We start from the raw sequence: 48,956 nt of genomic DNA, 5'->3' as shown, positions 1-48,956 counted from the left end.
ACGACCGTGGTGAAACCCGCCTGGGCGACGTGCCCGGCCATGGGGAAGCCCATGGTGCCCAGGCCGATGAAGGCGACCCGCATGTCGACCGCTCCCGTCCGGCTTCTACAGGGCACGCAGCAGGACCCGCAGGGCGTCGTCCAGCTGCTGGCGCTGCTCGGGTGTGAGGTGGCTGGCGATCCGCGCGAAGTTCCGGACGTGGTCGGCGAACGCGGCGTCGATGGTCACCCGGCCCCGGTCGGTGAGCCCGACCCGGAAGCTGCGCCGGTCGGACGGGTCCAGCCTGCGTTCCACCAGGCCGGCGGCCTCGAGCCGATCGAGCCGGTTGGTGATGCCGGCCCGGGACATCATCAGTTTCTCGGACAGCTGGGAGGGGATCAGCACGCACGGCGGGCCGGCGGCGCGCAGGGCCGAGAGCACCTCGAAGTCCCCGGCGGTGAGACCATGCTGGTCCAGCGGGTGGTCCATGCTGGCGCCGAGCGCGGCGACGAAGACCTTCATCCGGGCGAAGATGCCCAGCGCGCTGAGGTCGAGGTCGGGACGCTCCCGCTGCCACTCCTCGACGACGCTGTCGATCTGGTCCGGCGTCTGCTCGCCGACACAAACGTTCCAGCCACCGTCCACGACACGAGTGTATTTGGCCATCATGCACTCACCCGAAATTAGTTTGGCGCTGTACTATCAGGCCGCGTACTGTACGGGACAGAACCAACGGAGCAGCCCCGGCGGCCACTCCGACAGACTGCGCAACCTCCGGACATCAGGAGATCTTCCGTGACCGCATCAACCGACGTCGTCGGCGACGGAAAGTCGTCCGCCGCGGTCGGGTCGCCCGGGTTGCCCCCGCAGCTCGACCCCAGGCGCTGGGTGGCACTCAGCGTAATCGCCGTAGCCCAGCTCATGGTCGTGCTCGACGCCTCGATCGTGACCATCGCGCTGCCCCACGCCCAGGCCGACCTCGGCATCTCCACTGCCGACCGGCAGTGGGTCATGACCGCCTACACCCTCGCCTTCGGCGGTCTGCTGCTCCTCGGCGGCCGCATCGCCGACTTCCTCGGCCGCAAGCGGGTCTTCATCTGGGGCCTCATCGGCTTCGCCGGCGCCTCGGCGCTCGGTGGCGCCGCCCCCAACGCGGAGCTGCTGTTCGCGGCCCGCGCCCTGCAGGGTGCCTGTGCGGCCCTGCTGGCACCGGCGGCACTGTCGCTGATCACCGTCACCTTCACCGAAGGCAAGGAGCGCGCCCGCGCGTTCGCCGTCTACGGCGGCATCTCCGGGGGTGGCGCGGCGATCGGCCTCGTCGTCGGCGGGCTGCTCACCGAGTACGCGTCCTGGCGCTGGTGCCTGCTGGTCAACATCCCGATCGCGCTGGCCGCCGCGGCCGCGGCACTGCCCATCGTGCGGGAGAGCCGGGCCGAGGGGAAGGCGAGCTACGACATCCCGGGCACCGTCACCGTCACCGCCGGGCTGGTCGCACTGGTCTACGGGTTCACCGTCGCCGCCGAGGAGGGCTGGGGAGCGGGGAAGACGATCGGCCTGCTCGTCGCCTCGGCCGTGCTGCTCGCCGCCTTCGTCGCCATCGAGGCCCGGACCGCCAACCCGCTGCTGCCGCTGCGGGTGGCCCTGGATCGCAACCGCGGCGGCTCCTTCCTCGCCTCGATGCTCATCGGCGGCGGGCTGTTCGCGATGTTCCTGTTCCTCACCTTCTACTTCCAGTCGACGCTCGGCTACAGCGCGCTGCGCAGCGGCTTCGCCTTCCTGCCCTTCAGCGCGGGCATCATCTTCTCCGCCGGGCTGGCCGGGCAGCTGATGCCCCGGGTGGGACCCAAGCTGCTGATGGTGGTGGGCAGCGCGCTGGCGGTCATCGGTCTCCTGCTGCTCACCCGCATCGGGGTGGACTCCAGCTACGCCAGCCAGGTGCTCCCGGCGGAGCTCCTGATCAGCATCGGCATGGGCCTCGCCTTCGTGCCGATGTCGAGCGTCTCCCTGCTGGGTGTCGCCGACCACGACGCGGGGGTGGCGAGCGCCCTGGTCAACACCACCCAGCAGGTGGGTGGATCGCTCGGCGTCGCCCTGCTCAACACCGTCTACGCGACGGCCGTGTCGGACTACATCGCCGACCACGGCGTCGGCCCGGCGGCCCAGGCCCAGGCAGCGGTCGAGGGCTACACGACGTCGTTCGTGTGGAGCGCGGTGCTGATCGGCCTCGCCCTGGTCACGGTGCTCATCCTGGTGCGAGCGGGCCGGGACGACCTTCCGCAGGGCGAAGGGGCACCGGTCCACGTGGGTTGATCCCAGGCGCGGCCCGTACTGCCAGCGGGGGGGCACCTGACCGGGGACGGTCAGGTGCCCCCCGCCGTTTCCGGCGCCGTCTCCGGCGCCGCGGCCCAGTCCGGTCCGGCTGGCGCGATGCCGGGCGTGGCCTCGGCGCGCAGGCCACGTTCCAGATCACGGCCCAGGTCACGGACCTCCTTGTTCGCGGCCAGCAGCCCGTCGTGCAGCTGGCGCAACACGACCCGCGCCTGGGCGGGGTCACCGGCCTCGGCCCGGGCCGCGACCAGCACGAGATCCATCAGCCGCCGCCGCATTCCGTCCTCCAGGTCACGGGCCATCCGGAGTCGTTGCGCGGCCCGCGCGCCGGCCTCCCGCCGGTGGGCCCCGTGCGCCTCCACCAGCCGTGCCCGCACGGCGACCTGCAGCTGCGCGTTCTCCAGCGCCAGCCGTCCCGCGCGCAACGCGGCGTGGGTGAAGGCGCCGTACTGCTCGAGGGCCGGATCGCCGGTCACCACGGCGAGCCGGGACCCGTCCCGCGTCCGCACCTCCCGCGTCCACCGTGCCGGGGGGCGGGCGGCGGCGGCCAGGTCGACGGGCCGGCCGTCCACGTCGACGTAGCCCGCCAGGTCGGGCAGCCAGAAGAAGACCTCGACGCCCGGGTCCCCGAGCACCGTCCGCAGGGCATCGCGCACGCTGCGGACCGTCGCGGGATCAGCCAGGCGCAGCACCCGGTCGGCGGCCGTGAGCACGCCGAGCGCCCGGCGGCCGGCTGCTATCACGAGCACCACCGGGAAGACCGCCACGATCACGCTCTGCGCCGCGAGCCCCCGCAGCACCCCGTCCAGGTCGGCGACCGAGATCGGCGGAGCCAGCAGGGCCACGGCGACGAGCGCCACGGCGACGGCGCCCAGCACGAGCGGGGCCGCGGCCCGCTCCGGGCCCCGCAGCTGCCGCACCCGGCGGATCAGCAGCACCGCGAACGCGCACCCGAGCAGCGGGTTGATCACCTGGTAGGCCGAGCTGATCGCCTCGAAGACCGACCGGTCGGCCTGCCACCCCGGCCACCAGGCGTCCGGCGCATAGCCGTTCCAGTCCGCCTTCGAGGTCAGCACGCTCGCCGCCATCAGCGGGCCGAGGTCGAGGACCGCCAGCGCGATCACCAGGCGGTCCGCCCGGCCACTGAGCCGCCCGTCCGGATAGCCCAGCAACGCCAGGCCGAACAGGATGTAGAAGACGCAGTTCCCGATGATCCCCACCAGTGGGGCGGGGCCGGCGTTCCAGCTCATCACCCAGGTCGCGAGCCACGCCAGCCCGGAGCCGGCAAGCGCGACGCCACAGCGGCGCAGCGGCGCCGAGGAGATCCCCAGCACCCCCGCGGCGGTGAGCCCACCCGCGACCACGATGTTCACCACGGCCAGGGTCGGGCTGTGCCGCAGGAAGGGCCAGCCGGCGCCCAGGGTCGCCGCCCCCACCAGCACGCCGGCCGCCACCGCCGCCGGCAGGTGACCCGGCCGGACCCACACCGACCGGCCCCGTGCCCACACCGACCGGACTGCCCCAGGCCGGCGTTCCCGGTCCGGCACAGTCACCGGGCCACTCACGGTGAGTCACCGACGGGCACCGTGACGAGCACCGTCGTCCCGCCGCCGGGTGGGCTCGACAGCCACACCCCGCCGCCGGCCGCCTCCACCCGGTCGCGCAGGCCGGCGAGACCGCCGGCGTCGCCCTCGACCGCACCACCGTGCCCGTCGTCCCGGACCTCCGCCATCAGCACTCCCCCGTCACCGGTGAGACGCACCCGCACCGTGGTCGCCCGGGAGTGCTTGACCACGTTGGTGAGCGCCTCCGACACCGCGAAGTAGAGCGTGCGCTCGACCCCGTCCCCGAACGGCCCGGGCTCGGCGAGCGCGACCTCGACCTCGACCGGCAACGGCAGCCGGGCAGCGGCCTGCCGCACCGCCCCGACCAGGCCCTCGGTGCGCAGCGCCTCCGGGTCGATGCCGCGGGCGATGTTGCGAACCTCGGCGTTGGCGACGAGCAGCCCAGCCCGGATGTCGTGGAACACCGACGCCGTGGCCGCCGGGTCGTCCGCGGACCACTCCGCCACGCTCACCAACATCGCCAGCGCGAGCAGCCGCTGCTGGACGCCGTCATGCAGGTCACGGGCGATGCGGTTGCGCTCCTCGGCCTCGGCCTCGGCGACCCTGCGCTGCGCGGCGCGGGTCTCCACGAGCTGCGCCTGGATCACCACCTGCAGGTGGGCGTTCTGCAGCGCCAGACGCGCGGTCCGCAGCGCCGCGCCGGTGAACGCCTGGGGCCGGCGCAGCAGTGGCGACCGGCCCGTCGCCACCGCCAACAGCTCACCGGAGGAGGTGTGCACGTGGTGAGTCCACACCTGCGGCCGACCGCGTGACGAACCGGCCGACCCCGCCAGTCCGCCACCCGAGCCGGCACCCTCGTCGGCCGACCACACCGCGTCACCGGCCGAACCCGCCGGCGCGACCGGCGGCCGGGCCGGCTCGCCGTCGACGTCGACGAAGCGCCGCTCATCCGCCAGCCAGAAGTACAGCTCGACGGTGTCGTCTCGCAGCGCCCGGCGCAGCGCGGCGCGCACCACCGCGGCCGTCGTCGGGCCGCCACCGAGCCGCAGCATCCAGTCCGCCGACGTCGCGACGGCGATCGCGCGCCACATCTCGCAGACCAGCAGCGCCAGGGGGAGCACCGCGAGGACGGCCCCCTGCTCGGCGAACCCCGCAACCACGTGCCCGGGTTCCCGGTTGTCCAACGTCGGTGAAAGCGCGGCCAGGCACAGCACGACCACACCGAGCGCGACGAACAGCGGCGCGACCACTGAGCGTTCCAGCCCGTACAACCGGCTCCAGCGGCGGGTGAACAGCACCAGAAAGGCCACGGCCAGCGCCGGGTTGACCACCCCGTAAAGATCGCTGACGAAAGCGAACAGCCCGGGCTGGGACGACAGGGTCGGCCAGTGCGTCTCCGGCGCGAAACCGTTCCACTCCGGCTCCGACACGATGATCGACAACAGCGCGAGCGGGCCGAACGCGACCGTGGTGAGGACTCCGGCCACCCGGTCACCGCGCCCGGTCACCTGTCCGTCCGGGTAGAGCAGCAGGCCCCAGGCGAAGGCCACGAAGAACAACGCGTTGACGAACACGCCCAGCGCCGGAAGCGGACCGGCCTCCCGACACAGCACCCAGGTGGCGGACCAGCAGGCGCCGGCGAGCAGCGCCAGCCCGCCGGTGCGGCGCGGTGCCGCCGAGTCGAACAGCAGCAGTACCCCGGAGACCACGAAGGCGCCGGCGACGAAGGCGTTCACCGCCGCCAGCGCCGGCTCGCCACGCCAGAACGGCCAGCCGGCGGCCACGGTGAGCACCGCGGCCACCGCCCCGCAGGCGAGCGCCACGGCCGGCCCTCGGTACCGGAACCGCTGCCCCGCCCGGAGATCCGGCGCGGAGGCCGCCGCCGGCACCCTGCCCTGAGCCGACGCCCTGCCCTGAGCCGACGCGGTGCCCTCAGCCGACGCGGTGCCCTCTGTCACGGGTCCCTCTCACCAGCCGCCACCGGACATGAACGGGGGCGGCCAGGCGCCGCCCCACCCACGCGGATGGTCCGTGTACGCGTGGTCCGTGTACGCGCAGAAACCACCGCCGAGCGTGACGATCATCCCATCCCCGTCGGCGACCGGACGTCCCGGGAGCATCCCGGCCCCGGCCCCGGCCCCGGGCTGGAATCGGGTGTTGACTCCGTGTTCGGCCGATGGTCCAATCAGGCCCATGTACCGCTCGGCCCGCCTGGTCACTCGGAGTCACATCGACTTCGGGCGCGTCAGCTCCGCAGCCTGTACGGCGGCCCCCGCGGCCCGCTGAGCCTTCCTGCGCCGTTCCGGCGGGATGTCCCCCGGAGCCGCTGGGAGCCACCACCCCGCTCGGCACCGCCCCAAGCTCGGCACCGCCCCACCGCTCGATGCCGCCAGGGGCCGCGTGCTCGCCCGAGTTCCAGGGCGCGCAGTGGGGCTCCCCGTGCAGCGTCCGCCACGGCAACCCCCGCGCGGAGCGGCTCACCGCGCAACCGTCCCTCGGCGGGTACCCTGCCTGCTCGAACGCCCGGAGCCCGCCGCGTGGGCCCGGGGCGGTCGCGGGCAGCCCCCGCCTCCGTCCGTTCACCCGGCCCCTCACCGGGCCCCCCAGGTTGATCATCGGCCACCGGCCGCCTCGCCCATGTTGTCCATCCGGCACAGGTTCGCCCGCACCAGGGTGATCACCCACTGCCACCCAGAACTCACCGTCCGACATGCCGATGGCCCCGCCGGGCACGGCACGCACCACCGGCACCCACCCGGAAACAGAAAGCAGGTAGGAATGCCCCGTCGTCTGTTCACCTCCGAATCCGTCACCGAGGGCCATCCGGACAAGCTTGCCGACCAGATCAGCGACGCGCTGCTGGACGCCTACCTCACTCAGGACCCGACCTCCCGGGTCGCCGTGGAGACGTTGCTGACCACCGGGCACGTGCATGTCGCCGGTGAGGTCACATCCAAGGCACACATCGACGTCACCGGGGTCGTGCGGCGCACGCTCACCGACATCGGGTACGACGCGGCCACCGGCTTCGACGGGAACAACGTGGGTGTGCTGGTGTCGATCGGCGCCCAGTCCCCCGACATCGCCCAGGGTGTGGACCACGCCTACGAGGCCCGGCAGGCCGCGGCCGGCGGCGGCGCGGCCGCCGACTCCCTCGGCCGGCAGGGGGCCGGCGACCAGGGGATCATGTTCGGGTACGCCACCGACGAGACCCCGGACCTGCTGCCGCTGCCGATCACCCTGGCGCACCGGCTGGCCGAGCGGCTCGCCCGCGTCCGGCACGACGGGGTGCTCCCCTACCTGCGCCCCGACGGCAAGACCCAGGTCACCATCGAGTACGACGGCGACCGGCCGGCCCGGCTCGACACCGTGGTCGTCTCCGCGCACCACGCCGCCGGCCTCGACCTGGAGCGCCAGCTCATTCCCGACATCCGCGCCCAGGTCATCGAGCCCGAGCTCAAGCGGCTCGCGGAGGAGAGCCTGGGCCTGGAGGTGGACGGGTACCGGCTGCTGGTGAACCCGACCGGCCGGTTCGAGGTCGGCGGCCCGCAGGGAGACGCGGGGCTCACCGGGCGAAAGATCATCATTGACACCTACGGCGGGTACGCCCGGCACGGCGGCGGCGCGTTCTCCGGCAAGGACCCCTCCAAGGTGGACCGCTCGGCGGCCTACGCGCTGCGCTGGGTCGCCAAGAACGTGGTCGCCGCGGGCCTGGCCCGACGCGCCGAGCTCCAGGTCGCCTACGCGATCGGGAAGGCCGAGCCGGTCGGCCTGTTCGTGGAGACCTTCGGCACCGAGCAGGTCGCGGTGGAGCGGATCGAGCAGGCGGTCGACGCCGTGTTCGACCTGCGCCCGGCCGCGATCATCCGCGACCTGGACCTGCTGCGCCCCATCTACCGCCGGACGGCCGCGTACGGGCACTTCGGCCGCTCGCTGCCCGAGTTCACCTGGGAGCGCACCGACCGCGCCGACGCGCTGCGCACGGCCGCCGGCGGCTGATCGGCGCCCGGTCACGACACCCTGATCGCGACGCGCTGATCGCGACGCCCCGAGCCCGGCGGACGCCGCCGGGCTCAGGGGCCGGCGGCCAGGGCCTCGCGCACGATCCGTCCGACCGCCGCGGACTCCAGCAGAAAGCCGTCGTGCCCGGAGCCGGAGGAGACCAGGCGCAGCTCGGTGCCCAGGTGCCGGGCGAGCTCGGCCTGCAAGCGCGGCGGGTAGAGACGGTCACTGTCGACGCCGGCCACGGTGACCGGCGTCCGGGTACCGCGCAGCGCCGCCGGCACACCACCGCGGCCGCGGCCGACGTCCTGACTCATCATCGCGGCCGTCAGCGTGACGTAGGTTCCGGCGTCGAAACGGCGGGTCAGCTTCACCCCGTGGTGTTCGACGTAGGAGGCGGCGGCGTAGCGGCCGTCCGCCTGCACCCGGTTGCCGAAGCGGTCGGCGAACTCCGCCTCGCTGCGGTAGCTGATCTGGCCCATCTGCCGGGCCAGGGCCAGCCCCGTGTGCGGTCCCGAGCCGGGCGGGAGGTCGTGGTAGTCGCCGCCGTGCCAGCCGGGGTCGGCCCGGATCGCCGCGAGCTGGGTGGCGTAGAGCGCGATCTGTTCCGCGGTCGCCGCCGCGCCGCAGGACAGCACGACGGCCCGCCCGACCCGCTCGGGCAACGCGACCGCCCACTCCAGCGCCCGCATGCCGCCCATCGAACCGCCCACGACCGCCGCCCAGCGGGCGATGCCCAGCTCATCGGCGAGCAGTGCCTCGACCAGCACCTGGTCGGCCACCGTGATCTCCGGCCAGCGGCTGCCCCAGGCCCGGCCGTCGGGCGCGGCGGACGCCGGCCCGGTCGTCCCCTGGCAGCCGCCGAGGACGTTCGGGCAGACCACGAAGTACCGGTCGGTGTCGAGCGCGGCCCCCGGGCCGACCATGGCGTCCCACCAGCCGGGGGTGAGGTGGCCGGGGCCGGCCGGGCCGGCGGCGTGGCTGTCGCCGGTGAGCGCGTGCAGCACCAGCACGGCGTTCGACCGGTCCGGGGCCAGCTGCCCCCACGTCTCGTAGGCGACCGTCACGGTGGGCAGCGCACCACCGCGTTCCAGCGGCACCGGCCGCGCATGCGTGACGAACCGGCGCTGGCCCACCGGGTCGCCGGGGCGCCAGGCGACGCCCGCCGGGCGCGGCTCCCGCTGACCGACGAACGCCGGCGCGGGCGCGGAGCCGGGCGCGGGCGCGGAGCCGGACGGGGGCGCGGGCCGGCGAGGTTCCGGCTGGCCGGCCCGGCCACCGGTGCGGGCGGTGGCCGGCTGGCGCGGCCGGGCGGTCATCCGGACTTCGCGGCGCGGAAACCGGCGTCGAGGTCGGCGAGGATGTCGTCGATGCCCTCGATGCCCACCGACAGCCGGATCAGATCCGGGGTGACGCCGGTGGCCGCCTGCTCGGCCTCGGTGAGCTGGGAGTGCGTGGTCGTCGCCGGATGGATGACCAGCGAGCGGACGTCACCGATGTTGGCGAGATGGCTGAACAGCTCAAGCCCCTCGACGAACTTCCGGCCGGCCGACGCCCCGCCGGCGATGCCGAACGCCAGCACCGCGCCCGCACCCCGCGGGAGCACCCGACTGGCCCGCTCGTACCACGGTGACGTCTCCAGCTTCGGATAGGCCACCCAGCTGACCTCGTCGCGGGCCTGTAGCCACTGAGCGACCCGCAGGGCGTTGTCACTGTGCCGCTCCATCCGCAGCGACAGGGTCTCCAGCCCCTGCAGGAACAGGAACGAGTTCAGCGGCGCGACGGCCGGGCCCAGGTCACGCAGCAGCTGCACCCGGGCCTTGGCGATGTAGCTGCCGTGACCGAGCGCATCCCAGTAGACGAGCCCGTGGTAGCTCGGGTCCGGGGTGGTGAAGTTCGCGAAGCGGCCGCTGGCGCCGTAGTCGAAGCGGCCGCCGTCGACGATGATCCCGCCGATGGACGTGCCGTGCCCGCCGATGAACTTCGTCGCCGAGTGGACGACGATGTCGGCCCCGTGTTCGAACGGCCGGTACAGGTAGGGCGTCGCCAGCGTGTTGTCGACGATCAGCGGCACACCGACCTCGTGCGCGACCCCGGCGACCCCCTCGGTGTCGAGGACGTCCGACCGCGGGTTGCCGATCGTCTCGGCGTAGAAGGCCTTCGTCTCCGGCCGGACGGCGGCCCGCCACTCGTCCAGGTCGTCGGGGTTCGCGACGAACGACACCGACACCCCGAACTTCGGCAGGGTGTAGTGGAACAGGTTGTACGTCCCGCCGTAGAGGTTCGCGGAGCTCACGATGTGGTCCCCGGCCTCGGCCAGGTTGAGGATCGCCAGGCTCTCCGCCGCCTGGCCGGAGGCGGTCGCGAGCGCCCCGACACCGCCCTCCAGGGCGGTGATGCGCTGCTCGAAGACGTCCTGGGTGGGATTCATGATGCGGGTGTAGATGTTGCCCGGCTCCCCCAGCGCGAACAGGGCCGCCGCGTGATCGGTGTCGCGGAAGACGTAGCTGGTCGTCTGGTAGATCGGCACGGCCCGCGCGCCGGTCGTCGGATCGGGCTGGGCGCCCGCGTGGATCTGCTTCGTCTCGAACGACCAGGTCGGCTCGGTCATGGCGGAAGTCCCCCTCGGGCGGTTGCGCGGGCCGGGCCGTCGAGACGGCGCCCGCGGCAGTCGGGTCTGAACACTGCTGAACGCAGGAACGGCCGGGGCTGACCCCGGGCGAGCGGTGGATCTCGAACAGATCTTGGTATCTGCGGGGGCGGGAGCCCGACCGACTGTCCGGCGGCCGACTGCCTGGTCGCCGACTGCCAGCCGGGGCGGAGTCAGGGCACGTTGGCCGGCGTCGCCAGAAAGGATGACGCGCACGGGCGCCGGTTGCCGGGATACACGCCCGGCCCCGGCATTTCCGGGTGACGGCCCGGACGCGAAGCGGGCGGCCGGGCCGGGGCCTGCCGGCTCAGCGATCAGCGCCGCGGGGCGCGGCGGGGCACGGCGGCAGTCAGGACAGCGGCGGTCCGCCCTCAGCCGCCGGCCCGGGCGGCCCCGGTACAGGCCGCCGAGGTGACCCGGAGCAGATCGATGTGTTCCCGACGCACCAGCATCAGCGGCCTCGGCATTTCCGCACCGAAACACGTCCGGCACACGGCATACAATGCACCCGGCAAGTGATCCACCTCACACCACGGAAAGTACTTCCGGCGACACCGCACCCAGGACGACGGGGGTGCGCAGCAACTACATTTACCCGATCGAGAAGAGCCCGAAGTACCGCCCGACTCGCCGCGACGGGAGCGCCAGCATGCCCGACCTCCCCGACCAGGACGGGGCCGACCAGGACGGGGCCGACCGGCACCGGTCCACTCGGCACCGGTCCACTCGGAGGGCCCCGGACCGGGACCGCCCCGGCCCCGGTCCGGGCCGCGGCTGCCTTCCCGTGCTCGACCTGCGCCGGTACACCGCGCCGGCGCGGCCCGCCGACCGCGCCGACTTCCTCGCCGCGCTGCGGGCGGCCTGCCGCGACCCGGGGTTCTTCCAGCTCGTCGGCCACGGCGTACCGCCGTCGCTGGCCGAGGACATCCTGCGGGTCAGCCGGGAGTTCTTCCGCCTGCCGGCCGCCGCGAAGCTGGAGATCGAGAACGTCCACTCCGCACACTTCCGCGGCTACACCCGGTTCGGCCATGAGATCACCCGGGGCCGCCCGGACCTGCGCGAGCAGATCGACATCGGTGACGAGCGGCCACCCCGGGCACTGGGCCCCGGCGATCCTCCGTACCTGCGCCTGGACGGGCCGAACCAGTGGCCGGCGGCGCTTCCCGCGCTGCGTCCGGCGGTGGAGAAGTACCTGGCCGAGCTGGGCGGCCTGGCCCGGGTCCTCGTCCACGCGCTGGCGGAGTCGCTCGGGCTGCCGGCCGGGCAGCTGGACGCCACCTATGCGACCGATCCCCGCTCGCACCTCAAGTTGCTGCGCTACCTGGCCGCACCGGGCGACGCCGCCGCGGCACCGGGCGACGCCCCCTCCGCACCCGGCGGACCCCCCAGCGGCTACGGACAGGGTGTCGGCGCGCACAAGGACGGCGGCTTCCTGAGCCTCGTCCTGCAGGACGAGCTGCGGCCCCTGCACGCACCACCGGGCCCGCCCGGGACGCTCCCCGCCGCCGGGCCGGGGCTGCAGGTCGCCGACGGCCCCGGCCGGTGGATCGACGCGGCGCCGCTGCCGGGGGCGTTCGTGGTCAACATCGGCGAGATGTTCGAACTGGCCACCGCCGGCTACTACCAGGCAACGGTCCACCGGGTGACAAGCCCACCGCCGGGCCACGAAAGGGTGTCCGTGGCGTTCTTCTTCGGGCCGTCCCTGTCAGCCACCGTCACACCTGTGCCGCTCCCCGCCGACCTGCTCGCCGAGATCCCCGACGCCGGCCCCCCCGACCCGGACAACCCGATCTTCGCCCAGCATGGGATGAACACCCTGAAGAGCTGGCTGCGCAGCCATCCCGAGGTCACCCGCCGCCACTACGCCGACCTGACAGCTGCCGACCTGACAGCCGCCGACCTCGCCCAGGCCGACCACACCGCGCCCACCGCACCCACCGGGACCGCCCGGTGACCGCGGCACCGGACTCCCGCGGAACGGCGGATGCCCGCGGCCCGGCGGGGTGGTCGTTCGAGACCCGCCAGATCCACGCGGGCGCCCGGCCCGACCCTGCGACCGGCGCCCGGACCGTGCCGATCTACCAGAGCGCCTCGTTCGTCTTCACCGACTCCGAGCAGGCCGCCGGCCTGTTCGCCCTGACCGAGACGGGCTTCACCTACACCCGGGTGGTCAACCCCACCCAGGACGTGCTCGAACAGCGCATCGCCGACCTGGAGGGGGGCGTGGCCGCGCTCGCGACGGCCAGCGGGCAGGCCGCGCAGACCCTGGCCCTGCTCAACGTGGCCTCCGCCGGCGACCACATCGTCTCGTCGTCATCCCTGTACGGCGGGACCTACGCGCTGTTCCGCCACACGCTGGCCGAGCTCGGCATCACCACGACCTTCGTCGACGACCCCGACGACCTCGACGCCTGGCGGGCCGCCGCGCGGCCGAACACCGCGGCGTTCTACGGGGAGATCATCGGCAACCCGCGCGGGAACGTGCTCGACGTCGCCGGTGTCGCGGCCGTCGCCCACGAGGCCGGGATCCCGCTGATCGTCGACAACACCCTGGCCTCGCCCTACCTGGCCCGTCCGCTGGAGCACGGCGCGGACATCGTCGTGCACTCGCTGACGAAGTTCATCGGCGGGCACGGCACGTCGATCGGCGGCGTCATCGTCGACGGCGGGCGTTTCGACTGGGGCAACGGCCGCTATCCCCGTTTCACCGAGCCGGACCCCGCCTACGACGGCCTGGTCTTCCTCGAAGCCTTCCCCGAGACGGCCTACATCCTGCGCGCCCGGGCCCGGCTGCTGCGCGACCTGGGTCCCGCGATTTCGCCGATGAACGCCTTCCTGCTGCTACAGGGGGTCGAGACCCTGTCGCTGCGGATGGACCGGCACAGCTCCAACGCCCTGCGGGTGGCGCAGTGGCTGCGGGCCCGCGACGACGTCACCGCGGTCGCCTATCCCGGCCTGCCGGACAGCCCGTGGCACGGCGCGGCGGCGCGCTACCTCCCCCGCGGCGCGGGGGCGGTGGTCGCCTTCGGGCTGCGCGACGGACCGCACCGCGGCCCCGCCTTCATCAAGGCCCTCACCCTGCACAGCCACCTGGCGAACATCGGGGACGCCCGCTCGCTGGCGATCCACCCGGCCTCGACGACACATGCCCAGCTGACCGAGGACGAGCGGGCCGCCAGCGGCGTGCCCGCCGAGCTGATCCGGCTGTCGGTCGGCATCGAGGGCATCGACGACATCCTGGCTGATCTCGACCGCGCCTTCCGGGCGGCGGGTTGACCCGACCGGCGCCACCTCCCGGGCCATCCTTCGGGCCATCATGATCATTTTGGTCACGGGAGGTCGTCAACGTTGTTGACTATCTTGAGTTCGTGACCGACGGTGACACTTCGGGAGTACCCGGCGGCTACCAGGCGAGCCGCTGCGCGAAACCGGGCAACGACCGGGGCGCCTGCGCCGGCAGCGTCACCGGTACGGCCGAGCCGCCGAGGAGCCCGGCGGCCCGCGACAGCACCATGGTGGGCGTCTCGGGCTGGGCGAGCGACGGGGCCGCGCAGCCGGCGGCCAGTGCGGTCCGCTCGAGCGGGCAGGTCCACTGCCAGGCCAGCGCGCCCGGATCAGCCAGGTCACTCAGCCTGACCTGGACCGGCCCGAAGGCCGCGAGGACCCGGCCGGCGTCGACGTCCGCCTTCACCTCGACGTCGACCCGGGGCAGGGTCACCTCCGGGCCGCGCACGCCCGCGCCGGCGCCCGTACCGGCACGGGCACCACGGCCGTGCCAGGCAGACCGGGTGGCCGCCTCCACCGAGACGACGGCTCCCTGATCCACAGCCGGCTCCGGCTCCGGCAGGGGCGGTGTCTCCACGGCGGCGCGGTGCCGGCCGCCGCGGTCGCCGGGCGCCGCGGTGGAGGCCGCGTCCGCCCCGTCGGCGATGCCCTTCCACAGGTCGCCCTGGCCGGCGGCACTGCTCGACCGCGTCATCCCGAAGGCGTCACCCAGCACGTCGCCCGGGCCCACCCCGACCCCGGCAGCCGCGGCGACGATCGCCACGACCCCGGCGGCCGGCACCAGCCGGCGCCCCACCGCGGGCGCCCGCCGGCGCCACGCGGGCCGGCCGGGCGAATCCCGGGCATCCGGGTCCGGGTGGGCGGCCGGCGCCCGCCCCGGGCCGTCCGGCGCGGGCTCGTCGCTGCCGGTGACGACATCCAGGAACATCAGTGCCTCGTCCCGGCGACGAGCGCTGACCAGCCCGGCGCGCCGGGCGGCGGGCTCGGCCGGGTTCGCGGCGGCCGCGGTGGCGGTGGGCTCGGTGGCGGTGGGCTCGGTGGCGGCGGGCTCGGTGGCGGCGGCGGTGGCGGCGGGCTCGGCGGCGGCGGGCTCGGCGGCCGGGTCGGGTCCGAGATCCACCGGGGGGGTGCCTGTGAGCAGCCATCNCAGCAGGTCCGCGGCCGCGGGACGCAGCTCCGGCCTGGTGCGCAGCGCGGTGGTGACCACCGGCCGCAGATCCTCCGGCACCCCGTCGATATCCGCGGCGCCCTGGACCGTGCGCAGCACGAGCGCCTGCAGGGGGCCGTCCCCGAACGGGGCGCGCCCGGTCGCGGCGAAGGCGACCGTCAGCGCCCAGCCGAAGACGTCCGCCGCCGGGCCCGGCCGGACATCGCCGGAGATGAGTTCGGGGGCCATGTAGCCGATGCTGCCCAGCACCACCCCCGAGGCGGTCATCGTGCCCGGCAGGCCGGCGGCGATCCCGAAGTCGATCACCGTCGGGCCGTCCGCGGCCAGGATCACGTTGCTGGGCTTCAGATCGCGGTGGACCACGTCCGCGTCGTGAATCGCGCGCAGCGCCTCGGCGAGCCCGGTAGCCAGCGCGCGCAGCCCCTCCGGCCCGGGCGGCCCGTCCGCGGTGACGGCGTGCAGCAGGGTGGGCCCGTGGACGTACTCGGTGGCGATCCACGGCGGGTCGCCGTCCGGCTCGGCGTCCAGCAGGCGAGCCACCCGCGGGCTGTCGATGGAGGCGATCGCGGCCGCCTCCCGGGTGAAGCGCCGGCGGAAGCCCTCGTCCTCCAGGTGCTCGTCGCGCAGCACCTTCACGGCACCCTGCCGCCCACGGCCGTCCACACCGAGGTACACCACGCCCATCCCGCCACTGCCGAGACGGGCGGCCAGCCGGTACGGACCGACGACAAGCGGATCACCGGCCCGCAGCGGCTTCAACGAGACCAGCTCCCCCGGCCGGGAGTCGCCTGTGCGTGCTGGTCGGACGGGTACACGGTCACCACCGGATCGTTCGTGATCGGACAGGGCACTTCGATTTCGGACAGCCGCACTTCGAGCACACACACTTCGGACGGACCCACTTCGACGGACCCACTTCGGACGGACCCACTTCGACGGACGCGCTTCCCACGGACGCGCCCCGGAGAGCCGCGCCAGCGCCGCGCTCGGCGGAGCCGTTTCCGCCGTGTGCGGGTGGCAGGTCCGATCCCCCACAGCTAGATACGCGGTGAGCGCCCGGCTACCCACACACCACCTCGGCGCCGGCGGGAAGTGGTTCGGGCGGGCGAAGGCACGCCCGCCGTCCCCGCCGCGGTGGATACTCCGGGCATGGGACGGACCTACGAGCGGATCGACGATCGGCTGCGGGAGTTCATCGAGGCCCAGAAGCTCTTCTTCGTGGCGTCGGCGCCGCTTTCCGCCGACGGCCGGATCAACCTCTCCCCGAAAGGACGGGACGGGTCGCTCACCGTCCTCGACGAGCTGACCGTCGCCTACCTGGACTTCGGCGGCAGCCACGCGGAGACCATCGCGCACCTGCGGGAGAACCGCCGCATCACGCTCATGTGGTGCGCCTTCGACGGACCGCCGAAGATCCTCCGGATCCACGGCGAGGGCGAGCCGGTGTTCCGCGACGACCCGCGCTGGCCCGACCTGCTCGCCCGGTTCCCAACCGGCCAGACGGAGGCGGGCGGGCTGCGGTCGATCATCGTCGTGCGGGCCCGCACCGTCAGCGACAGCTGCGGCTACGCCGTCCCGCTGATGGAGTATCAGCAGGAGCGCGACCTGCACACCCGGTACTTCGACCGCAAGGGTGAGGACGAGTTCGCCGCCTACTGCGAGCGGGCCGTCCACAACCGCACGAGCATCGACGGGCTGCCCGCACTCCCGCTCCCCCTACCGCCGCTCCCGCACTGACCGCGCCCGCGCGGGGCCGGGCGGGCGCGGGGCCGAGCGGGCGTTCGAGCGGGCGTTCGAGGCGCCGGCCTGGTCGGGTGACCCGCCGCGGCGCGGGGCCGGAGCTCCGCGCCGCGGCGTCGTCCTGCCCGCCGGAACGGCCGTCGGGGCAGGGACGGCCGTCATCAGGAAGACGTCCCGGGGCTGCCGCCACCCGCGAAGCGGTCGCCTCGCCCGCCCGTCGTCCGTCCGCCTCGCCGACGGACGCGGGCCGGCCAGCCGCCCGCCACCCCGGCGCCCGACACATCCCGAAACACATATTTTCCCCTGAAAACAAACAGTTCGTCCGTTTTGCGTGGCTCGCCGCCATCCTCGTCCGGCGCCGACGATCACGGTTCGAGACGGTTCGAGGTCGGCGGCCCATCCGGGCCGGCACCGGCACGTTCGCGCCGGGTCAGCTCCACCCCGGCCACAGCCCGGGCCGGGCCGCCGCCGGCCCGGGGACCGGGGGCGGCAGCACCGGCCGGCGTGGCGGCAGCACCGGACCGGACCCGAAGGCCGACCGGGTGGCGGGCGCGGCGGGCACGGTGCCCGGGCGGTGCAGCAGGCTGCCGGCCTCCCGCTCGGTCAGGACCCGCAGCAGGCTTCCGCGGCGCAGCTCAAGCCGGGGGGAACGCGACACCCCGGCGGGGCGGGAGGGCCGGGCCGGGCGGGTCAGGTCCCCGTCCGCCTCCGATGGGGACCAGCTCGACTCCGGCGGAGCCCAGCCACCGCTCCCGCGGTCCAGGCTGCCTCGGTCGTCCGCGGCGATCTGGCCGGTCACCCGCACCCAGGCCCCCTCCAGGGCCATCAGATCACCGTACGTCGCGACCAGCTCGCGACTGACCCGGTCCCACCCCACGACGTGGAAGCCCCCGCCGGGCCCGTTGCCGAAGTCCAGCACGGTCACGGCCCCGGTCCGGCGGTACTGGCGCACCCGGACGACCCGGCCGACGACCATCGTCTCCGCGCCCCGGCGCGCCAGCAGGCCGGCCCGGTCGAGCGCCGACAGGACGGTGGGCGCGGCCAGGCCCGCGGGCCCGGCGAGCGGCGCCGCCCGCAGCGGCCGGGTGCGCAGGTACCGGGCCGCGGAGACGGTGCTGACCACTCCCACCGCGGCCCCCCGGCCCACACCGCCGGGGCTGGACACACCCGAGCCGGAGCCGCCGGCGCCGGCGGCGCCGGCGGCCGGGCGGCGGCCGCGCCGGTGGACCGGGCCACCGCGGCCCGCCCCCTCGTAGCGCACGTGCGCCTCGGCGTCGAGAATCGCCGCCGCGTCCTCGTAGTCCACCAGGCAGGCGTCACGCAGCCGGCGGGCGGCCGCCCCGACCGTGGGCATCCGTTCCAGCCGGGCGAACAGCGCGGAGGACGCCGGATCGGCGAAGTCCGCGGCGGAGAGGATGAGGTTCTCGCCGGTGTTGAACTCGCGCCACAGACCCGGGTCGCGGGCGAGCGCGGCGAGCGACACCGCGATCACCTCCTGGGCGAACCGGTCGAGCGTCACGTCGTACTGGTTCGACCGGTCCGGGTGCTGGTAGTTGCGGTGGCCGCGTTCCGAGGCGCCGAGCGCGCCCAGCGCGGGCAGGTACATCCCGTCGTAGTCGACCAGCCGGATGGAGGCGTCCGGCAGTACCAGGATGTTGCCGTGCTGGAGATCTCCGTGCGCGGCGCCGCGGCGCCGCAGCTCGGCGACGGCGGTGTGCAGGCTGGCCCGGACCCGGTCCAGCCGGGCCGGCCGGTCCAGGTTCTCCTGGGCCCAGTCGTCGAGCCGGACCCCGTCGATCCACTCCATCCGCACGATCGGCCAGCAATGATCGCGCACCCGGATTCCGGCGGGCAGATAGTCGACCCCGACCAGGAAGTCGAGCGCCGACGACCGGACGAAATCCGCGATACAGGCGTAGCGAAGCTCCAGGTTGTCACTGTGGCGATGGAAGCAGCGCACCGCGTAGCGGCGGCCGGCGTGGCTGACGTCGAAGGTCAGAGCGAAGCCGCCGGTGGCGACGGCCGGCATGCCCAGCGGGGTCAGCCGCGGCACGCTCCGGCGGAGCTGGTCGTCCAGGAACGCCAGCCGTGGGACCTGGACTGCCTGCTGGTAGTCGAGCAGGGTCGGCAGTTTCATGCCCGCGCCCTCGCGCGCGGCCCCTCGCCCGGGCGCGGCCAGCCCGGCGGCGCGGGCCGGCCGGACGGTCCGCGGAAGGTGCTCATGTCTGCACCACACAGATCATGGTGTCGTCGTTGACCAGGCAGCCGTGGTGGCGGTAGGCGGCGACCAGCCGGGTGAACCGGGCGGCGGTCTGCGCCAGCCAGCCCGGCGGGGGCATCCACCCGCGGTTCTCCCCGGCGCGCAGGAGGAACTGCGCCAGCGCATCCGTGGCCAGGACGAAGACGTCGCCGGGGTGGAAGGTGCCGCTCAGGACGACGGGCAGCGGAAGGGACTCCCCACGGCTGCCGACGAGCTGGGCGAAACGGGTGAAGTCCGTCGAGCGCTCGACCGGCCCGGCCACCCGGGTCAGCCCGGCGCTCAGGTGGAACACACAGGAGTCACCGACACAGGTGGCGGTCCACAGCCGGTTGGCGACGTCCACCGAGAGTCCGAGGAAGGAAGCGTCCGCGCCGGACTGCAGCTTGGCCTGCGCATACCAGGGCAGTCCAGGACGGTTCACCTCCGCCCACCATCGCGCGCGCAGCCCGGGCAGCACGTCGGCGGCGAGCGGGTCCACCGACTCGCGCACATAGGCGTCGACCAGCAGCCGGCTCCACACCTCGGGCCGGGCCGAGGTGGACGCACCGTCCGCCACCGCGAACCGCCCCCGCTCGGCGCAGGCGGCGGCGCGGTCCTCGTTCTCGGACGGGTCCCGGCCGAGCTTCGCCACCGTGCGGGACACCGCCGTGAGCTGGGACGACGCGAGCCGGGACGGCGCGGCCAGGTCGGACGGCGCGGCCAGGTCGGACGGCGCGGCCATGTCGGACGGCGCGGCCGGCTGGGACGGCACCGCGACGGACTGCACCGTCATCCGCTCGACCGCGGCCCGACGGTGAGATCGCGCAGACCCGTCGGCGTCACCGCGCGGGTTCCGATGTCGAGGAACTCGATCAGCGCGGTGACATCGGCGTTGTAGAGGAAGCCCCGCGAGCCCGGGCTCGCCGGGTAGCCGAGGCTGTCGGCGGCGGCGACCATGGTGGGCGGCAGGAAGCTCGACATGTCGAACAGTGCCCGCGCGAACTCGTCCGGCAGGTCGTCGCGGTTGTCGGGGAAGGTCACCGCGCGGCGCCCCGCCGCGGACAGGTGTGCGTTGAACAGCAGCGCGGCGCCGTCGGCCGTGCCCGCGGCCCGCACCTGGCCGGCCGCCGCCCGCGGATCACCATCCGTGCTCTGACCGTCGGTCACGTTCACCACGATCGGCGGGAAGCTGGCGGGGTGCCGGCGGCACCAGCCGTCGACGATCCAGGCGGCGACCCGCAGCGCCTCCACCATCGGCGTCCAGCCGTCCGCGACCGGATCGACCCAGGCCGGAATAGGCGTCTGGACCTCCACCAGCCCACCGGCGCCGTCGGACACCTTCCGCAGGATGTGATCCACCCGGTTCGGATTCATCGCGACCTCGCTGATGGGCAGCAGCGGCCTGCTCACACTCGAACCATACAGGACCGGCGCGACCCCGCGACCATAGCCCAGAATTCCTACCTCAAAATAGTCGTACACCCGGTCGTCGCCTTTGCTGCAGAGCAGTACGGCGTTACCGAGAAGCCGATTCACGGCGAGGGCGAGCTGATCGGCTTTGCTCATTGTCCCACCGGCCCAGGTCTCGGCCATCGACGTCGAGTGATCGATGACGAGCAGCAGACACGCCGGCTGCTTGCGATTGATCTCGGCGGAGTACATATCCCTTATCGTTTCACAGCACACGGCCGGATAGACGTTCCGACCACGTTCGACGGCGTCGCCGGGTAATCCGGCAGCACCTTCCGACGAATTTCACGGGCCCGGGCCGCCCGGGTCGATACTCACCCGGCCGGACGGTGGCCGCCGGGGTGCGCGGCCCCGGGCAGGACCACGACCAGGCCCGCGCCCGGTTCGTCGTCCTCCAGCGGGAGTCGCCGGTCCAGCGGCGCCAGATCCGCCCGGCTCGTCCGGCCGCAGCGGGGGCAGGTCGGCTGGCTCAGCGGCAGCAGCACGCCGCAGCCGCCGTCCCCGGAACCGCACCGGCGCCAGTCGTTGCCCACCTCGATGCGGGACCGCTGCTGCGCGAGACGTCCCGCTCCGAGCCGACCGAGGACCCGCACGAGGCGGCCCCCCGTCCGCGGCCAGGAACCCCACGGGTCCCGCTCCTCCCGGGCGGCACGGTCCGGTCGGTGGGTGTGCCCGGGCTCGGCGGACATGGCCTCACCGGCCACGGTGGCGCGGGCCGCGCGGTCGCGCCCGGCGGCGGGCGGGGTGGTCCTTCGCATGCGCGTCCTCGATCCTCGGTCGGGAGACGGCGGTGACGTGACGGCACCGGTGCCGGGCCGGCGGACCGGTGCGGGACATCCCGCGACCACCCGCTCCGGCGCACCGGCGGCGGCCGGGGGCGGCCGGGGGCGGCCGCCGGAACCACCGGAACCAGCGGGCCCGGCATCAGCGGAAAGCGACACTACGGATCGGTTGGGAAATCGACAATCCTTCGGTGCCAACCAGTAGCCCGAACGGTTCAGCCAACCACCCCCGAGTGTGCTCCGCACCACCCGGTAATACGACCAAAGCCCTGCCCGCCCCATACCGAAGGACCACAGCCATCCCCGTTCCGCCTAGCCCGATGGCGCCATCCCTATTTTGAGCACGCCGCCGCAGTGAGGCACGATTCGCCGGTGGCGACCCGCCGGTCCGCACCGCCGGCGGCGCGGGGCGTGGCCGGCGAACCGAGACGCGACGACTCCGGACGGAAATTCCCGCGACGGCACCCGGACGCCCGGGTGACGGAACTCCGGGCGGGGAACTCGGAGCGGCCGGAGCTCCCGGCGGCTGCGGCCGTCGTCCCGGTGGAATTCTTTTCGGCAGCCGGCCGGACCGGGAACGAGAACGACATCTGAAATCGGGAGTCGGGAGTCGGGAATCGCCGACCCGGCACCGCACCGCACCGCCCGCGCATGTCAGGAGTGTTCCGATGGACAACAGCCACCCGGAGCAGGCACCGCCCGGGACACCCGCCGCGCAGGTTCGCGCCGGCTGGCGGGCCCGGCTCGCCGGCCTGGCACCGCTCGCGCAGGAGGAGGTGCTGCTCGATCTGGTCGCCGGCCAGATCGGCGTCGTCACCGGCGGCGGCCCGGGCCCGGTCGACCGCGCGGCCCCCTGGCGCGCGCTGGGCGTCTACCGGCAGGTCGCGGACGAGCTGCGTGCCCGGCTGGCCAGCGCGAGCGGAATCACGCTGCCGGCGACGCTGCTGTTCGAACGGCCGAATCCGCTGGCGGTGGCGACGTTCCTGCGTGCCGAGATCCTCGGGGTGCGGGAGGGCCGCCGGACCACCGGCCCGCAGTGGGCGCCCCCGATCGACCCGGACAACGGCCGGCACGACGGCCGGCACGACGGCCGGCACGACGGCCGGCACGACGGCCGGCACGACGGCCGGCACGGCGGTCGCGGAGAACGCGCTGAGCACGGCACCGACCCGGTCGTCATCGTCGGGGCGGCGTGCCGGCTGCCGGGGGCGGACTCCCCCGCGGCCCTGTGGGAGCTGGTGGCCGAGGGCCGGGACGTGATCGGGGACCTGCCCGCGGACCGCGGGTGGGATCTCGCCGCCCTGTACCACCCGGACCCGGATCATCCCGGCACGAGCTACACCCGCGGTGGCGGTTTCCTGCCCGGAATCGACCTGTTCGACGCGCCCTTCTTCGGCATCGGCCCGCGGGAGGCCGTCGCGATGGATCCCCAGCAGCGGCTGATGCTGGAGATGTCCTGGGAGGCGTTCGAGCACGCCGGAATCGACCCGCTCCCGCTGCGCGGCAGCCGGACCGGTGTCTTCACCGGGGTGTCCCTGCAGGACTACGGGTCGGCCTGGCACCAGGCGCCCGCCGACCTGCAGGGCCACCTGCTGACCGGCAACGCGCTGGGAGTGACGGCCGGCCGCGTCGCCTACACCTTCGGCTTCGAGGGGCCGGCGCTGACCGTGGACACCCAGTGCTCGGCGTCGCTGGTGGCCGTCCACCTGGCCCGGGCGTCCCTGCTCACCGGCGAGTGCGAGCTGGCGCTCGCCGGCGGCGTCACCCTCATGAGCACGCCGGCAATGCTGGTGGAGTTCAGCCGCAAGCGCGGGCTGGCGCCCGACGGCCGGTGCAAGGCATTCTCCGCCGCGGCCGACGGCACCGGTTGGGCCGAGGGTGCCGCCGTCCTCGTCCTCACCCGGCTCTCCCAGGCCCGCGCGCGCCGGCTGCCGGTGCTGGCCGTCGTCGCCGGCAGCGCCGTGAACTCCGACGGTGCCAGCAACGGGCTGACCGCGCCCAACGGCCTGTCCCAGCAACGTCTCGTCGCGCAGGCCCTGGCCAGTGCCGGTCTGCGGCCCGGGGACGTCGACGCGGTCGAGGCGCACGGCACCGGCACGCCGCTGGGCGACCCCATCGAGGCCCGCGCGCTGCTCGCCGCCTACGGGACGGGGCGGCACCCGCGCCGGCCGCTGTACCTGGGCTCGCTGAAGTCGAACATCGGCCACACCCAGGCGGCCGCGGGTGCCGCGGGCGTCATCAAGATGGTCGAGGCGCTGCGGCACGAGACGCTGCCGGCCAGCCTGCACATCGGCAGCCCCACCCCGCACGTGGACTGGAGCGGCGGTGCGATCGAGCTCCTGACCGAGCCGGTCGCCTGGCCGGCCGGGGACCGTCCGCGCCGGGCGGCGGTCTCCGCGTTCGGGATCTCGGGGACGAACGCCCACGTCATCCTGCAGGAGCCGCCCGCGCACGGACCTGCCTCCGCCGCCTACCCGCGCACCCGGCCCGACACCGCCGGGGACGCCCCGGTGACGGTCGTCCTCTCGGCCCGCGGCGAGGCCGCGCTGCGCGCGCACGCGGCCCGCCTGGCCGCGCACCTGACCCGTCGTCCCGGGCTGCGCTGCGAGGACGTCGCGCACTCCCTCGCCACCCGCGCCGGCCTCCCCGACCGCGCGGCGGTCGTCCTCGACGGCCCGCCCGCGGACCGGACCGCGCGGCTCACCGGCGCGCTGGCGACCCTCGCCGCGGGGGGATCCACCCCGGCGCTGGTACGCGGCACCGCCGTGGCCGACCACGGCGCCGCCCGGACCGTCGTCGCGTTCACCGGGCAGGGCAGCCAGCGGCCCGGCATGGGCGCTGGTCTGTACGCCGCGTACCCCACCTTCGCCCGGGCACTCGACGAGATCTGCGACCTTTTCGCCCCGCACCTCGACGAACCGCTGCGCGATCTCATGTTCGCCGCGCCGGGCACCCGGCACGCCGACCTGCTCGACGAGACCCGCTACACCCAGTGCGCGCTGTTCGCCTACCAGGTGTCGCTGTTCCGCCTGCTGGAGGCGTTCGGGCTCGTTCCGCGGCTCGTGCTCGGCCATTCCGTCGGCGAGCTGACCGCGGCCCACGTCGCCGGTATCTGGACGCTGCCCGACGCGGTCGCCCTGGTCGCCGCCCGCGGCCGGCTGATGGGCAGTGCCAGCCCCGGCGTGATGGCGGCGGTGAGCGCCACCGAGGAGGAGGTCCGCGAGTCCCTGGCCCACCTGGGCCTCCGGGCCCACGAGGCCCACGAGGCCCACGAGGCCGACCGGGCCGTTCCGAGCGGACGCCCCGGGCCGGTCGGGCGCGTGGACATCGCGGCGGTGAACAGTGCGGCGTCGGTCGTCGTCGCCGGCGACCCGGGCCCCGTCGACGCCGTGGTGGCGCACTGGGCCGGACGCGGCCGGCCCACCCGCCGGCTGGCGGTGAGCCACGCGTTCCACTCCGCCCACATGGACCCCGTCCTGGGCAGCTTCGCCGCCGTCGCGGGCGGCCTCACCTACCACCCGCCGGTCATCCCGGTCGTCTCGGCGCTGACCGGACGTCTCACCGGCGATCCGGGCACCCAGCCGGCACAGACCGATCCCGGCTACTGGGTACGGCACATCCGCGAACCCGTCCGGTTCCGCGACGCGGTCGCCCGCGGCCAGCGGGAGAACCCGACGGCCTACCTCGAGATCGGGCCGCGGCCGACCCTCGCCGCCCACATCCTCGACACCGCCGCCGGCGAGATCCACGCCGCGCCGGGCGAGCGGGGCTCGGGCGGAGCCGCCTACTCGCCTGGGCGGACCCGGCCCCCCTGCCAGGTCACCGTCGCGGCGGGCCGGCTGCCGGAGCCGACCGCGCTGCACCGCGCGCTCGCCGAGCTGTACACCCACGGCGTGCCCGTCACCTGGCACCAGGCCAACCACCCGCGGGCCATCCCACCGGCCGGGCTCACCGGGCCGGTCCACCTCGACCTGCCCACATACCCCTTCCAGCGGCGGCGGCACTGGATGGAGCCGGCCGCGCCCACACCCGGCCTCCGCACCGCCGCCGCGGCGGGCGGACCCGCACGGGCGGACCTGGCGGACCTGGCGGGCTACCGCACGGTGTGGCGCGAGCTGCCCGCCGCGGCCCCGCCGCCGCTCGCCGGCGCGCCGGGCCCCGCGCCGCTGGCCGGCCGCTGGGTCGTGCTGCGGCCGCCCGCCGGCGTCCGCGACGAGGAGGTCTCGCGCGTCTGCTGGCTGCTGGAACGCCTCGGCGCAACCGTGGCCGAGATCGCGCTGGACCAGCGGGACGACGACCGCGGCCGGCTGGCGACCCGACTGGCCGCCGGGCTGGGTTCCGGGCTGGCAGGCGCGCTGGGGGCCGAACCGGGCGCTCAGCCGGGCGTGCTCCCCCCGCCGGACGCCGCCGCCGCGAAGGGCGGCGTGCTCTCCCTGCTGGCGCTGGACACGACCCACCATCCGGAGCGTCCGGACCTCACCACCGGATTCGCGCTCAGCTGTGCGCTGGCCCAGGCGCACCACGATCTCGGGCTGACCGCGCCGCTGTGGGCACTGACCCGGGGCGCGGTCGGGACCGGCGCCGACGACCCCGTTCGGGAGCCCGCCGGAGCACTGGTCTGGGGGCTGGGGCGCACCCTGGCCCTCGAGCGCCCCACCGCCTGGGGCGGCCTGGTCGACCTGCCCACCGAACTGGACGACCCCGCGCTCGCCCTGCTCGGTTCCGCGCTGACGGCGCCGTGCGGCGAGGACCAGTTCGCCGCGCGGGACGCGGCGCTGCTCGTGCCCCGCCTCGTCCGGGAGGCCGCGGACCCCGAACCGGTAGCGAGCGCCGGCCTCGGCCGCGGTCACGGCTCCGGCTCCGGCTCCGGCTCCGGCTCCGCGTCAGGATCGGGCGCGGGTGCGGGCGTCGACGTGGACTCCTGGAACGTGCGGGGCGCGACCGTGCTGATCACCGGCGGCACCGGCGCGCTCGGCGGCCGGATCGCCGCCGCGCTCGCCCGGGCCGGGGCCCGTCGCCTGGTGCTCGCCAGCCGACAGGGCTCCGCCGCGCCCGGGGCCGCCGCGCTCGGCGCCGAGCTGCGGGCCCACGGCGCCGAGGTCTCGGTGCGCCGCTGTGACGCCGCCGCCGGCGACCAGCTGGCCGCGCTCGTCGCCGAGCTCGTCGCCGACCGGGACGCGCCGCTGGGCGCCGTCGTACACGCGGCCGGGGTCATCGGTCCCACCGCCGCCCTGCACGAACTCGACCTCGACCAGATCGCGGCGGTCCTCGGGCCGAAGGCCGGCGCCGCCGGGCGGATCCACCAGGCCGCCCCCGGGGTACCCCTGGTCCTGTTCTCCTCGATCGCGGCGACGTGGGGCAGCGCCGGGCAGGCCGCCTACAGCGCCGCGAACGCCTACCTCGACGCCCTCGCCGCCCAGCGGCTGGCCGCCGGTCTCCCGGCCGTCTGCCTCGCCTACGGACCCTGGGCCGAGGCCGGTATGGGCGCCGAACCCGCCCGCCGCGACTACCTGCTGCGCCGGGGCCTGCGCCCGCTCCCGCCCGACCAGGCCATCACCGCCCTGACCCGGTCGGCACGCGGCGCGGCCGCGAGCGTGCGCACCGTCGCCGACGTGGACTGGGAGGTGTTCCTGCCGGTCTTCACCGCGGCTCGGCCGTCCCGGCTGTTCGACGAGATCGCCGCCGCCACGGCCGCCGGTGGCCCGCGGCCCGCCCCCACGACCGTCACCACAACCACCGGCCCGGCCACCGATGCCCCCGCGGCCCGCACCGACGGCACCGCCGGCCTGACGGAGGATCTCGAGCAGCTGCCGGCCGAGCGGCGCGCACCCGCCCTGCTCGATCTCGTCCGCGCCGAGGTCGCCGGGGTGCTCGGGTACGGCGACGCGGCCGAGGTGGAGACCGAGCGGCGCTTCCTGGAGATCGGCTTCGACTCGGTCGCCTCGGTGCGGCTGGGCCGCCGGCTCGCCGAGGCCACCGGCCTGCGGCTGAACACGACCGTGGTGTTCGAGCACCCCACCGTGGCCGAGCTCGCCGAGCACCTCGCCGCACTGCTCGCGGCCCGGCCCCGCCCGCTCGCCGGGCCGGCCCGCCACGGCACCGGCGGCGTCCCGGACGCCCGGTCCACCGGGTCCGGCGGGTCCGGCGGGTCCGGCGGGTCCGGCGGCCGCGGCCCGGGCAGGCGGACCGGGCTGGACGGTCTGGTGCCCGGGCCTCGTGGTCCGGTGGGCGAACCCACACCGGGCGCGGAGCCGGGCGGGGTCCGGGCGCTCTACCGCCAGGCCTGCGCCGACGGCAGGTTCGTGGAGGGGGTGGGGGTGCTGCGGGCCGCCGCGCGGCTGCGGCCCACCTTCACCACCCCCGACGCGCTCGCCCGCCGGCCCCGGCCCGTCACCCTCGCGGCCGGTCCGGCCCGGCCGGCGCTGGTCTGCCTGCCCTCGATGGTGGCTCCGTCCGGGCCGCACACCTTCGCCCGGCTGGCGCTGCACCTGCATGGCCGCCGGGCTGTGCACGCGCTCGCCCATCCCGGCTTCGGTGACGGCGAGCTGCTGCCCGCCTCGGCAGACCTCGTCGTCGACCTGCATGCCGACACGGTGGCCAGACATTTCGCCGACGTCCCGATCGCCCTCGCCGGCTATTCGTCCGGCGGCTGGCTCGCCCATGCCGTCGCCGCCAGGCTGGAGGCCCGTGGGTTGGCGGCCGCGGCTGTCGTCCTGCTCGACACCTGGCTGCCCGGCGACCGCATTCCCGAGGCCGACGTCGCCGAGGAACTGCGCGGCATCGCCGTGAACGACCAGGCATTCGCCCTGATGACCGAGGCTCAGGTGACCGCGCAGGGCGCCTACCTGGACCTGTTCGAGGGATGGCGCCCGACACCGGTGCGCACTCCGATCGTCCTGGTGCGCGCGATCGCGGGCATGCCGCGGCGGAGCCCCGCGGCCGGACCGGGCCGGTCGGACGCGGCGGCCACGGTGAGCTCGACGGGCGCGGCAGCGGGAGTGGTCAGCGCGTCGAGAGCGGGTGCGATCGGCGCGACCGGTGCCGCATCGGGCGGCCTGCCGCGGGACGGAGCCGACGACTGGGATCTCGACTACGACCTGGTGCACGCCGCCGGCGACCACCAGTCCCTGATGAACGAGCACGCGAGGTCGACCGCCGACACGGTGCACGCCTGGCTGGAAGGTGTCGGCGAGCGCCGGGCCGCGCGGAGCCCCGTCGGCGGCGCCGCGGCCGGGTGAGGCCGTTACGCGCGGCGAGGCGGTCGGCACCGGGCACTTTCCTCCCTTGAGGAGGCCCGGAATGCCGATCCGGCAGATCAGCGCGTTTGCGGACGTCGAGCACCCGCACCGGGGCGAACATGGGGGTGGTTCTGGACGCAAGGGGGCGGACGGCGACCACGGGTGCCCGACACGTGTGCTGGAGGACGCTGTGCCCTACCGCTTCGATTCCGAGCGCGCCGCGCTGATCGAGATCACGCCGCACCCGCTGCTGGACGGCATCAGCGCCCACCGGGCCCGCGCCACCGAGCTGATTCTCGCCGCGACCAGGGAGATCGACCTGACCGGCGTGAACATAACGGACACCACCGTCCCCGGCCCGCCGGACGCACCCGACGTGGCGGTGCGCATCTACACCCCGCTGATCGGCAGCCGGCCGACGCCGGCGATCCTCCACCTGCGTGGCGGCGGGTTCGTCGCGGGCGCCCTGGGCACGGACCACCGGGCCAACATCGAGCTCGGCCGGGCACTGGGCGCCACCGTCATCTCGGTCGACTACCGCCTCGCCCCCGAGAACCCCTATCCGGCGGCGATCGAGGACTGCTACGCCGCGCTGCTGTGGACGGTGGACCGCGCCGACCGGCTCGGGGTCGATCCCACCCGCCTCGCCGTCCACGGGGTGAACACCGGAGCGGGTCTGGCCGCCGCGCTCGCCCTGCTCGCGCGGGACCGCGGCGGGCCGGCACTGTGCTGCCAGTGCCTGCTCCGGCCCGAGCTGGACGACCGTCGCGCCCGCGTCGGGCCGCGGCCCGACGCCGCCGCCCGCTGGGATGCCTACCTCGGCGCGGGCGTGGCCGGGACGGACGAGGTACCCGTGTACGCGGCGCCGGCGCGGGCGACCGACCTACGCGGGCTCCCGCCGGCGTATGTGTCCGTCCAGGAAGGCGATCGGCTCCTCGACGAGGGCGTCGCCTACGCGGCGCGGCTGCGCGCCGCCGGTGTTCCCGTCGACCTGCGGCACCAGCCGGCCTCGCCGGTGGCCGTTGCGCCGGCGCCGACGGCCTCGGGGGCCGTGCGGTGCACCGGCGGTCCCGGCTCCCGCCGCCGGCACCGGAGCCCGGCGGCGGTACACGGCACCGCCGGGGTGAGCCGGGAGGCCGCCGGGGTGAGCCGCGAGCGCGACGACAGGATCTCCTACCTGCGCGCCGCGCTGAAGATCCGCTTCTAGGTCAGCGGACCGTGGGTCAGCCGCGGTCCTTGGCGCGGCTCCTGGTCACGCCGCTGTCCCGGCGCGCCAGCCCATCCCCCTGCGCGGGGATCCCGGCGTTCTGCCGGGCGTAGATCGCCTCGATTTCCTGCCGCAGCGCCGGCGAGGTGTCCGCCGACTCGATGATCAGGTCGAACTCGTGACGCTGGCGACGGACGGCGCGGCGGGCGGCAAGCTTCCGGTACAGCCCGGAGCGGTCGGAGAGGTGAAGGTTCACGGCTGCCTCCTTGCGACATGTCCAGCGACGGCTGATTTCCGCCGTCGAATCAATAATGACCCGAAAGCCGGGAAAGAATACGGACTCCCACACGTGACGTCGGACGCACTTGCGAGGGCGGTTCGGGCACCGGTGTAAGCCACGTCTATGTCGTGGACCACATCGCGGGAAATCGGTCGGAGAAGCGACAGTCCTTAGTGACCCCGATCACCGCCACTGCTTTTGCGTGACCCGCGTCACGACATTGTCGAATCCGTGTCGACAGTGCCCCGGGAGCGCCGCCGGCATTGTCGCACCGGCGCCGGCCACCCTCGGGACGGCCCCGGCGCACCGCCGCCGCCCCCACCGGCCGCCGGCCCACCGCCGGCCGGGTGACGGCCACCACAGCAGCACCAGTCAGCTCTCCCGCCGCGAAGGCGCCCACGCGGCGACCACAGGGCCCCAAGGCGCCACGGGGCGCCACGGGGCGCCACGGGGCGCCACAGGTCATGGAACGGCGGGACTCTCACCTCTTGACGGGCGCCCGCCACCGCGCAGCCACCACCACGCCAGCTCCCCGATCACCACTCTCGTCGCACCTGTCCGTGACGCACCGGAGTGCCAGCCTTCCTGTCCGGATGGCGACTTAGCCCGGTTAAAGACCGTTGGTGCTAGGCACATACAATTCATGCCACTGATCCCGTCTCCTGCCCCGAGGTACGCGGGATGCCAGCTCCGTCGAATCCATCGAATTGGGAGGGCTCACATCGACCGCCACGAACTCGTCGACCTCACGCGACGGGCGCTGAAAATAGCCACTGATAAAACCACCGACATGACGCCGGCGGAGGGCGGCGTGGCAGCCGCCGCCTACACCGATCCCGAGCAGTTCGAAAGGGAGCGCGAACTGGTCCGCCGGTCACCCCAGCTGGTGGGTTACAGCTCCGAGCTGCCAGGGGCGGGAAGCTACTGCACAAAGACGGTCATGAATGTCCCGGTGCTGCTGACCCGGGGCGAGGACGGGACCGTCCGGGCCTTCGAGAACATCTGCCTGCACCGGCAGTCCCAGGTCGCCACGGGCTGCGGCACGGCGGAACGGTTCGTCTGCCCCTGGCATGCCTGGACGTACGACGCCCGGGGCGCGTTCGTCGGCGGTCCCGGCCGGGAGGGCTTCCCCGCCACCCTGGACGGGAAGGCCCGCCTGACCGAGCTGCCCGCCGCCGAGAACGCCGGCTTCCTGTGGGTCGGCCTGGACCCGCAGGCAGGTCCGCTGGACATCGACGCGCACCTGGGCGAGCTCGGCCCGGAGCTGGCCTCGTGGGGCATCGGGAACTGGGCGCCGGTGGGCGAGAAGGTCCTCGACGCACCGGTCAACTGGAAGCTCGCGCTCGACACCTTCGCCGAGAGCTACCACTTCGCCACGGTGCATCGCGAGACCTTTGCCCAGATCACGAAAAGCAACTGCGCGCTGTTCGACTCCTTCGGCCCGCACCATCGGCTGATCTTCCCGATGAAGCACATCACCGATCTCGCCGACCAGCCGGAGGAGGAGTGGGTGCCGCTGAACAACTTTGTGTTGATCTACGCCCTGTTCCCGAACATCGTGCTGTCGGTGACCGTCGCCAACGGTGAGATCTTCCGGGTGTACCCGGGCGAACGTCCCGGCCATTCGGTGACCGTTCACCAGAACGCGTCGTCCATGGATGTCAGTGACGAGGGAATCGCCGAGACCGCCAGAACGATCTTCGACTACGCGCACGAGGCCGTGCGCAACGAGGACTACGCGCTGGCGGCCCAGGTGCAGGCGACCATGGCCACCGGCGCGCGGACGGGTGTGGTCTTCGGGCGTAACGAACCCGGTCTGCACCACCGCCACGAGGTGCTGGCGAAGGCACTGGCCGCCGGCCGCTGAACCGCGCCGGCAGCTGGGCGGGGAAGGGCCGCGAGGCCCGCGGCCCTTCCCCGTCGAATGCTGCCGCGGCGCCAGCCGGTGGCGCCAGGCCGGCGCCCGCAGGCAGGCGCCGCCGTGGCAGGCAGACCGCCGTGTCAGGCAGCCGCCGTCAGGCGAGTGTCGCGATGGCGTTGTTGAAGGTCGCCGACGGACGCATCACCGCGGTGGCCTTCACCGGGTCGGGCTGGTAGTAGCCGCCGATGTCCGCGGGCGAGCCCTGAACCGCCAGCAGCTCGTCCACGATGACCTTCTCCTGGGACGCGAGCGTCTCGGCCAACGGGCCGAAGGCCGCTGCCAGCGCGGCGTCGGCGGTCTGCGCGGCCAGCTCTTGGGCCCAGTACAGCGCCAGGTAGAAGTGGCTGCCCCGGTTGTCGATGCCGCCGACGCGGCGGGTCGGCGACTTGTCCTCGTTGAGGAACGTCGCCGTCGCCCGGTCGAGGGTGTCGGCGAGCACCTGGGCCCGGGCGTTGCCGGTGCGCTGCGCGAGGTGCTCGAAGCTGACGGCCAGCGCGAGGAACTCACCGAGGCTGTCCCAGCGCAGGTAGTTCTCCTTGACCAGCTGCTGGACGTGCTTCGGCGCCGAGCCGCCGGCACCGGTCTCGAACAGGCCACCGCCGTTCATCAGCGGTACGACCGAGAGCATCTTGGCGCTGGTGCCCAGCTCCAGGATCGGGAACAGGTCGGTCAGGTAGTCACGCAGCACGTTGCCGGTCACCGAGATGGTGTTCTCGCCGCGGCGGATCCGCTCCNGCGAGTACTTCGTCGCCTCGACCGGAGCCTTGATCTCGATCGTCAGGCCCTCGGTGTCGTGCTCGGGCAGGTAGGCCCGCACCTTTGCGATGAGCTGGGCGTCGTGCGCGCGGGTCTCGTCCAGCCAGAACACCGCCGGGTCGCCGGTGGCCCGGGCCCGGCTGACCGCCAGCTTCACCCAGTCGCGGATCGGCGCGTCCTTCGTCTGGCAGGCGCGGAAGATGTCGCCGGCGCTGACGGTCTGCTCCAGCACGACGGTGCCGGCGGTGTCGACGAGCCGCACCGTGCCGGTGGTCTGGACCTCGAAGGTCTTGTCGTGGCTGCCGTACTCCTCGGCCTTCTGCGCCATCAGCCCGACGTTGGGCACGGAGCCCATCGTCGCCGGGTCGTAGGCACCGTGCGCCCGGCAGTCGTCGATGACCGCCTGGTAGACGCCGGAGTAGCTGCTGTCGGGCAGCACGGCCAGCGTGTCGGCCTCGGCCCCGTCCGGGCCCCACATGTGGCCGGAGGTGCGGATCATCGCCGGCATGGACGCGTCGACGATGACGTCGCTGGGCACGTGCAGGTTGGTGATGCCGCGGTCGGAGTCGACCATGGCCAGGGCCGGGCCGCCGGCCAGCTCGGCCTCGAAGGAAGCCTTGATCTCGGCGCCCTCGGGCAGCGCCTCCAGGCCCTTGAAGATGCCGCCGAGGCCCTCGTTGGGGGTGAGGCCGGCGGCGGCGAGGGCCGCGCCGTGGCGGGCGAACGTCTCGGGGAAGAAGGCCCGCACCACGTGGCCGAAGATGATCGGGTCGGAGACCTTCATCATCGTGGCCTTGAGGTGCACGGAGAACAGCACGCCTTCGGCCTTGGCCCGGGCGACCTGGGCGGTGAGGAACTCGCGCAGCGCGCCGACCCGCATGACGGAGGCGTCGACGACCTCGCCGGCGAGCACCGGTACCGACTCCCGCAGGACGGTGGTGGTGCCGTCGTCACCGACCAGCTCGATGCGCAGCGCGCCGTCCGCCGCGATCACCGCGGACTTCTCGGTGCCGCGGAAGTCGTCGGCGCCCATGGTGACGACGTTGGTCTTCGAGTCGGCGCTCCAGGCGCCCATCCGGTGCGGGTGTGACCTGGCGTAGCCCTTGACCGAGGCGGGCGCCCGGCGGTCGGAGTTGCCCTCACGCAGGACCGGGTTGACCGCGCTTCCCTTGACCTTGTCGTACCGGGCGCGGATCTCCCGCTCCTCGTCGGTCCGGGGGTCGTCCGGGTAGTCCGGCAGCGCGTAGCCCTGCTGCTGCAACTCGGCGACGGCGGCCCGCAGCTGCGGGATCGAGGCCGAGATGTTCGGCAGCTTGATGATGTTCGCCTCGGGCGTCTTCGCCAGGTCACCGAGCTCGGCGAGCGCGTCGTCGATGCGCTGGGACGGGTCGAGGTACTCGGGGAAGCTGGCGATGATCCGCCCGGCCAGGGATATGTCGCGGCTCACGACCTCGACCCCGGCCGTCGACGCGTACGCCTGCACCACCGGCAGGAACGAGTACGTCGCCAGGGCGGGCGCCTCGTCGGTCTGCGTGTAGATGATCACCGATTCAGTCACCGAAACTCCGCTTCGCGTCTACTACTGCGTGTCGTATCAAGGTATGCCCTGCCCGCCGGGTGGCCGCGGGCCGGACGCGGACGCGCCACCGTCGAACCGCCACGAATGTTAGGTAGGCTAAGCTTTTTATCGCGGCCCGGGGGTCCGGCGCACGCGGTATGCGTCCCGGCCCAGGTCAGACGGTATGCGATCCCAAGGCGTCCGAGCAGCGGCAAAGCAGGGCCAGACCAGCGGCGGCGCAGCGGCGGAGCAGAGCCTGAGCGGTGGCGGAGCAGGGCCGGAGCGGCCTCAGCTCAGCCCGGTGGCCAGGTCGTCCGGTGCTCCGAAGCGGTGCGCGGTCACGCTGATCGCCTGTTCCCGCAGGAACGGCAGCAGTTCCAGCCGACCGGACTCCGTGACCGGGTTCGAATGGATCACAATCGCCGGCCGGCCGCGGGTCACCGCCGCCACCGCCCGACCCGCCGCCGCCTGCGCCTCGACGTCGCGACCGGCCAGGCGGAGGCGCAGCTCACGCCCGCGCGCCGCGCACCGGGCGACTTCGGCCAGCCACTCGTCGTCGCGCTGCCGACGCCAGGGCACCCCGAGCTCGGCGAACGCCGTCCGCAGTGGCGCCGGGAGCCGCGCGGCGGAGGTCACCCGCAGCCGCGAGCCGGCGAGCAGCCCCGCCGCGACCACCCGCACCAGCGGGACGAACCCGTCGTCCACCAGCCGGATCTCGACCGGCACGGGTCGGTGGCGCAGCAGGTTGCGTTCGACGCCGAGCCCGCCGATCTCCCGGGCGGCACCGTAGTGACCCGCCCAGGCCGCGGCGTCGCTCCGCAGCGCCCGCTCAAGACCGGCCGCGTCGAGGCCGCCGGCGGGGCCGGATGGCGCCGTGGTCTCCTCCACGGCGGCGAGCAGCCGGCGGGCGGCGGGCCCGAGAGCGGCGCCGGCCGTGCTCGGCCTGCCGGCCCAGTCACCGAGCGCGAGCAGATAACTCGGCCCGCCGGCCTTGCCCCCCGGCCCGACCGCCGACCGCTTCCAGCCGCCGAAGGGCTGACGTCCGACGATCGCGCCGGTGATGCCCCGGTTCACGTAGAGGTTGCCGGCCTCGACGTGCCGCAGCCAGTAGGCGAGCTCAGCCGGGTCACGGGAGTGCAGCCCGGCCGTCAGGCCGAAGTCGACGTCGTTCTGGATCTCGACGGCCGCGGCGAGATCCACCGCCGTCATGATCCCCAGCACCGGGCCGAAGTACTCGGTGCGGTGGAACTCCGACCCGCGGGTGACACCGGCGCGCACCCCGGGTGACCACAGGCGGCCGTCGGCGTCGAGCTGCCGTGGCCGCAGCAGCCACCGCTCGCCGGGCCCGAGCGTCGTCAGCGCCCGCAGCAACTTGCCGGACGCCGGCTCGATCAGCGGGCCCACCTGGGACGTCGCCGCGTCCGCCGGCCCCACCGCCAGCGAGCGGACCGCGTCCAGCAGCTGGTCACGCAGCCGGCGCGAGCGCGCGGCCGAGCCCACGAGGACGAGCAGGGACGCGGCCGAGCACTTCTGGCCGGCGTGCCCGAAGGCGGAGGCGACCACATCCCGCACCGCCAGGTCGACGTCCGCGCCGGGTGTCACCACGATCGCGTTCTTGCCGCTCGTCTCGGCCAGCAACGGCAGGTCGGGCCGCCAGGAGCGGAACAGCTCCGCGGTCTCGAACGCCCCGGTCAGCAGCACCCGGGCGACCCGCGGGTCGCTGACCAGCGCCCGCCCGAGCGGCCCCTCGTCGACGTCGACGAGCCGCAGGACGTCGCGGGGCACTCCGGCGTCCCACAGCGCCTGTGCCAGCACCGCGCCGCAGCGGCGGGCCTGACCCGCCGGCTTGAGGATGACCGGCGAGCCGGCGGCGAGCGCCGCCAGGGTGGAACCGGCGGGGATCGCCACCGGGAAGTTCCACGGCGGCGTCACCACGGTGAGCCGCGCCGGGGTGAACACCGCCCCGTCGACGTCGTCGAGCTCGGCGCCGCGGGCGGCGTAGTACCGGGCGAAGTCGACCGCCTCGGACACCTCCGGGTCGGCCTGGTCGAACGTCTTGCCCGCCTCGGCGACCATCACCTCGATCAGTTCGCCGCGCCGCCGCTCCAACTGGTCGGCCGCGCGGCGCAGGACCTCGGCCCGACCGCTCCCACCCCGCTCGGCCCAGGCCGGGGCGGCCGCCACGGCGGAGTCCAGCAGGCTGTCGAGTTCGGCGCGCGAGCGGACGGCGGCCCGTGCGACGAGGTCGGCGCCGAGGTCGGATGCCCCGGCCCGCAGCAGGATCCGCCGCGCCCACGCCCGGTTCGCAGCCAGCGAGGGGTCGGTGTCCGGCGCGTTGCGGAAGACCTCCGCAGCCGAGGTGGCGGGAGCAGCCGAGGTGGCGAGAGCAGCCGAGGTGGCGGGAGCGGCGGGTGCCAGCCGGTTCTGCGTGCGCCGCGGGCCGGGCATGGCGGAGCGCTCCGCCTCCAGCCTGGCCACCGACGCGCGGAAGCGCCGCTCCTCCCGGGCGAACAGCAAATCGTCACCGGCCAGGCCGAAGGCCGCGGAGAGGAAGTTCTCCTGGCTCGCCCCCTCCTCCAGCCGGCGGACCAGGTAGGCGATCGCGACGTCGAACTCGGCGGGCCGCACGACCGGGGTGTAGAGCAGCAGCCCGCCGACCTCGCGGGCGACCACCCGGGCCTGTGCCTGCGCCATTCCCAGCAACATCTCGAACCGCAGCGCGGACCGGACGCCGCGGTGCCCGGCGAGCACCCAGGCGAAGGCGACGTCGAACAGGTTGTGCCCGGCGACCCCGATCCGCACGGCACCGACGTTCTCCGGCCGCAGCGCATGATCCAGCAGCCGCTTGTAGTTCGCGTCCGTCTCCTCCTTGGAGCCGTACGGCGCCTGCGGCCAGCCGCGCAGCGCCGCCTCGACCCGCTCCATCGGCAGGTTCGCGCCCTTCACGACGCGGACGGTGATCGGAGCGCCACCAGCAGCGACCCGCTTCGCGCTCCACTCCCGCAGCCGGACGAGTGCCCCCAGCGCGTCGGGCAGGTATGCCTGCAGGACGATCCCGGCCGCCAGCCCGCGCAGCTCCGGCCGGTCGAGCAGCGCCGTGAACACCGCGATCGTCAGGTCCAGATCCCGGTACTCCTCCATGTCCAGGTTGATGAACGTCGCCGGGCGGGTCGCCGCCGCCCGCTCGTACAGCGGACGCAGCGCGTCCACCACCTGGGCCACCGTCTCCTCGAACGCCCAGGGGGCGTGCGGGGCCGTGCTCGCCGACACCTTGATCGACACATGGTCGACGTCCGGCCGCTCGACGAGCGCCATCGTGCCGGCCAACCGCCGGGTGGCCTCCCGCTCGCCGAGCACCGCCTCGCCCAGCAGGTTCAGGTTCAGCCGGACACCCGGCCCGCGCACCGCCGCGATCGCCGGCCCCAGCCGCCGTTCGGTGGCGTCGACGACCAGATGCCCCACCATGCCCCGCAGCGCCCGCCGGGCGACCGGGATCACCAGCCAGGGCGCCACCGGCCCCGCCACCCCACCGGCCCGGACCGCCGCCCGCAGATACCGGGGCAGGAAGCCGGGCGTGGACGGCGCGAGCCGGGCCAGGTTGCGCGCCGCGACCCGCCGGTCCTCCGGCCGGATCACCCCGTCGACGAACCCCACCGTGAAGGCCAGACCACCCGGCGCCCGCAGGAGCCCCGCCAGCCGCGCCGCCGCGGCGTCAACCGGCTCGGCCGCCGCCTCGCCGACCCAGCGGTGGACGAGCGCCACCGCCTCGTCCGCCACGGCGGAGAGCTCGGACACGGTGGTGCAGCGAGCCGCAGTCATCGGCATCCCCAGGTCCTCGTCGCCAGCGCCCGTCACCGGCGCCATGGGCCCTACCCAGTGCGAGCTCCTCCAGTGTCGCGGCCCTGCCCCACCCAACGACCCTCACCGGGGACTATGTCCGCCTCTCCAGGTCCGATGGGGCCGCTTACGAAGCCGACCAGACGACCGTCCACGACGGGGAACGCCCGGCCGCCCGCCGCAGGGCACCGCCCGCCGGCACCTGGAACTCGCACGACGCGCGAAACCCGCCCGGCTGACGCTCGTCCGGTTCGACCCCGGGGAGTCGAGGCCAACAGCGACAGAAAATCCCCGCGCCTGCGGGGACGACGAACCGACGCTCACCAAGCCCACGGTCTGGCGCGGAAGATCCCCGCGCGTGCGGGGACGACTCGATGGGGGTGCCGAGTCCCAGGCCGGGCATGGGAAGATCCCCGCGCGTGCGGGGACGACTGGTCACTGGCGCTCCGATCATGGCGGGGNGGGGGAAGATCCCCGCGCGTGCGGGGACGACTGGTTCAGGTCGACCGAGGTCGACATGTACCCCGGAAGATCCCCGCGCGTGCGGGGACGACGAGACCGAGCTCCTCGCCGCACGCCGGACCGGGGGAAGATCCCCGCGCGTGCGGGGACGACGCTCGCTGGTCCATCCAATCCTGGGACATGCTGGGAAGATCCCCGCGCGTGCGGGGACGACACGGTGAGGGTGTCGCCGCCGGCCAAGACGAGGGGAAGATCCCCGCGCGTGCGGGGACGACGTCGCGAATCTGCCCGCGCCTGCGGAGGACACGGGAAGATCCCCGCGCGTGCGGGGACGACACTTGCTGAGCTGGGATGTTACCGGCGGGGGCGGGCGAATAGCATCAGTCCGTCGTAGTCGACGGGGTGGTAGCGGTCGCGGCCGGCCGTGCGGGCGGCCCAGCCTTGTTCGTTGTTGGCTGGCTCGATCATGACTGCCTGGCCGTCTCCGATGCGTTGGGTGAGCAGGGTCCAGAGGCGGTCACGGACGCGGGCGCCGGGGNTGCCGACGTAGACACCGGCGGCGATTTCGATCATCCAGCGGGTGAGGTGGCCGCGGAGGCCTTCGGGGGCGGCGATGAGGACGATGACGGTCATCCGGGTGGAGGTCCGGGGGCGAAGTCGGGGCCGGTGATGCCGAGGCTGGTGAGGTCGTCCCAGCTGTCGGCGACGTCGGCGGCCCAGTTGACCCCGCCGGCCACCTGGCCGTCGATCTCATCCCACAGGTGCAGGCCGTCGTCGTCGAGGTCGGGAGTGTCCTTGTCGAGGAGAAGGTCCTTGATGTCGCGCACGATGCGGGCCATGAGGTGACCGTCGGCGACTTTGTCGCGGAATGCGGTGCGGATGTCTCGTTCGTCGGTGTGGCCGGCGGCGGCGAGGTCGAACGCGAGCGGGATGGTGTAGTCGGCTTTGTANAGGTCGGCGATGTCGAGGACGAAGGAGATCGCCGAGCCGGTGTGGACGAAGCCGAGGGCGGGACTGGCGCCGATACCGATGATGGCGGCGTGGCAGATGCCGTAGAGGCAGCTGTGGCCGGCGGACAGGAGTCGGTTGATGTCGTCGCCGGCGGCGAACGGGTCACCCGGGCGGTAGACGCGGCGGACCCAGGGGACGCCGGTGCGCTCGGAGTGGGCGCGGTAGACCTTTTTGATGCGGGCGCCTTCGCGGCCGCGGAGCTGCTGCATGGTGGCGGTGGTGACGTCGTCGTCGGGGAAGCGTTTGGCGTACATGCGCCGGGCGACGCCGAGACGTTCCTTTGTGCGGGTGACGAGGTAGGCCTGGCGGAGCAGGAGTCCGGAGCCGCGGGCAGGGCCGAGGCCGGCTGCGTACATGCGTACGCCGCGGTCGCCGACCCAGCACACGGCGGTGCCGGAGTCGGCGAGCAGACGTACCGCGCCACTGGTGATGCGGGTTCCGGGGCCGAGGAGCAGGGTGGCGACGAACGCGGCGGGCACGCGGACGGTGCGTTCCTTGTTGACGATGACGACGGCGTTGTCGGCCCGGTCGACGTGGCTTTTCTCCACGTAGANGGAGGAGACNCGGTCTTCGATGCGGTGCAGGTCGAGTGGGTCGGACAGCCACCACACCGTCACCCACCTCCCGCGCCGGTGGGCCCGGCGGTGAGTGGGGCGAGGGTGAGCAGCCCGCAGCCGTAGGCCTTGGCGGGTCCGACACCGTCCAGCAGGGTTCGCCGGGCGAGGTCGGGGTCGGTGNCGCGCAGCGCGCCGTCGAAGGTCGCGGTGCTCAGCACGACCCGGCGGGTCTTCTCGTTACCGCTGTGGTTCGCTCTCGGCTGTTCCGTGTTGTCATGGGTCTTCTTGGCGAAGGTGAGACGTTCGCGGGCAGTGAGCGCGACGACCGGTCCGGTGTCGGTCCGCAGAAGTGTGAATCCCCACCGTTCCACCCGGCTGGTCAGCCAGGTCAGCTGGTGGGCGGCGGTGCGGTGCGGAACGCGCACGCCGCGAGGCCGCTCCTGGGCAAGATGTTCTTTTTGTCGAGCTGAGGGTTTGGCAGGGGTCCGGGTCGCGGTGACGGGATTCGCGCGCAGTCGGAAGGCGAACTCGCGGCCGTGCTGGAGACGGTCGAGCAGTGGCTGGTAGTCACGGATCATCGCCTCGGCGCCGTCGGCGCCGGGCCAGCCGGCCTGTTCGACGAGGTGTGCCCAGGAGGGCCGGGAGTCGGTGAGGACGAGCAGTTCCGCCCGGTGCTGCTCGCGGGTTTCCAGCCGCCACAGGACCCGTTCGGTCACCGGCTGGATGGCCAGGCCACCGAGGACGGCCGCGTGCATGTTCTCGGGGCTGCGCAGCAACGCCTGGGCGCCGGATCGCAGCGGGTTGAGCCAGATACGGGACAGGTAGGTCATGGACGGCTCACCATCCCAGCAACGCGAACGGGTCATGGCCAGCCGCAGGGTCGGCGTCGGTGTCCTCGACGGGCCAGGGTGGTGGCAGCCGGGCCCACCTCTGGCGGACTCGGCGGCTGGTGAATCCCCGGTTGCGGGGGTCGAAGGTGGTCGGGACGTCCCGGCGGATGTCATCACCGTCCGGATCGTCGACGGTGACCGGCAGGTCGATGGTGCGCGGGCGGGGCCGGGTGGCGGCGAGCCGCTCCTTCTGCGCCGGCCCGGCCTGCCACGGCACCGCCGCCAGAACCGTAGCGACGTCGCCGTCCCATAGCGGCGGTGCCGTGTCGCCGGTCGGGGCGAGTAGCAGCGGCTGGGTGGGTGGGCAGGAGCGACGGCCCAGCGCGAGGGGAAACGCGGGAGCTCGCAGCGCGGCGGCGAGCGGGCGAAGAACGTCGTCGGGTGCGCTGAGGGCGGCGACGAAGACAGCGTCCTGCAGGTAGTACCGCTCGGTGACGTGGGTGTGTTTCGCCGGCGAGGTGGGCTTCTGGATTCCCTTGGCGGACACCGCGGCCGAGGGCAGTGGTCGGCCGCGGTAGTCGCTGACCGTGTGGTAATCACGCAGCAGGGTGCCGGGCTGGTCGGTGCGCACGCCGAAGGTGAGCTCCAGCAGGTCCTCGATCGGGTCGGTGCGGCGCCGGCCCTGGGCGGCGGCGAGCAGACCGACCAGGCCGCTTTTGGTCGGTTCGGGCTGGGTGTCGCGGCGGTTGAACATGCTGGCCCCGCCCCAGGACTGCACCGGGCCGGCCAGGCGCAGCACCAGACACCGCGGGTCGGCGGGGGTGGTCATCGGCGGGTGGCCTGCAGCCGGTCGCGGGCCGCGGTGGTCACGGTGGTCACCAGCTGGGGGAAGGGCACCGACGGGCCGAGGGCAGTGGTCGCCGGGTCGGCGTCGGTGGTGTCGTAGGTGGACACGACCAGGTCCGGGCGCAGACCCCACAGGGCGGCGGTCTGGTCCAGTTCGGCGGCGAACTGTGCGACGGAGCCGGCGAGCAGGCCATGCCCGTTCGCGGTCACCGGCTTCTCGAACGCCGAGACGAGGTTGACCGGCTGGTCGGTGCGGATCGCGACGGTGAGCAGGTTCGGGGCGGTGCGGTGCGCGAACGAGTTGCTGTGCCCGGTGGGCATCGAGGTCGTGAACGCGGTGAGGAAGACCCGTAGTGCTTCGACGGCGGCGTCGGTGTCTCCGGCGAGGTTGTCGAGGAGCTGGTGCAGGCCGACGGTGGCGAACCGGTACAGGGTCGCGGACTGGAACTCGATCGTGCCGATCATCCCGGCGCCGGTGTCCTCCTTCGGGTTCTCGTCGTCGACCGCGGTGTAGTAGTCGAACTCCACTTCCGCGGCATGGGTGGACAGGGCGTGCGCGACCTGGGTGGCGGCGTCCACGTTGAGTCCGGGAAGGTCCGCGACCATCCGCCCGAACAGCGCCACGTCGATCGGATGCCCGGTCCCGAGGGTGGCGCGGACCGGCACCTCCTTCACCGCCTCGGCCAACGCCTTGTCGTCGAGACCGGCCAGGCGTGGCAGGTCGGCCCCGATCAGGTCGACCAGCCGATCCAGCTGAGGACGCCCGAAGAACAGCAGGTAGGCGGTCTCCGCGGCCTTCTTCCCCGCCTTGATCCCGAGATCGGACAGCACACTCGTCGCAACCCGCTCCGCGTCGTCCGGCGCAAGCCCCCCGCGGGCGGCGATCTTCTCAGCAAGCAGCGCGGAGATCTTCTTCGTGCGGGTACCCAGATCCGCCGGGTCGACCAGATCCGCGAAGGCGGTGCGGGTGGCGCGCTTCCACGCCTGCGACGACACCCGCGCCCGCTTCACCCCGCCGTAGATCGCCTGCTTCGGCGTACCGGCGTCGTCACGATTCAGGTTCGACGGGGGCACCGTCTGCAGAACATGCACATCAACATAGGTACGCATGAGGATTCCCTCTCCTCACGCAGCGACAGAACGTCTCTGCGCGGCTGTGGAGTACGACGCCACCGAAACCGTGTCCGGTGGCAGTTTCCTGAGTTGAATCAGCTGGTCGCCGGTGTTGCGGGACCGGGCTTCCCGTTACGCGCGAGGAAGTAGTCCGAGCCCCAACGGCGCCGGACCCCCCCGACCTTCGCCGGGTCCTGCCAGTCGACCAGGTTCCAGAACAGCGCGGTGTAGTCCAGCCGCTGCGCCGGTGACAGGCCCCGCAGCTGACGGACCAGACCCCGCAGATGGTAGGAGGCCTCGTTCAGCGAGGTCGCCGTGGCCGCGGCTTCGAACCGGCGGTCGACCGCCTCCTGGCTGAACTTCCCGCTCTCCCGCAGGCCGGCCATCGCCGTTCCGAGGCTGATACCGCTCGCATGCATCAGGGNGGACTGCGACTGCTGATGGACGGCGAACAGCACGAGTGCCACATGCTCGGCTCGCAGTTGAAAGCTCAGCTCCCCGCCCCGGTTCAGGGTGGTGTAATGGCGCCACATCTGCGGAACCGTGCCGGGCTCCCGGCCCGCGCCCTGCCGCAACGCGGCCAAGGCCGCGCCGTCAGGCCGGCCGTCGGCATGCCTGAGCTCCCAGAAACGAGGCCTGGGCGCATCCCCCGCCGGGATGGACATAGCTACTGGGGCTTCGATCGTCATGAGGTATCCCAGAAATCCGAGGTCGGTCAGGCCGCGCTGGTGCCGGTAGCCGGAGCGGTCCCGGTCACCGGCCGGCCGAGAATGGTGTTCAGAGAACGGCGGAACGACGCCTCCGCGACCGCGAGCCGCGGACCGAACCGCTGATCGGGATCGCGGCCGAGGAACGTCCCCGGGCCGGCAGCGGACAGCACCGGATCCGCGATCTCCCAGGCCAGCTGCCGCGCGACGATCCGCCAGGCGTCCTCCGCCTGCTCGACCTCCTCGGGATGATGCTGCAAACCGGCCAGCAGCCGCCGCACCACCGGAGTAAGCCGGTGAATCAGCACCTCCCCGAGATGCTGCCCTCGATCCCAGGGGAGCTTCGCCGCACCGCAAGCCGCACGCAGATCATCATCGAGACGGTTGGCTGCGATCCGCAACGCCTCCGCCTNGCCTGCCACCTGCAACAGGGTGTAGCGAACCCGCGAGTCCGCCGCGAGCGCAGCCACCGGCAGCGGGATCTCATCCACGATCACGTCGTCCACGACTGCGGACTGGGTGCCGTAGGACACCCCGACGGTCAGAACTCTCAGCGGGAAATCCTCCGGCACATATCCGTCGGCCTGCAGATCAGCCACCTGCTGCATCAGCGCCGGTGCCGACACCTTCTCCGCGGTGGGACCGTGCACTGCCAGCAGCCCCGCCAGCCCCCGCCACGCCGCCCGGCCCGGCTGGTGACGCACCGGCCGTACCGGCGGGTCACCCTTTTTCGGCTCTTTCACCTGCCGCCAGGCGGTGTGTGGCTCCAGATCATGCACCGGGCCGTCCAACCGGTCTCCCGCGCACAGCACCACCCGCCGCACCACCACACCACCCGGCACCGCAGCATCGGCCTCCGGAATGAGCCGGACCCGCCGGGCCTGCCAGGTCAGCAGATCCAGCCTCCCGCGCGCGGCACGCACCTGCCATGACGCGGTGGCCGACTCCGGTGACCTCCACTGCGGGCAGTCATCCGACCGGCGAGCGCCCGCAGGCAGGGTTGGGAGGTTCAGCATCAGCGTGTCGAACAACGTCGCACCCATCGGCACGACCACCCCGAGCTGACCCAGCGGCCCCGTCGGATTCCCCGTCGTCTTTCCCGCCTTCGCCTGCGGATCACCGGCAGCACCGGACTTGATCGCCGCGGTGTCCCAGCAATGAGCCGCCAGCAACGCCCGCGCAGCCGCGGCCGGCGACAACGACGGCGGATCGTTCTCCGTCCGTGCGCTGAACAGCGGCACGTTGTTCCCCGACGCCAGCCGTGACAACAGCAGCGAGACCGGCTTCGTCTCGTCCTTCAGCGTCCGCAGACCCGCCACCTGCGCAAACGGCCGACGCGCATCAAAAAGATCGAACCGGTCCGCGTGGGTATCCAGATAGTCGCCGATCCGCGTCACGTCCGCGTCATCGAACCGACCCCGCGCAAATCGACGCGCCCACGCAGCGCGGTCCCCGGGAACACCCACCGCGTCCATCACGACAGGAACGAGAACCTGCCGAAGCACTGCGACAGTCTCCAACGGATCGGCGACCGCCAGGCCAGCCCACCGGTCAGCCCCCATCAGCGCCTCCCGCAGGCCCACCTCACGAACGCGGCCGTCATCGACCACCTCGATCCACGGTTCCACCGTCAGGTCAAATCCGCTCAACGATTCCCCCGTTCAACGAAGAGCCCTCCAGCCCGAAGGACACCCGATACTTACCAGACCCCTCCGACAATGCTGCGCCGTGACCACCCAGGCGTAGGTGCCCGGCCCCTCAGATACCGCCGCGCTGCGCAACCCGGTCGCTTTACACGTCTAACCTTTCCGGTCCCGTTTCGAGCGGCGCTGACGCGTCCGCCGTTCCAGATACCGGCGGCGGTCCTGCCACCAGGCCAACCGATCCGCCGACCTGTCCGGCATGACTGCCCGCGCCACGCAGGCGACGCCAAGAGCACCGGCGAAGATGATGAGGCTGACAGCAGCAGCCCACGGGGCTCCCAGACCTGAACCCGCACCGCTCAAGGCGGTCATAAGGAGCGGAGACGCCCGCATGGCCTCCCTCATCGGATCCCACACGGACCGCTCGCTGAAGACCGGCGTCCCTGGCCGCCCGAGCAGCTGTACCGCCAGGCACAAGACAGGGAAGAACGGCAGCGCGAGCGCGGCTGTGGAAAGTGGNTGATCGGCACAGCGACACACTACCGCGCGTCCCNCCGAACTTAACAACTGGGTCTCGGAGGTACGGACTGGGTACCGGGCGCTCGGGGGTGCATGGGAGAGCGGCTGATACGGTGTCGGTGCCTAGCACACGCTGGGGTCTTCCGTGGGTATCGGATGCCCGGACGTCGTCCCCGCCCACGCGGGGGACACTCAAGCCCCACCTTTCGAAGACGGCTGGTACTCAGCGTGGTGTCTTCCGTTCGTGGGTCAGGCCGAGGCTGTGGTCGTAGACCAGGTGGTATCCGCCGAGGTGAACGGACAGAGTGGCGTCGAGAATGAGTGCCCGGGCGCGCTTCAGCCACGGGTCGGCGTCCCAGCCCGGCAAGGGCATGAGGTCCTGACGAGCGGCGGCCGTGATCTCTTTGTTGGCTGGCAGGCGGATCGTGGCGCCCGCCACCTCCTCCAGCAGCGTCTCGTCGCTGATCGCTGCTTCTCCGCTCTGGCCCAGTGGCCGGCCGCCGAGCGTCAGGTAGCCGCCGGACGGATTCCCGCGGACGAGGATGACCTCCAGCGACTCCTCGCCGTCGCGGACCACCGCGGCGACCCGCTCCTCCGACGCCAGCACCTCGGTCGACCGGTCATGCAGCCCCTCCAGGGTCGGGGCACCCAGCCGGTCCTCCCCGGACAGCAGGAAGGCCGACGCAGCTGACGCACGCTGCCGTTCCTTCTCCTCCCACTGGGCCCGGTAGCGGTCCGCGGCCGATGCCCACTCCTGCGGGCCGAGAGGTGTCCGACCGTAGCCCTCGGCCACCAGCTCGGGAACCCGCTCGGGGATCGACCAGCCNCCCCCGCCGGCCGCCGCGGCAACCAGAGCCGCCGACCGCAGCAGCAGGTGGTCCCCGTACACGGCGCGGCTGCCCGACGGCCACATCGGAATTCGACCGTCACCGAACCGCACACCGGTCACGAGCACCCTCGGTGCCCGGAACCGCTCAGCGCGCGCGCCTACCGGCCGCTGGTGGCGGTGCAGCCGGCCGATGCGCTGCAGCAGAAGATCGATCGGCGCCAGATCGGTGACCAGGAAATCCACATCAACGTCAAAGGACTGCTCAGCGACCTGCGTGGCCACGACGACAAGACGGTCCGGCCGCCGTGCGGCGCCACGACGACCCGGCGGGCCCAGCAGGTCGATCACCCGCTCGGCACGCTCGGCACGGGCCGCCGCGATGAACCGTGCATGCAGCAGAACGACGTCGTCACCGAACACCGGTTGCAGCGCCGTGAAAACTCCCTGTGCACGGGCAACGGTGTTGCACACCACGAGCGCGCAGCCACCCGCCTGCACCTCCGCGGTCACCGCGGCAGCCACCGTCGCCGGGGTGAACTCGTCCTGCTCGTCGAGGATTTCCACCCCGACCTCGAGCCGCGGCCTCTTCGACGCATACACATCGACGGCCAGGTGGGGGGTTCCGTCGACGGCGCACACCGACGTCACGCTCGGATAGCCCGCCGGCTCCGCGAGGCCCCGCAGCTCGTCCTCGACGTCCAGGCGCTGGACTGCACCCTGAAGATAGGCACGGACAAGGTCGCGGCGCAGGTCCGGAGGCAGAGTCGCGGACAACAGCACCACCGGAACGCTGGCGTCCGCCAGCCACCGCAACGCCTCGAACAGAAACTGCGCCATGTAGACGTCGTAGGCGTGCACCTCGTCGAGGACCACCACCCGGCCCGCCAGCCCCGCCTGGCGCAGCATCACATGCTTCGTCCTCGTCGCCGCATGCAACACATGATCGATCGTGCCGACCGTGACCGGCGCCAGCAGCCCACGCTNCCGGCCGAAGAACCACTCGGCCGCGGCCACCCCACCCACCGCGGGTCGATCCGGATCCGCCGACGACGACCCGCCACCCAGACCGTAGTCGTCGTCCATCCCGTACTCGTCAACATCGTGGATACCGCCGAAGGCAGCGGCGCGCCCCAGCTCCAGCCACTGCTTGTTGAACCGCGCCCGGCCATGCAACAGGCCCAGCGGAGCCTCGGCGTCCACCTGCACCGACCAGTCCCGGACCCGGGTGAACATCGGATCCGCCGTGGCCTGTGTCGGCATTCCCACGAACACACCATCCGCGCCGAACCGCCGCGCCAGCACCTCCACCGCAGCGAACGCCCCCTCGGTCTTGCCCTCCCCCATCGGCGCTTCCACGATCAGCAGACCCGGACCCCGCAGCTCCTCCGCCGCCCGCACCACACCGCCCTGAACCGGCCACGCCAGCTTCCCGAACCGATAGGACACCAGGTCGCCCACCCCCGGCGGAGCGGACACGCCCGCGCGCCACCCCCCTCGAAGGCCAAGGTTCTCCCACGCCCGACGCGCCCGCTCTCGGGCACCTCCCCACGACACTGACGGCAGCTCCGACAGCCCGTTGAACTGCTTCTCGTCGCTCGCGATCCAGTCCGCCATGATGATCAAGCCGGAGAGGGTGAGCTGCTCAGCGCGCCTCGGCCGACAGACATCGGCCAGCGCTTCCAGATCAACCGACAATTCGTCGGCGACTCGCGTCACGAACGCGTCCTGGGCCTGCACCCAGATCTGGCCACGCCCCTGGGCCTGCACGTGGTTCCGCGGATCAGTCCTGCTCAGCGGGGGAATCAGGCCGTGATGACCTGCGATGAGCGGCCACACCCAGCCGCGCCCTTCAGGCGACCAGCCGGCCTCCGTCAGACACCGACGGACAATAAAAGCGCCGGCCGCGGAATGGTGCCAGGCACGCCCCTGCCGCACTGTCAGACCCCGCCACCCCAGACCAGCCGCCTGGACCCGGGCAGCCAGCCCTTCATCCTTCATCTGAAACGCCGGAGTCGCCTTACCCACATCATGTAACCCGCACAGCAGCGCGAACAGCTCCCGGCCGCGTCCACCGCTACACCCGTCGAGAAGATTCCGGACGGAAGCAGACAGATACCGATCAAAGATGATCTCGCCGACCGCCGCCGCGTCCAACAGGTGACCCAGCAAAAGATGCATGGAGCCCTGAGGATGCGACGGCTTCGACTTCCCCCACACAACACCCAGCGCCGTATCCTGCAAGAGACCNCCCCGAGTCAGCCTGGTGACCCCACAATCCAACCATCCGCAGACCAGTCGGCCTGCACCCACCCATCCAGAATCACACATGATCAGCCGACCGCCGCTGCAACCCACTGATAAATTTCACTCCGACCGAGCGGCAAAACTGCAGGTCAGCAAGTGTCGTCCCCGCACGCGCGGGGGTCTTCCCGGC

Annotated in this window: 31 protein-coding genes, 7 pseudogenes and 1 CRISPR repeat array; of the genes and pseudogenes, 8 read left to right on the top strand and 30 right to left on the bottom strand. The window is 73.4% G+C overall.

What is annotated here, in order from left to right:
• Window positions 1–83 (bottom strand): NAD(P)-binding domain-containing protein (locus tag UG55_RS45070; RefSeq protein ID WP_131799237.1); only part of this gene is annotated, 83 nt, incomplete at its 3' end.
• 22 nt (window positions 84–105) lie between these two features.
• Entirely contained in the window at window positions 106–624 is a 519-nt protein-coding gene (locus UG55_RS01040; protein WP_066061445.1) for a MarR family winged helix-turn-helix transcriptional regulator, read from the bottom strand.
• Window positions 625–774: 150 nt separating this feature from the next.
• On the opposite strand from UG55_RS01040, the gene UG55_RS01035 reads away from it, so the two are divergent.
• On the top strand, window positions 775–2,289 hold the full coding sequence (locus tag UG55_RS01035) for an MFS transporter (RefSeq protein WP_066061442.1): 1,515 nt from the start codon (window positions 775–777) through the stop codon (window positions 2,287–2,289).
• A gap of 50 nt (window positions 2,290–2,339) precedes the next feature.
• Here the strand turns inward: UG55_RS01035 and UG55_RS01030 are convergent, their stop codons facing one another.
• Both UG55_RS01030 and UG55_RS01025 read right to left on the bottom strand, forming a co-directional pair.
• On the bottom strand, window positions 2,340–3,860 hold the full coding sequence (locus tag UG55_RS01030; RefSeq protein WP_242423549.1) for a hypothetical protein: 1,521 nt from the start codon (window positions 3,858–3,860) through the stop codon (window positions 2,340–2,342).
• 8 nt (window positions 3,861–3,868) lie between these two features.
• Complete coding sequence (locus UG55_RS01025) at window positions 3,869–5,830, bottom strand: sensor histidine kinase (protein WP_083986264.1); 1,962 nt, start codon at window positions 5,828–5,830, stop codon at window positions 3,869–3,871.
• A gap of 820 nt (window positions 5,831–6,650) precedes the next feature.
• On the opposite strand from UG55_RS01025, the gene metK reads away from it, so the two are divergent.
• Window positions 6,651–7,871, top strand: a complete 1,221-nt coding sequence (metK, locus tag UG55_RS01015) for a methionine adenosyltransferase (RefSeq protein ID WP_066061434.1) — start codon at window positions 6,651–6,653, stop codon at window positions 7,869–7,871.
• Window positions 7,872–7,945: 74 nt separating this feature from the next.
• Here metK and UG55_RS01010 read toward each other — a convergent pair whose 3' ends face one another.
• Together UG55_RS01010 and UG55_RS01005 are read right to left on the bottom strand one after the other, a co-directional pair.
• Window positions 7,946–9,193, bottom strand: coding sequence for a homoserine O-acetyltransferase (locus UG55_RS01010; RefSeq protein WP_066061431.1), 1,248 nt, complete (start codon window positions 9,191–9,193; stop codon window positions 7,946–7,948).
• Entirely contained in the window at window positions 9,190–10,485 is a 1,296-nt protein-coding gene (locus UG55_RS01005; protein WP_066061428.1) for a bifunctional o-acetylhomoserine/o-acetylserine sulfhydrylase, read from the bottom strand. Before UG55_RS01005 ends, UG55_RS01010 begins: the two co-directional genes overlap by 4 nt.
• Before the next feature lie 613 nt (window positions 10,486–11,098).
• On the opposite strand from UG55_RS01005, the gene UG55_RS01000 reads away from it, so the two are divergent.
• Both UG55_RS01000 and UG55_RS00995 read left to right on the top strand, forming a co-directional pair.
• The gene (locus tag UG55_RS01000) at window positions 11,099–12,478 is read left to right on the top strand and encodes an isopenicillin N synthase family oxygenase (RefSeq protein ID WP_242423548.1); all 1,380 of its coding nucleotides are present in this window, start codon (window positions 11,099–11,101) and stop codon (window positions 12,476–12,478) included.
• Entirely contained in the window at window positions 12,475–13,800 is a 1,326-nt protein-coding gene (locus tag UG55_RS00995) for a bifunctional o-acetylhomoserine/o-acetylserine sulfhydrylase (protein WP_066061425.1), read from the top strand. Before UG55_RS01000 ends, UG55_RS00995 begins: the two co-directional genes overlap by 4 nt.
• Window positions 13,801–14,956: 1,156 nt before the next feature.
• On the opposite strand, the gene UG55_RS30960 is transcribed toward UG55_RS00995, so the two are convergent.
• The coding region (locus tag UG55_RS30960) for a serine/threonine-protein kinase (RefSeq protein WP_242423547.1) at window positions 14,957–15,736 on the bottom strand (780 nt) is incomplete at its 3' end.
• A gap of 390 nt (window positions 15,737–16,126) precedes the next feature.
• Between UG55_RS30960 and UG55_RS00985 the strand changes: the two genes are divergently transcribed.
• On the top strand, window positions 16,127–16,714 hold the full coding sequence (locus UG55_RS00985; protein ID WP_066061419.1) for a pyridoxamine 5'-phosphate oxidase family protein: 588 nt from the start codon (window positions 16,127–16,129) through the stop codon (window positions 16,712–16,714).
• 433 nt (window positions 16,715–17,147) lie between these two features.
• Here the strand turns inward: UG55_RS00985 and UG55_RS00980 are convergent, their stop codons facing one another.
• From UG55_RS00980 to UG55_RS00965, 4 genes are all read right to left on the bottom strand, one after another.
• Window positions 17,148–18,854, bottom strand: coding sequence for an AarF/UbiB family protein (locus UG55_RS00980; RefSeq protein ID WP_066061416.1), 1,707 nt, complete (start codon window positions 18,852–18,854; stop codon window positions 17,148–17,150).
• An 82-nt stretch (window positions 18,855–18,936) separates the two neighbouring features.
• Window positions 18,937–19,749: a hypothetical protein gene (locus UG55_RS00975; protein ID WP_199864994.1), complete on the bottom strand. Its 813-nt coding sequence runs from the start codon at window positions 19,747–19,749 to the stop codon at window positions 18,937–18,939.
• Window positions 19,746–20,618, bottom strand: a complete 873-nt coding sequence (locus UG55_RS00970) for a vWA domain-containing protein (RefSeq protein WP_066061411.1) — start codon at window positions 20,616–20,618, stop codon at window positions 19,746–19,748. The genes UG55_RS00975 and UG55_RS00970 overlap by 4 nt, the downstream gene beginning before the upstream one ends.
• Before the next feature lie 122 nt (window positions 20,619–20,740).
• The gene (locus UG55_RS00965; RefSeq protein ID WP_066061408.1) at window positions 20,741–21,184 is read right to left on the bottom strand and encodes a hypothetical protein; all 444 of its coding nucleotides are present in this window, start codon (window positions 21,182–21,184) and stop codon (window positions 20,741–20,743) included.
• A gap of 692 nt (window positions 21,185–21,876) precedes the next feature.
• On the opposite strand from UG55_RS00965, the gene UG55_RS00955 reads away from it, so the two are divergent.
• A complete protein-coding gene (locus tag UG55_RS00955) occupies window positions 21,877–28,446 on the top strand; it encodes a type I polyketide synthase (RefSeq protein ID WP_066061402.1) in 6,570 nt (2,189 codons plus the stop codon).
• A 190-nt stretch (window positions 28,447–28,636) separates the two neighbouring features.
• Entirely contained in the window at window positions 28,637–29,653 is a 1,017-nt protein-coding gene (locus UG55_RS00950; RefSeq protein ID WP_066061454.1) for an alpha/beta hydrolase, read from the top strand.
• A gap of 16 nt (window positions 29,654–29,669) precedes the next feature.
• On the opposite strand, the gene UG55_RS00945 is transcribed toward UG55_RS00950, so the two are convergent.
• Window positions 29,670–29,909, bottom strand: coding sequence for a hypothetical protein (locus tag UG55_RS00945; protein ID WP_066061399.1), 240 nt, complete (start codon window positions 29,907–29,909; stop codon window positions 29,670–29,672).
• A gap of 745 nt (window positions 29,910–30,654) precedes the next feature.
• Between UG55_RS00945 and UG55_RS00940 the strand changes: the two genes are divergently transcribed.
• Window positions 30,655–31,800 carry an SRPBCC family protein gene (locus UG55_RS00940; protein ID WP_396230770.1) on the top strand — a complete coding sequence of 382 codons (1,146 nt, stop codon included), beginning with the start codon at window positions 30,655–30,657 and terminating at the stop codon, window positions 31,798–31,800.
• Window positions 31,801–31,948: 148 nt separating this feature from the next.
• Here the strand turns inward: UG55_RS00940 and UG55_RS30955 are convergent.
• The 18 genes and pseudogenes from UG55_RS30955 to UG55_RS45060 form a co-directional block, all read right to left on the bottom strand.
• A pseudogene (locus tag UG55_RS30955) lies at window positions 31,949–32,588 on the bottom strand (NADP-dependent isocitrate dehydrogenase); the annotation flags it as partial.
• 1 nt (window position 32,589) lies between these two features.
• Window positions 32,590–34,168: NADP-dependent isocitrate dehydrogenase (locus tag UG55_RS00935; RefSeq protein ID WP_242423545.1), on the bottom strand; the 1,579-nt coding region annotated here is incomplete at its 3' end.
• A gap of 288 nt (window positions 34,169–34,456) precedes the next feature.
• Window positions 34,457–37,987, bottom strand: coding sequence for a proline dehydrogenase family protein (locus tag UG55_RS00930; protein WP_066061451.1), 3,531 nt, complete (start codon window positions 37,985–37,987; stop codon window positions 34,457–34,459).
• Window positions 37,988–38,469: 482 nt separating this feature from the next.
• Window positions 38,470–38,803: direct repeats of the CRISPR family, unit length 29 nt; unit sequence GGGAAGATCCCCGCGCGTGCGGGGACGAC.
• An 18-nt stretch (window positions 38,804–38,821) separates the two neighbouring features.
• Window positions 38,822–39,005: pseudogene (locus UG55_RS00925) on the bottom strand (type I-E CRISPR-associated endoribonuclease Cas2); the annotation flags it as partial.
• Between the two features lies 1 nt (window position 39,006).
• A partial coding sequence (locus UG55_RS45065) for a type I-E CRISPR-associated endoribonuclease Cas2 (protein WP_255360400.1) occupies window positions 39,007–39,100 on the bottom strand: 94 nt, incomplete at its 3' end.
• A pseudogene (locus tag UG55_RS30945) lies at window positions 39,097–39,417 on the bottom strand (type I-E CRISPR-associated endonuclease Cas1); the annotation flags it as partial. The gene UG55_RS45065 and the pseudogene UG55_RS30945, both read right to left, overlap by 4 nt.
• A gap of 1 nt (window position 39,418) precedes the next feature.
• Window positions 39,419–40,031 (bottom strand): annotated as a pseudogene (gene cas1e, locus UG55_RS30940) (type I-E CRISPR-associated endonuclease Cas1e); the annotation flags it as partial.
• Between the two features lie 60 nt (window positions 40,032–40,091).
• A pseudogene (locus tag UG55_RS30935) lies at window positions 40,092–40,215 on the bottom strand (type I-E CRISPR-associated protein Cas6/Cse3/CasE); the annotation flags it as partial.
• Between the two features lies 1 nt (window position 40,216).
• A partial coding sequence (locus UG55_RS00915; RefSeq protein WP_242423542.1) for a type I-E CRISPR-associated protein Cas6/Cse3/CasE occupies window positions 40,217–40,865 on the bottom strand: 649 nt, incomplete at its 3' end.
• Window positions 40,866–40,872: 7 nt separating this feature from the next.
• Complete coding sequence (gene cas5e / locus UG55_RS00910) at window positions 40,873–41,694, bottom strand: type I-E CRISPR-associated protein Cas5/CasD (protein WP_066061382.1); 822 nt, start codon at window positions 41,692–41,694, stop codon at window positions 40,873–40,875.
• The gene (gene cas7e, locus UG55_RS00905) at window positions 41,691–42,821 is read right to left on the bottom strand and encodes a type I-E CRISPR-associated protein Cas7/Cse4/CasC (RefSeq protein WP_066061379.1); all 1,131 of its coding nucleotides are present in this window, start codon (window positions 42,819–42,821) and stop codon (window positions 41,691–41,693) included. Before cas7e ends, cas5e begins: the two co-directional genes overlap by 4 nt.
• A gap of 98 nt (window positions 42,822–42,919) precedes the next feature.
• A pseudogene (gene casB, locus UG55_RS30930) lies at window positions 42,920–43,248 on the bottom strand (type I-E CRISPR-associated protein Cse2/CasB); the annotation flags it as partial.
• 1 nt (window position 43,249) lies between these two features.
• On the bottom strand, window positions 43,250–43,489 hold a 240-nt coding region (gene casB, locus UG55_RS30925; protein ID WP_242423552.1), incomplete at its 3' end, for a type I-E CRISPR-associated protein Cse2/CasB.
• 50 nt (window positions 43,490–43,539) lie between these two features.
• Window positions 43,540–43,943 (bottom strand): annotated as a pseudogene (locus tag UG55_RS30920) (type I-E CRISPR-associated protein Cse1/CasA); the annotation flags it as partial.
• Window position 43,944: 1 nt separating this feature from the next.
• The coding region (gene casA / locus UG55_RS00895) for a type I-E CRISPR-associated protein Cse1/CasA (protein WP_242423541.1) at window positions 43,945–45,180 on the bottom strand (1,236 nt) is incomplete at its 3' end.
• Between the two features lie 736 nt (window positions 45,181–45,916).
• Window positions 45,917–46,270 (bottom strand): hypothetical protein, encoded by a 354-nt coding sequence (locus UG55_RS30915; RefSeq protein WP_242423551.1) that lies wholly within the window; start codon window positions 46,268–46,270, stop codon window positions 45,917–45,919.
• Between the two features lie 250 nt (window positions 46,271–46,520).
• Window positions 46,521–47,494, bottom strand: a 974-nt coding sequence (gene cas3 / locus UG55_RS30910) for a CRISPR-associated helicase Cas3' (protein ID WP_255360399.1), incomplete at its 3' end; no start/stop codon positions are given.
• A gap of 12 nt (window positions 47,495–47,506) precedes the next feature.
• The coding region (locus UG55_RS45060; RefSeq protein WP_255360398.1) for a CRISPR-associated endonuclease Cas3'' at window positions 47,507–48,739 on the bottom strand (1,233 nt) is incomplete at its 3' end.
• Window positions 48,740–48,956 lie beyond the last annotated feature (217 nt).

The organism is Frankia sp. EI5c (assembly GCF_001636565.1).
Lineage (GTDB): Bacteria > Actinomycetota > Actinomycetes > Frankiales > Frankiaceae > Parafrankia.
The sequence above is the reverse complement of the archived record's forward strand: the minus strand, read 5'-3'. Positions and strand labels throughout refer to the sequence as shown.

Bases quoted from the DNA above. Each gene is read 5' to 3' on its own strand.
- metK (WP_066061434.1), top strand. From the start codon at position 6,651: ATGCCCCGTCGTCTGTTCACCTCCGAATCCGTCACCGAGGGCCATCCG.
- UG55_RS01010 (WP_066061431.1), bottom strand. From the start codon at position 9,193: ATGACCGCCCGGCCGCGCCAGCCGGCCACCGCCCGCACCGGTGGCCGG.
- UG55_RS01005 (WP_066061428.1), bottom strand. From the start codon at position 10,485: ATGACCGAGCCGACCTGGTCGTTCGAGACGAAGCAGATCCACGCGGGC.
- UG55_RS00985 (WP_066061419.1), top strand. From the start codon at position 16,127: ATGGGACGGACCTACGAGCGGATCGACGATCGGCTGCGGGAGTTCATC.
- UG55_RS00980 (WP_066061416.1), bottom strand. From the start codon at position 18,854: ATGAAACTGCCGACCCTGCTCGACTACCAGCAGGCAGTCCAGGTCCCA.
- UG55_RS00975 (WP_199864994.1), bottom strand. From the start codon at position 19,749: ATGACGGTGCAGTCCGTCGCGGTGCCGTCCCAGCCGGCCGCGCCGTCC.
- UG55_RS00970 (WP_066061411.1), bottom strand. From the start codon at position 20,618: ATGTACTCCGCCGAGATCAATCGCAAGCAGCCGGCGTGTCTGCTGCTC.
- UG55_RS00965 (WP_066061408.1), bottom strand. From the start codon at position 21,184: ATGCGAAGGACCACCCCGCCCGCCGCCGGGCGCGACCGCGCGGCCCGC.
- UG55_RS00955 (WP_066061402.1), top strand. From the start codon at position 21,877: ATGGACAACAGCCACCCGGAGCAGGCACCGCCCGGGACACCCGCCGCG.
- UG55_RS00930 (WP_066061451.1), bottom strand. From the start codon at position 37,987: ATGACTGCGGCTCGCTGCACCACCGTGTCCGAGCTCTCCGCCGTGGCG.
- cas5e (WP_066061382.1), bottom strand. From the start codon at position 41,694: ATGACCACCCCCGCCGACCCGCGGTGTCTGGTGCTGCGCCTGGCCGGC.
- cas7e (WP_066061379.1), bottom strand. From the start codon at position 42,821: ATGCGTACCTATGTTGATGTGCATGTTCTGCAGACGGTGCCCCCGTCG.